This is a genomic window from Bacillus pfraonensis, assembly GCF_050768835.1.
Classification (GTDB): domain Bacteria; phylum Bacillota; class Bacilli; order Bacillales; family Bacillaceae_G; genus Bacillus_A; species Bacillus_A pfraonensis.
In genome coordinates this window covers 1-51,119 of the sequence record NZ_JAHCDO010000030.1, presented here as the reverse complement: position 1 = coordinate 51,119, position 51,119 = coordinate 1, and the positions used below count along the sequence as shown (strand labels likewise).

The 51,119-nt window shown below is 36.1% G+C and carries 45 protein-coding genes, 1 pseudogene and 1 riboswitch; of the genes and pseudogenes, 6 read left to right on the top strand and 40 right to left on the bottom strand.

What is annotated here, in order from left to right:
• Positions 1–338: 338 nt before the first annotated feature.
• Positions 339–1,685, top strand: a complete 1,347-nt coding sequence (locus tag KFD70_RS23175) for an NAD(FAD)-utilizing dehydrogenase (protein ID WP_336453158.1) — start codon at positions 339–341, stop codon at positions 1,683–1,685.
• A 138-nt stretch (positions 1,686–1,823) separates the two neighbouring features.
• On the opposite strand, the gene KFD70_RS23170 is transcribed toward KFD70_RS23175, so the two are convergent.
• The 4 genes and pseudogenes from KFD70_RS23170 to KFD70_RS23155 all read right to left on the bottom strand — a co-directional run bounded on the left by KFD70_RS23170 (position 1,824) and on the right by KFD70_RS23155 (position 5,022).
• Entirely contained in the window at positions 1,824–1,982 is a 159-nt protein-coding gene (locus KFD70_RS23170; protein ID WP_336453159.1) for a hypothetical protein, read from the bottom strand.
• Positions 1,975–2,421 (bottom strand): annotated as a pseudogene (locus tag KFD70_RS23165) (N-acetylmuramoyl-L-alanine amidase family protein); the annotation flags it as partial. The pseudogene KFD70_RS23165 and the gene KFD70_RS23170, both read right to left, overlap by 8 nt.
• Positions 2,422–2,548: 127 nt before the next feature.
• Positions 2,549–4,339 (bottom strand): sensor histidine kinase, encoded by a 1,791-nt coding sequence (locus tag KFD70_RS23160; RefSeq protein ID WP_336453160.1) that lies wholly within the window; start codon positions 4,337–4,339, stop codon positions 2,549–2,551.
• A complete protein-coding gene (locus KFD70_RS23155; protein WP_431613429.1) occupies positions 4,336–5,022 on the bottom strand; it encodes a response regulator transcription factor in 687 nt (228 codons plus the stop codon). The genes KFD70_RS23160 and KFD70_RS23155 overlap by 4 nt, the downstream gene beginning before the upstream one ends.
• A 248-nt stretch (positions 5,023–5,270) precedes the next feature.
• On the opposite strand from KFD70_RS23155, the gene KFD70_RS23150 reads away from it, so the two are divergent.
• A complete protein-coding gene (locus KFD70_RS23150) occupies positions 5,271–5,660 on the top strand; it encodes a LysR substrate-binding domain-containing protein (protein ID WP_336453162.1) in 390 nt (129 codons plus the stop codon).
• 215 nt (positions 5,661–5,875) lie between these two features.
• Here KFD70_RS23150 and KFD70_RS23145 read toward each other — a convergent pair whose 3' ends face one another.
• The 36 genes from KFD70_RS23145 to dpaA all read right to left on the bottom strand — a co-directional run bounded on the left by KFD70_RS23145 (position 5,876) and on the right by dpaA (position 50,129).
• Entirely contained in the window at positions 5,876–6,478 is a 603-nt protein-coding gene (locus KFD70_RS23145; RefSeq protein WP_431613428.1) for a hypothetical protein, read from the bottom strand.
• Positions 6,479–7,205: 727 nt separating this feature from the next.
• Positions 7,206–8,504 (bottom strand): cation:proton antiporter, encoded by a 1,299-nt coding sequence (locus tag KFD70_RS23140; RefSeq protein WP_336453164.1) that lies wholly within the window; start codon positions 8,502–8,504, stop codon positions 7,206–7,208.
• Positions 8,505–9,266: 762 nt separating this feature from the next.
• A complete protein-coding gene (gene mutL, locus KFD70_RS23135) occupies positions 9,267–11,213 on the bottom strand; it encodes a DNA mismatch repair endonuclease MutL (protein WP_336453165.1) in 1,947 nt (648 codons plus the stop codon).
• A gap of 8 nt (positions 11,214–11,221) precedes the next feature.
• Positions 11,222–13,894: a DNA mismatch repair protein MutS gene (mutS, locus tag KFD70_RS23130; protein ID WP_336453166.1), complete on the bottom strand. Its 2,673-nt coding sequence runs from the start codon at positions 13,892–13,894 to the stop codon at positions 11,222–11,224.
• Positions 13,895–14,064: 170 nt separating this feature from the next.
• Complete coding sequence (gene cotE / locus KFD70_RS23125) at positions 14,065–14,607, bottom strand: outer spore coat protein CotE (protein ID WP_174102196.1); 543 nt, start codon at positions 14,605–14,607, stop codon at positions 14,065–14,067.
• A 129-nt stretch (positions 14,608–14,736) separates the two neighbouring features.
• Positions 14,737–15,168 carry a YlbF/YmcA family competence regulator gene (locus KFD70_RS23120; protein WP_174102197.1) on the bottom strand — a complete coding sequence of 144 codons (432 nt, stop codon included), beginning with the start codon at positions 15,166–15,168 and terminating at the stop codon, positions 14,737–14,739.
• Positions 15,169–15,171: 3 nt separating this feature from the next.
• Complete coding sequence (gene miaB, locus KFD70_RS23115) at positions 15,172–16,701, bottom strand: tRNA (N6-isopentenyl adenosine(37)-C2)-methylthiotransferase MiaB (protein ID WP_336453167.1); 1,530 nt, start codon at positions 16,699–16,701, stop codon at positions 15,172–15,174.
• Positions 16,702–17,102: 401 nt separating this feature from the next.
• Positions 17,103–17,969: a 2-oxoacid:ferredoxin oxidoreductase subunit beta gene (locus tag KFD70_RS23110; RefSeq protein WP_018764680.1), complete on the bottom strand. Its 867-nt coding sequence runs from the start codon at positions 17,967–17,969 to the stop codon at positions 17,103–17,105.
• The gene (locus KFD70_RS23105) at positions 17,956–19,713 is read right to left on the bottom strand and encodes a 2-oxoacid:acceptor oxidoreductase subunit alpha (protein ID WP_336453168.1); all 1,758 of its coding nucleotides are present in this window, start codon (positions 19,711–19,713) and stop codon (positions 17,956–17,958) included. Before KFD70_RS23105 ends, KFD70_RS23110 begins: the two co-directional genes overlap by 14 nt.
• 259 nt (positions 19,714–19,972) lie before the next feature.
• Positions 19,973–20,935 (bottom strand): dipeptidase, encoded by a 963-nt coding sequence (locus KFD70_RS23100; RefSeq protein WP_336453196.1) that lies wholly within the window; start codon positions 20,933–20,935, stop codon positions 19,973–19,975.
• A 23-nt stretch (positions 20,936–20,958) separates the two neighbouring features.
• Positions 20,959–21,219, bottom strand: coding sequence for a stage V sporulation protein SpoVS (gene spoVS / locus KFD70_RS23095; protein WP_000404341.1), 261 nt, complete (start codon positions 21,217–21,219; stop codon positions 20,959–20,961).
• 148 nt (positions 21,220–21,367) lie between these two features.
• Complete coding sequence (locus KFD70_RS23090) at positions 21,368–22,162, bottom strand: TIGR00282 family metallophosphoesterase (RefSeq protein WP_003199419.1); 795 nt, start codon at positions 22,160–22,162, stop codon at positions 21,368–21,370.
• A gap of 392 nt (positions 22,163–22,554) precedes the next feature.
• On the bottom strand, positions 22,555–24,117 hold the full coding sequence (rny, locus tag KFD70_RS23085; RefSeq protein ID WP_336453169.1) for a ribonuclease Y: 1,563 nt from the start codon (positions 24,115–24,117) through the stop codon (positions 22,555–22,557).
• Positions 24,118–24,549: 432 nt separating this feature from the next.
• The gene (gene recA / locus KFD70_RS23080) at positions 24,550–25,581 is read right to left on the bottom strand and encodes a recombinase RecA (RefSeq protein WP_336453170.1); all 1,032 of its coding nucleotides are present in this window, start codon (positions 25,579–25,581) and stop codon (positions 24,550–24,552) included.
• 143 nt (positions 25,582–25,724) lie between these two features.
• On the bottom strand, positions 25,725–26,963 hold the full coding sequence (locus KFD70_RS23075; protein WP_336453171.1) for a competence/damage-inducible protein A: 1,239 nt from the start codon (positions 26,961–26,963) through the stop codon (positions 25,725–25,727).
• Positions 26,964–26,983: 20 nt separating this feature from the next.
• Positions 26,984–27,562 carry a CDP-diacylglycerol--glycerol-3-phosphate 3-phosphatidyltransferase gene (pgsA, locus tag KFD70_RS23070; RefSeq protein WP_336453172.1) on the bottom strand — a complete coding sequence of 193 codons (579 nt, stop codon included), beginning with the start codon at positions 27,560–27,562 and terminating at the stop codon, positions 26,984–26,986.
• Positions 27,563–27,626: 64 nt separating this feature from the next.
• Entirely contained in the window at positions 27,627–28,544 is a 918-nt protein-coding gene (locus KFD70_RS23065; protein WP_336453173.1) for a helix-turn-helix domain-containing protein, read from the bottom strand.
• Positions 28,545–28,565: 21 nt separating this feature from the next.
• Positions 28,566–29,351 (bottom strand): DUF3388 domain-containing protein, encoded by a 786-nt coding sequence (locus tag KFD70_RS23060; RefSeq protein WP_336453174.1) that lies wholly within the window; start codon positions 29,349–29,351, stop codon positions 28,566–28,568.
• A gap of 137 nt (positions 29,352–29,488) precedes the next feature.
• Positions 29,489–29,737, bottom strand: a complete 249-nt coding sequence (locus tag KFD70_RS23055) for a DUF3243 domain-containing protein (RefSeq protein ID WP_000114454.1) — start codon at positions 29,735–29,737, stop codon at positions 29,489–29,491.
• Positions 29,738–29,818: 81 nt separating this feature from the next.
• Entirely contained in the window at positions 29,819–30,532 is a 714-nt protein-coding gene (gene ymfI / locus KFD70_RS23050) for an elongation factor P 5-aminopentanone reductase (protein WP_336453175.1), read from the bottom strand.
• Between the two features lie 186 nt (positions 30,533–30,718).
• Entirely contained in the window at positions 30,719–32,005 is a 1,287-nt protein-coding gene (gene yfmH / locus KFD70_RS23045) for an EF-P 5-aminopentanol modification-associated protein YfmH (protein WP_336453176.1), read from the bottom strand.
• Positions 32,006–33,280: an EF-P 5-aminopentanol modification-associated protein YfmF gene (gene yfmF, locus KFD70_RS23040; protein ID WP_336453177.1), complete on the bottom strand. Its 1,275-nt coding sequence runs from the start codon at positions 33,278–33,280 to the stop codon at positions 32,006–32,008.
• A gap of 201 nt (positions 33,281–33,481) precedes the next feature.
• Positions 33,482–34,441, bottom strand: coding sequence for an ABC transporter permease (locus tag KFD70_RS23035; RefSeq protein ID WP_336453178.1), 960 nt, complete (start codon positions 34,439–34,441; stop codon positions 33,482–33,484).
• Complete coding sequence (locus tag KFD70_RS23030) at positions 34,442–35,500, bottom strand: ABC transporter permease (RefSeq protein WP_336453179.1); 1,059 nt, start codon at positions 35,498–35,500, stop codon at positions 34,442–34,444.
• Positions 35,493–37,025 (bottom strand): ABC transporter ATP-binding protein, encoded by a 1,533-nt coding sequence (locus tag KFD70_RS23025; RefSeq protein WP_336453180.1) that lies wholly within the window; start codon positions 37,023–37,025, stop codon positions 35,493–35,495. Before KFD70_RS23025 ends, KFD70_RS23030 begins: the two co-directional genes overlap by 8 nt.
• A gap of 108 nt (positions 37,026–37,133) precedes the next feature.
• Complete coding sequence (locus KFD70_RS23020; RefSeq protein ID WP_336453181.1) at positions 37,134–38,210, bottom strand: BMP family lipoprotein; 1,077 nt, start codon at positions 38,208–38,210, stop codon at positions 37,134–37,136.
• Positions 38,211–38,298: 88 nt separating this feature from the next.
• On the bottom strand, positions 38,299–39,024 hold the full coding sequence (locus KFD70_RS23015) for a GntR family transcriptional regulator (RefSeq protein ID WP_336453182.1): 726 nt from the start codon (positions 39,022–39,024) through the stop codon (positions 38,299–38,301).
• 222 nt (positions 39,025–39,246) lie between these two features.
• Positions 39,247–39,348, bottom strand: a riboswitch (purine riboswitch).
• A 203-nt stretch (positions 39,349–39,551) separates the two neighbouring features.
• Positions 39,552–41,945 (bottom strand): DNA translocase FtsK, encoded by a 2,394-nt coding sequence (locus tag KFD70_RS23010; RefSeq protein ID WP_336453183.1) that lies wholly within the window; start codon positions 41,943–41,945, stop codon positions 39,552–39,554.
• Positions 41,946–42,157: 212 nt separating this feature from the next.
• On the bottom strand, positions 42,158–42,361 hold the full coding sequence (locus KFD70_RS23005; RefSeq protein ID WP_336453184.1) for a YlzJ-like family protein: 204 nt from the start codon (positions 42,359–42,361) through the stop codon (positions 42,158–42,160).
• Positions 42,358–43,107 carry a ClpP family protease gene (locus KFD70_RS23000; protein WP_336453185.1) on the bottom strand — a complete coding sequence of 250 codons (750 nt, stop codon included), beginning with the start codon at positions 43,105–43,107 and terminating at the stop codon, positions 42,358–42,360. Before KFD70_RS23000 ends, KFD70_RS23005 begins: the two co-directional genes overlap by 4 nt.
• 100 nt (positions 43,108–43,207) lie before the next feature.
• The gene (locus KFD70_RS22995) at positions 43,208–44,878 is read right to left on the bottom strand and encodes a ribonuclease J (protein ID WP_336453186.1); all 1,671 of its coding nucleotides are present in this window, start codon (positions 44,876–44,878) and stop codon (positions 43,208–43,210) included.
• 410 nt (positions 44,879–45,288) lie between these two features.
• A complete protein-coding gene (gene dapA / locus KFD70_RS22990; RefSeq protein ID WP_336453187.1) occupies positions 45,289–46,167 on the bottom strand; it encodes a 4-hydroxy-tetrahydrodipicolinate synthase in 879 nt (292 codons plus the stop codon).
• 11 nt (positions 46,168–46,178) lie between these two features.
• A complete protein-coding gene (gene dapG / locus KFD70_RS22985) occupies positions 46,179–47,411 on the bottom strand; it encodes an aspartate kinase (protein WP_336453188.1) in 1,233 nt (410 codons plus the stop codon).
• A gap of 23 nt (positions 47,412–47,434) precedes the next feature.
• Positions 47,435–48,481 (bottom strand): aspartate-semialdehyde dehydrogenase, encoded by a 1,047-nt coding sequence (gene asd, locus KFD70_RS22980; RefSeq protein WP_336453189.1) that lies wholly within the window; start codon positions 48,479–48,481, stop codon positions 47,435–47,437.
• 149 nt (positions 48,482–48,630) lie between these two features.
• Complete coding sequence (gene dpaB, locus KFD70_RS22975; RefSeq protein ID WP_336453190.1) at positions 48,631–49,230, bottom strand: dipicolinate synthase subunit B; 600 nt, start codon at positions 49,228–49,230, stop codon at positions 48,631–48,633.
• Positions 49,227–50,129, bottom strand: a complete 903-nt coding sequence (gene dpaA, locus KFD70_RS22970) for a dipicolinic acid synthetase subunit A (RefSeq protein WP_336453191.1) — start codon at positions 50,127–50,129, stop codon at positions 49,227–49,229. The genes dpaB and dpaA overlap by 4 nt, the downstream gene beginning before the upstream one ends.
• Before the next feature lie 370 nt (positions 50,130–50,499).
• On the opposite strand from dpaA, the gene KFD70_RS22965 reads away from it, so the two are divergent.
• The 4 genes from KFD70_RS22965 to KFD70_RS22950 are packed head-to-tail and all read left to right on the top strand — an operon-like array spanning position 50,500 to position 51,063.
• Positions 50,500–50,610 (top strand): YjcZ family sporulation protein, encoded by a 111-nt coding sequence (locus tag KFD70_RS22965; RefSeq protein ID WP_431613427.1) that lies wholly within the window; start codon positions 50,500–50,502, stop codon positions 50,608–50,610.
• Positions 50,611–50,650: 40 nt separating this feature from the next.
• On the top strand, positions 50,651–50,761 hold the full coding sequence (locus KFD70_RS22960) for a YjcZ family sporulation protein (protein WP_431613211.1): 111 nt from the start codon (positions 50,651–50,653) through the stop codon (positions 50,759–50,761).
• Between the two features lie 25 nt (positions 50,762–50,786).
• On the top strand, positions 50,787–50,912 hold the full coding sequence (locus KFD70_RS22955; RefSeq protein ID WP_431613426.1) for a YjcZ family sporulation protein: 126 nt from the start codon (positions 50,787–50,789) through the stop codon (positions 50,910–50,912).
• Between the two features lie 40 nt (positions 50,913–50,952).
• On the top strand, positions 50,953–51,063 hold the full coding sequence (locus KFD70_RS22950; protein ID WP_431613425.1) for a YjcZ family sporulation protein: 111 nt from the start codon (positions 50,953–50,955) through the stop codon (positions 51,061–51,063).
• Positions 51,064–51,119 lie beyond the last annotated feature (56 nt).

The following is a 51,119-nucleotide window of genomic DNA, read 5'->3' as shown; positions in this document are numbered from 1 at the left end:
AATTATTCTACTTGTTTTATCCTTACTCCGTGATTTTTTCATTACTTATCTATCCTTTCTCTATTGATTTTTATATGAATTATTTATAAAGCTGAACTTTTATTAGGTGATTCATTATTTTAAACCAGTTCTTACAATAAATAGATTAATAGAGAAAGATAAAGATAAAATGCAGATAATGTCGAAATCAATTAAAGATTAATCTATTGACCCTTAAATAACGTATAAAATAAAAAAACAGTTGCCTCTCTAATCAATGTAAGCTATTTCCTAACTTTTAAAATTTGTTATACACTAGAAAAATAGCAAACAAACTATTCAATAGCAGGTGAAAGAATATGTATGATGTTACAATCATCGGTGCTGGAGTAAGTGCTGTTTTTATGGCTTATGTACTAGCTAAAAGCAATCAAAAAATATTAATTCTTGATAAAGGCAAACCATTAGAACATAGAAACTGTCCTTTAGATACGGGCAATTTATGTACTTGTAATACATGTGATAAATATTTTGGCTTTGGTGGTTTAGGGAAATCTGAAGGGAAATTTAATTACACAAATGGGTTCGGAGGAGAACTAGAGCAAAAAATAGGTAAAAAAACTTTTCTAAAACTAATGGATGAGGTAGACGAGGTTCTATGTCGTTTTGGTGGGGACATAACTCCAAAATATTCAACAGAGAATCTAAGCCTTACCCAAAAAGCTGAGGCATGCGATTTACAGATGTTAACAACACAAGTAAGACATCTAGGTACTACACTTTCAACAAAAATTTTTCAGCAACTCTATGAATTTTTATGTAACAAGATAGATATCCAATTTCACATAGATGTACAACATATCGTTAAACAGGAACAACATTTTAAAATAACTACAAATCAAGAGGTTATTCACTCTAGACAAGTGGTATTTGCAACTGGGCGTTCTGGGACAGACTGGTTAAAAGAAAAATGCTCTTCTCTTGGGATTATACAGGAGCAAGCTCGTGTAGATTTAGGTATTCGAGTAGAGATGAAAGAACATCAATTACGCTCGATATTAAAAGACACATTTGAAACAAAACTTTCTTATCAATATAACAATTTCACAGCAACTACTTACTGTATGAATCCAAAAGGACGTATAATTCGTAAGTACGAAGAAGGATTAGTTATGCCTGATGGACAAAATTTTCGAGAACAAGGGACTGGCACTTCCAACTTAAATTTCACTTTATTTATCCCGTGCTATTTCCCTACTCTTAAAGAAGCCGATTTATACGCAAAGAAAATTATTAAAGGAATTAATCAGGGACAGGATCGAATTGTTGTGCAGCGCTTAGAGGATTTATTAAAAAGACAACCTACAGTAGAAAAGATGATGCAATATAATCGTATACAACCTACACTACAAGGGGACTATGGAGACCTTCATAAAGAGATCCCTCCGTTATATATTGAAGGACTCAAAGAATTTTTGTTACGTTTAGAAAAATTTATTGAAGAACCTATTGATAAAGATACCTTACTATATGGAATTGATGGGAAGTTTTATGCTCCTACGATTAAAATCAATGAAAGGTTTGAGACAACTATTAAGGGCTTGTATTTGATTGGAGATTGTTCAGGCATTACTCATTCATTATCTCAAGCAGCAGCAAGTGGTCTGTATGTTGGAAAGTATTTATCTACTAGTTCAACACCTTAATTATAGGCACTACTTAATCCTATACTTACGATAAATGACAACATTATTATATAAAATTGCACTTTAAATCACAAAATGAAAAAACCAGGATAAATTCTTAAAATCACCCTGGTTTTTTCTGCATTACATATGTTTTTATTATTTTTTAATGATGGAAACTGAATCTAATACATGTATCCGATTCTCTATATCTTTAGTAAATTTTTTCCATTCAATCTCTTTTTGCATAGCTTCTGCATCATCCGCATTAAATGGCTTGTTTTCCCCATATGATTTATTAAACTGTAAAATCCCCATTTTTATTAGCTCCATAATGAGTTGTGATTCCTTTTACATTTATATCCTCAAAAGCATCATGATGAATGCTGATATAAAGATCCGCAGAATGGTCTTTAGCTACTTTGACACGCGCTTGTAATTCTTCTTTTTGCTTTGTTTCTGAAAGTAAACTAGTATCATTTTCACGTGTCAATATAACTTTTGCATCCGTTCTTTCCTCTAGCTCTCTTTTTATATTTTGAGCCACTTTTAAATTAAGATCCTTTTCAATTGTGCCTAGCTTCTTTCCTTTCGTCCCTCTATCTCTTCCACCATGACCAGGATCAATTACAATTGTTCTTCCTTTCAAGCGTAAATCATTACTTGTTACATTTTTTTGTGCTTTAGCATTCAATAACCAAAAGCCTGTACTTATTAGTAAGATTATAAATAAGAGCAATATTGCTACTTTTTTCATTTCAACACTCTCCTTATCAGACTTCAATTCATTTTCTAATGAAAATATTAATGAGTACTGATAAAGATAAAATGCAGATAATGTCGATTTTGTTTAAAAATAATAAAAAACGTGTAGAACGAAAACTCTACACGTTTTTATTTAAATAAAAGAAAAATAATACTCCATCTTCTGTATTTAATGCGCCATACTCCACACCATGCAACTCTAAAATATTCTTGGAAATAGCAAGACCTAATCCAGTTCCACCTTGGGAACGTTGACGTGAAACATCTCCACGATAAAAGCGATCCCATATTTTCTCCAAATGTTCCGATGCAATATGAACTCCTTTATTTTCGACACATACTTTTACACGTTCATTTTCTTCTATAGTAGAAATAATAATCTTTTCATTTTCTGGCGTGTAACGAATCGCATTGGTAATAAAGTTAGTAATCACCTGTTCAATTCGATGTTGATTTGCCACTACCTCAACTTTAGAAAGTTGTTTATAAACATGTAATTGCTTAGCAGTTATATCCAAGGCTAATTGTTCGCATATATATTCAATAATCTCATCAATATAGAAAACATCCATTTCCATTTTATACGTACCGGATTCAAATTTTGCTAATTCCAGCATATCAATAATAAGCATATCCATCTTATCTACTTCTTTTGACATTGCTTTAAAGTAGTAATCTTTTTTATTACTAGCAACACCATCTTCTAAAATGGAAATACAACTCTTCATTATACTTAAAGGTGTCTTTAACTCGTGTGAAACACCAGAAATAAATTCTTTACGTGTATTTTCTAATTGTTTTTCTTTCTCTATATCTTGTTGCAATTGGTTAATATACGAATGCAAAGTTTTAGAAAGTGTATTGATATTCTGTGATAAATTACCTATTTCATCTTTCGTCGTAATAGGTATCGTCTCTGAAAAATCCAAATTCGCAATTTTTTTTGTAGTATCGTTTATTTGTAATAATGGCTCAGCAATTTTTTTTGAGTAATAGAATGATGCCAAAACAATAAGAAGCAATACAAATATAATTAAATATATATAATAATCTTTTATCATTTGCACAGCTTCATCAACTGGCTGTAATGATGTCATAGCAAAAATATAATTTGTTTTACCATTTGCATCTTTTGTCGGTTTAATTAATATTTTATATTTAATATCATTTTGTTCATAATCCCTAATTTCCGTAGAGCTCAACTTATTATGATTTTCATTTAATACTAAATTTACTTGAAAGTTTTTTATCCTATCTATAAACACATGATTTGTATAAATAAAGTTCGTCCTTACATTACCCTCAGGTAATTTTACTTTTTCAATATTTCCTACTAAATATATTGAACTTTCTTTCGGTGTAGATTCTGTTACATTTGGTTTCCCATATAACTTATCTGCTAATTGTTTATTTTCCAGCTCAACGTTCTTATTTTCCACTCTTAAAATTGCAGGGACTATTGTATCACCTTTTTGTACCCCATCAATAATAATACGATCCCCCTGCTCTAAACTAAATTTTATCCTCTTCGTATCATCTAATTCGGTTAAATTATACAATGGGATTTTAATTAAATGATTAGAAAAAAACTTGTTTCGAGAAGGTTCTAGTTGAATTTCAACAGAAAAATCATTGACATACTTAATATTCCCTAAACTATCTAGCGTTGTAATCCATGTCGCATGCTCCTGATAGAAAGTTTGTTCCAATTCTTGAATTTTTTCCGCATCCTCCCCAGCCTTTACATATGCTTTTTCAAAAGATTGAATACTTGTTTTAATATTATTAACTTTTCGATTCGCATAGTATTGCTTAAAAAATAGAGTTTGTCCAATAAAAATAGTTGCTAAAATAAGTGTGCATAACGCTGTTGTTAGCAAAAATAATTTTAATACAATTCCTTTTTTCATGCCTGCCCCTCAAATTTATAACCAGCTCGGACAACAGTTACAATACAAGTTGCTTTATGTCCTAATTTATGACGCAAATTACGGATATGACTATTGACTGTACGATCATCACCAGCAAATTCATAACCCAAAATTTTAGTGATTAGTTGTTCTCTCGTAATAATAATCCCTTGATTTTGCATTAAATACGTTAATATTTCAAATTCCGTATGTGTTAAACTTATACCTTCCCCATCTACAATTACTGTACGTGAGGGAAAATGTACATGGATGCCACTACTGGTTAATGTGTCTTCGCTAGATACATTAACTGTAGAAGTATACCTACTTTCAATTAATCGTTTTGCTCTCGCTAATAAAATTGGTGGACTATACGGCTTTGTAACATAATCATCTGCGCCTAATTCAAAGCCAAGTAATGTATCATCCTCATCCACACGAGCTGTTAACATGATGATAGGCACGTTGGATGATTTACGAATCCTTCTACAAACCGACCATCCGTCTAACTCTGGCAACATAATGTCTAAAATAATTAAATGTACTTCATGTTCTTCAAATATAGTTAAAGCTGCTTTTCCATCTGCTGCTTCTAACACTTCATATCCTTCATTCAATAAATAATCCTTAGCTATTTCACGTAAAATATCTTCATATTCTACAATCAGAATTGTTTTTTGCATAGTTCTCTCCTATCTTTCCCTAATGATTACATTTACTTTTTATTTTTATACTGTTCAATCCTACAATTTTTTACTATACCTTTCCTTTACACTCATTGTACCAAAATGAGATAAAGATAAAATGCACGTAAAATATAAAATCTATATTTTAAAATTCCCATCAACTATAACAATCCTTCACATATACATTTATGTTATGGAAAGAATAAACCAGCCATAGTGAATACGTTTCAAAATCTCACCCACATTTGAATGTTTTAGATAAAAGCTACGACAGTCAAAAAATAAGCGAGTGTTTGATTACCACCGAGAAAGAATGTAGTTACAGAAAAATATTTGAAGAATATCTTCGAGGATGGGAAAGCGTACCTGCCTACACCATGGAACTTTGGAGTATCAAGGCGATTAAACGTTGTGTAATGAGAGGGCTTGATATTTCTTATTTACCTTTAATGACTGTAAAGGACGAAATCCTAGAAGAAAGGTTAAAGGTTATCCCCTGCGATGGTGATTTTAAACAGATTTTCTCTCAAGTTATTTATCATACAAACAAGTGGGTTTCTCCATCTTTATCAATGTTTATCGATATTACTTTAAAACATGCAAGAGGCTGGTCATATGTAAAAGCTACTTGTTGAGTATACATGATACTTTTCTTAAATAAAGTATACCGCCAACATTTCGTTAATGCCGGCGGTATACTAAGCGAATTTCAACCTAAAAAAGTCGATTTCCAGTATAAGAAAAATACATGCCTTACATTAGAAAAATGTCAAAACCAAAAAGGATTATTCCATATCCTTCTTTATTGTAATAAACCGGTTTATTACAATAATCTAAAAATCACGATTTTTTAAGAACAAAAAGTAGTAGTAATATTTAGTGTCCATCCTATAATAGAACCTTCAAATACAACAAAGTCATCAAATACAAAGAGATTCCATACACCATTTGGATCTATTCCATTGAAAACACTTAAAGTCGATCCATATGGAGGTGGTGGTGCTGGAGAAGGAAAAGTATCTATAAGTATAGGATCAATACCAAGATAATTGGTTGGTTGAAATGTACCAGAGACGATTTGACTTTCGTCAGGAAGTAAAGTTTGTGCAGAATCGTTAAAATTTAATATAACACTATTAACCTCGAACCCACCTCCCGCATCCGCCATAAGAATAACGTTTTGCCCTTGTGGTCCTACAAGCAAGATATCAACATCATCAGGGAATATATGAGTCAGGCCAATTAATGTCACTGTAATTTGAGTAACCTCACCCGATAAACCTGTAACATGAATACTAGATGGATATGGTATTGCTGGGCCTTCGGATGGTAGAACAATTGGGGACAAATTACTAAATGTAGCTGTGGAAACAGTGCAAGGAGTAGATATAGGATCAGGAGTAGGACCAAAAACAGAAAGAAGTTTACAAATTTTCCTAATAAATGGATACAAAAAATTCACCTCACTTATCTATACTATTATATTTAATTCAAAAAAAGTGATTTCGTTTCTTATACTTGTCCCATTTATAAAATACTTTAAGTAATTTATTTAGTTTTGATAATTGCAATTATGTAAACTAAATTTGTATACAGTATACATGTGAACTTTGGGATCTAACTTGTTTTTTAATAAATTAATTATTTTTCATATTTCTTTACTTTCGTACATTTCTTATAACAAGGGTGTCATACAGTAAAAAGAAAGCTTATCTTGATTTTAATTTTATTTATTATATTCGTTTATATCAAGGCGAAGATAAAAATTGGCTAATTACAATTAATGTTCATTTAGTAGGATTTAATGGAAGCTATAATACTAAAATTCAATATAAAGAAAAAGATCCCATATATGTTGTTGACTATAATATTTATCGGTATTATCGGGGTAGGACAACGATTCGCAGATTGAGGGCACTATGGAAAATACAGGAATAAGCAATATAGCTCTACATCATTGTTGTATATCTTACAATCGGTGTAACTAAAATAATGTGATTATTATCAAGAAAAGTAGAATAAGTCCAGAAGTTACCTTCCCCCTCAGGTTATCTACTTTTCTGAATCATCAATCCGATTTATTATAGAACCACTCGTTGTTATAATGCCCCTGTATTAGTTGATAAACTTCGGAAATCATGTTCTTTTCGCAATTTTAGCAATTATTCTAAAAAATATTATTAATCATCTTTATTTCGATCTGGAACTAAATTCTCATCTCCTGGCATTAGTCTCCATTTCTTTTTTAGAACGATACGGAACCAAACACCAGGCAAGAATGAGGTCATTAATGCTAACATAACGAGTACGGCAAAAAACTCCTTGTTGACAATCCCCGTTGAATATGCAATAGAAGCGAGGACAATTCCAGGACCTCCACGGTCATTGATGGCTATTGCAAGATTGAGACTAGTTAAAGGATCCTGCTTGATCATCCTTGATGTTAGATAAACGGATAACGTTTGAACGAAACAAGCAAATAAAAGAAAACCAAGGAAATAAAATGGATTAAAGTTTTTAATAAGATCTAATTGTAGCCCAACAATCGCAAAATATAGTGGAATAAACCAAGAAAAGCCAACTTTTGAAACAATATATTCAACTTTATCCACTTCATCTGTTGGAATGGACAGTTTGATCATAATTCCAGCGAGAAGAGCTCCAAAAATAGCCTCTACATGAAGGTACCCTGCAAGTGATGCTAACATAAACATGGTGAATAGGAAATATCCAAGATGTGATGCTTTAAAAAGAAAATTATTTTTAAGAAATGTGAAGCGATTAAATAAAAAGTGTGCAATTAAAAATATTCCGCCAATAAAGCTAAGGTTTATTAATATCGTTTTGAGTCCTAAACTAAATGTAATAATACCTTCTTGGCTTGCTATTGCTGTTGCATATCCTAAAGCCACCCATAGAATAATATCGTGTATACCAGCACATGCAAGCACTATTTTGGCAAATCTAGTGCGCATAATCCCTAAGTCATTAAATATTTTTGATATAACGGGTATTGATGTAACCGCAATAGATACAGCAATAACAATCTTGATCGCAAGCGGACTGTTTGCGCTTCCCATGTAGGAAGTAACATTTAATAGATCAGCAGCAAACCAACCTACAATAAATGCTGGAATGGTTGCCCCTACAACTAATGCAGAAGTGATTTTAAAATCTTCTTTATTAAATTTTGTCTGGAATTTTAACCCTGAACTAAACATGAGCATAAGTAAGCCAATTTGATAAAGAATTCCAAATAACTTACCTTCTCCATCGAAACCTAAAAACATCCATTGGAAAGTGTCAGGGAAAAAATAGCCTAACAATGTTGGTCCAAGAACAAGACCTGCAGATATTTCACCGATAACTCGAGGAATCATCATACGTTCTGCTAAAAAACCCAATAGATGAGCTAAAGCCAAGAGACAGCCCATGGCAAATAAAAAATGAGCGACATCTACACTCTGTATACTAAACAAAAATATCCTCCTTTCTATAAATATTTATATATATTATGTAAATAGATGGAATTATGTAAAGGTATGAGTACAATTTAATAAAATAGTGCAAAGCCCATCAGTGATACCTAGCCTCATATAAAGTTCGTGTTCCTCAGACCGAAAGTTTGCCGCTCGCTTCCTTCAGATTCCGCGTCACCGCGGACACCCTTGTGTTAACTGTTACTTCTGCCTTCACAGTTCGGGACTCACACCCTAGAGAGGTTGAACCCATTCCGGGCACACGCTGAAAAAGAAATACTCTACAAAATAGATTCTTTATAAAACTTTTTTTCAAATTATCAATCTTTATTTCAAATCTACAAATCCAACCAATACTTAGGTACTCCATGCCTATTCATCTCATAAACAGGTACTTGAGTTTGAAAATGAAGACCATTTAATTTAAGATGCTCTTTTCATTTTAACTCGTAAGGTGAGTCTCCCATATTTCTACATTCTTTAAACGCCCTTCTTTCAAACCTTTCATTGAAATGACAAATAATACTCTACACGTTACCCCAAAGCATAGAACCTATAAATTATGAATAATTAACAAAAAGCATGACATAAAATTGTCATGCTTTTTTGCCTATTAAAATATTCTTTTCGCACATTATTTTTTCAGTATATTAACGTAAAAACTCATTCATTCAGTGGTATTTTTCATTCTTTATACTAACTTTAAACAGTACAAACAATTTTCTTTACCCAGTAGCAGACTTTTCCCTTTGGACAACTCTCCTACATAACCCTCTTAAACATCTTCTCCAATTCATAAGTAGAATGATGCACAAGAATCGGTCTACCATGCGGACATGTGTATGGATTTGTTGTTGTACGCAGCTCTTCGAGTAAAGCAAAGATTTGATCGTTCGTTAAATATTGATTTGCTTTAATCGATGCTTTACAGCTCATCATAATCGCTGCTTCTTCACGAAGTTTTTTAATATCAACTTTTTTTAGTTTGACGACTTGCTGCATCATTTCATCAATAATCTCTGTTTCTTTCCCTTTTGGGAACCATGTTGGATGGGAACGAACGATAAACGATTGATGGCCAAATTGTTCTAGAAATAATCCTACCTTTTTTAATTCCTCTAATTGTTCTTCGACACGCAGGAATTCAGTAAGGGATAAATCAATGCGATATGGTACGAGTAATTCTTGTACTTCTTGCGTTACTTGACCTACTTTGTCTCGGAAATATTCATAATTGATTCGCTCTTGCGCTGCATGCTGATCAATCATATATAATCCTTTATCATTTTGAGCGAAGATATAAGTTCCGTGCATTTGCCCAATTGGATAAAGCGGTGGTAAATCATTACCGTTCATTTCAATCTCTTTGATTTCTTGAATTTCTTCTTCTAGTTCCTCTAATTCAAAGTCCTCTTCACTACTATCCCATTCTTTTGCTTCTTGAACACTTGCTTCTATTATCGGTGTAGAAGATGGCTGCCAGCTTGCTTCTTCTCTTACGAATGACTGCGGTGGCTGCCATTCTTGCTTCGGCTGTTGCCAAAGCTGTGGCACTGGTTTTACTGGATTTACTTCTTCTTCTTTCTTTTCATCCATTCCAGTTGGTAAGACAATGTTAGGCATAGGTGGTTCTTTAGGCTTTGTATGCTCAAAATGGAATTGTTCTTGCACACTTTGGTCTTTTTCTTTTTTCTTCGTTGTCACGCCAGCATCTGGAATTAGCTGGATCTTTTTAAAGGCGTCTTGCAACGCCTTTTCGATTAATTGCAGTAATTCCTGTTCTTTACTGAAGCGTACTTCTAATTTAGCTGGATGAACGTTAACATCGACTAACATTGGATCCATCTCAATTGATAAGAACCCAATTGGATAACGTCCAACTGGAAGCAATGTGTGGTACCCTTGCTGCACAGCTTTCATTAGTACATAGTTTCGAACGTAACGACCATTTACAATCGTTGACATGTAATTACGAGACGCTCTCGTTACTTCTGGAAGCGTTACATATCCACGAATCGTAAAGTCTAATGATTCCACCTCAATTGGAATCAGTTTTTTTGCAACTTGAATGCTATAAATGGCTGCAAGTACTTGTCTCACATCACCATTTCCTGAAGTGTGTAACAGTTTTTTCTCATTATGAAACAGTTTCAAAGACACTTCTGGATGGGACATTGCAATGCGATACACAATATCTGTAATATTCCCAAGCTCTGTATGAATTGTTTTCATATATTTAAGGCGCGCTGGTGTGTTAAAAAACAGGTTTTGAACCGTAATATCCGTTCCTTTACGGCTCGCTGTTTTTTCCTGTTTTATAACGTCTCCGCCTTTAATAACAAGGTGTGTACCTGGTGCATCTCCTGTGCTTGTAATTAATTCCAATTCACTAACAGATGCGATACTTGGCAATGCCTCACCGCGGAAACCAAGCGTTCGAATGCGAAATAGATCATTTTCATCTTTAATTTTACTTGTTGCATGGCGTTCAAAGGCAACAATACAATCTTCTTCAGCAATCCCATCTCCATTATCGATGATGCGAATTTTCGATAATCCAGCTTCTTCTAAGTGGATTTCAATAGATGTACTATTCGCATCGATGGAATTTTCGACAAGTTCTTTTACAACTGAAGCAGGGCGTTCAACTACTTCCCCTGCTGCAATTAAATTAGAGAGTTGGTCATCGAGTTTGCGAATTTTCCCCATCTACTTACTCATCCTTTCTTTAACTTTTTCTGCAAACGATACAATTCATTTAATGCTTCTAGAGGCGTCATATCAAGTAAATCAATTTTTTTAATTTGTGTTAAGACCGCTGTTTCTTTTTGATCCAGTGCAGACTTTTCTTGTTTTTTAGGAGATTGTTCTGCCGCAAAGAAAGAAAGCTGTGATTCTTCTGCTTCTTCGTTCTTCTCTGGTATTGTCTCTTCCTCTTCTTTTACTATAGCTGGTTCTTGAACAATTTCTTCTTGGACGTTAACTTCTGCACGTTCCGGAATAATGATTTCCTCTTGTCCTTCTAACTGCGCTAATACTTCTTTTGCGCGAGCAATTAAGCTATCTGGAAGTTCAGCAAGCTGAGCAACGTGAATACCATAACTTTTATCTGCTGCACCGTCTTGAATTTTATGCAAGAAAACAACTTTTCCGTTTTCTTCAATAGCTGAAACGTGTACGTTTTTCAGCTGCCCTAAGCTCTCTTCTAGTACAGTCAATTCGTGGTAATGTGTTGAAAATAGTGTCTTCGCTCCAATTTGGTCATGGATATGCTCGATGATTGCTTGTGCGAGTGCCATACCGTCATACGTAGATGTTCCGCGGCCGATTTCATCAAATAAAATTAAACTTCTTTCTGATGCATTAGCGATTGCATTTTTTGCTTCTAGCATTTCGACCATAAACGTACTTTGACCTGAAATTAAATCATCTGCTGCACCAATTCTCGTAAAGATTTGATCAAAGACTGGTAATATAGCTTCTGTTGCAGGTACAAAGCAACCAATTTGCGACATAACAGTAACAAGTGCTAATTGACGCATATACGTACTTTTACCCGACATGTTTGGACCTGTAATTAAAAAGACATCCATGTTTTCAGGCATCACACAATCGTTTGGCACATACAATTTTCCGTTTAATACTTTTTCTACAACAGGATGGCGACCATCTTTTATAAAGATTTCACGCTTATCTGTTAAAACTGGTTTTACAAATTGTTCTTCTTCACTCACTGTAGCAAAACTTTGCAGTACATCTAGTTCACTAATTACTTTCGCTAAGTGCTGTAATTTAGGAATAAACACTTTTACTTCTTCACGAAGTGCAGTAAATAAATCATATTCTAGCTGCACAATTTTTTCTTCTGCCTCTAAAATCAATGTTTCTTTTTCTTTTAATTCATCTGTAATGAAGCGCTCCGCATTTGCAAGCGTCTGTTTACGCTCATAGCGCCCTTCTGGAAGCGAAGCAAGGTTTGCCTTTGTCACTTCAATATAGTAGCCAAAAATACGGTTGTAACCAATCTTTAACGATTTAATTCCCGTAATGTCACGTTCACGTTTTTCAAGCTCTGCAATCCATGTTTTTCCGTTCTTACTAACATAACGATATTCATCTAGCCTGTCATTATAACCATCTTTTATAATATCTCCATCTTTTACAGACAGTGGAGGGTTTTCTTGGATACTTCTCTCTAGTAACTCTGTTAAACTTTCACATGGATCAGCGCCTTGAATTAATCTTGCCGCATAAGAACTGTCTAACAGACTAATTGCCTCTAAAATGGTCGGAACTTGCAATAGAGAACGTTTTAATTGTAGTAAATCGCGCGCATTGACACTACCATATGCGACTTTTCCCGCCAAACGCTCTAGGTCATACACTTCTTTTAGTTTTTCTTTTAAATCTTCACGTAAGAAATAGTCATTCACAAATGTTTCAACCATTTCTAGACGCTCTTCAATTTTGTCTTTTTGTATAAGCGGGCGTTCCATCCACTGTTTTAGCATGCGGCCGCCCATCGCTGTTTTTGTTTTATCTAATAGCCATAGGAGCGAACCTGTTTTTTCTTTTGTTCGGAGTGTTTCTGTTAATTCTAAGTTACGCTTTGAATGCACATCAATTTTCATAAATTGATTTGTATAATAAATATCTACTGGTTGCAAATGATCTAATGAGCGTTTTTGTGTTCTTAGTACATAATTCAATAAGCGTCCTACTGCTGTAACTAATTTCGTTTGGGTTACATTTTTCACAAGATGCTCTAATCCTTCAGGCACTTTCGTTTCATCTTCATAAGAGATTGTCATCTTTAATGTTTCTGTCAACTTGTTTAGCTCATCTTTAGAAAATGTAGAATCGACAACAATTTCTTTTGAACCTGTTGCATAAACTTCTAACAGTACATCTTCTACAGAACCTGTTAACAATGTAACTGTATTTTGCCCTGTTGTTAAATCATTACAGGCTAATGCGTAAGAGCCATCTTCAAAATGAGTTAACGCAGCTAAGAAGTTATTTTCTTTTTCATCAATTGTACGCCCTTCCATCATCGTTCCTGGCGTAATTAATTGCACCACTTCACGACGTACAACACCTTTTGCTGTTTTCGGATCTTCTACTTGTTCACAGATTGCAACTTTATATCCTTTTTCAACGAGCTGTTCAATGTAATTTTTCGCAGCATGGTACGGAACACCACACATCGGTATTCGATCACTGCTTCCCCCATCTCGGCTTGTTAGCGTAATTTCAAGTTCATGAGCTGCCTTAACTGCATCTTCAAAAAACATTTCATAAAAATCACCTAAACGAAAAAATAAAAAGGCATCTTGATAGTCTGCCTTGACCTTTAAATATTGTTGTATCATAGGGGTATACTGAGCCATTTGTTTCCTCCATACTTCATAAAAATGTGCTATATATTTAAATGCCGCACTTTACGGACACTCTTATCTCCTCTTTTAGGAGTCTCCCTTCATTATAGCACATTTTTATCAGGAAACATGTTCATTCACCTTATGTAAAAAGCTAGGAAGAATTTCTCCCTAGCTTTCTATTACTCTTCCTCTGCTTCTACAATAAAGTTTGGATCTAACTCTTCAAATTCATCATCATCTACTTCAAAATCTTCCTCATTTTCTGGGCATCCATCTGGATTTACATTTACACAAATTTTTGTTTCACCAACAACTTCTGTTACAAATTCACGCTCTACAGTTACAACAATTTTATTACCATTTGGTGAAACAATTGCTTCTAAACAGTTTGGATGTTGAATAACGCGGGCAATAATTTCTAAATCTTCACCTGAAAAATTTTTGTCACGATATCCAACATTCACTTCATCTGTGTAACTAACACGTTCTGTTACAACTTCTGTTTTTGTGTTTTCATCAAATGAGTACCACGTATTCACATCGTAGTATCCTTCAATTTCTACAGACTTCCCATTCTTTCTTGCTTCATATGTGTGATTAATTACCCAACATCCGAGAATACTTGTCGGCTCATGATTTGATTCACATGTATGCGTTGATTTTGTATACTTACGTCCTTTGCCCACTACTGCTTTTGTAATAATCTCTCTAAATTCGGACATTCGGAACCCTCCTCAATCAATATTCACTTAATCATATGCGTGACAATAGCGGAATGTGTCATTCTTTTTTTGACAAAAGACTATAAAGCAGAATATAAATAAAAAAGAGGTGTCTATAAGACACCTCTCTTAACAACCACAATTTCCTTTTTTACTCTCTATTTCAGCACCTGTTTCACCTTTTAACACATTGCCACCAGTTGAAATTAAAATTTCATCCGTTACGTTATTAGAAATAGTACTTGCTACTAGCTGCAGTAAATCATTTACATATGTTTGTGAAGATTTAAATTCCTGTACAACCGGAATGCTGTCCAGTTTATCTTGCAAAGCATCTATTTCCGCTTCTACTTTTTTCAACGCTTCCCATTTTCCATAATGCTGTAAGTTTACAGCTTGTTTTTGCAGTGCTTTAATTTCATCAATTGCACGTTTCACATTTTCATTTTTATGAATTTGTGCTTCCGCACGTTTAAAGAAATCCACTTCTTCTGTTTCAGAAATCATTTTCGCTAACTCTTTCGCTTGCTCAACAATTTCATCTTTTGTATAAATCTTCATCTATTATTTCACCTCGATCGGCTCCTCAACCAATTCCCCGTTTAGAGACCAAGTTTTTGCTTCCGTTACTTTTACTTTTACAAGCTGACCGATTGCAGATTTTGGAGCTACGAAGTTTACAAGCTTATTAGTACGTGTATAGCCTGCAAGCACATCAGGATTATTCTTACTCTCTCCATCAACTAGTACTTCAACAATTTGACCTTCATATCGTTTATTCTTTTCTATCGAATATTCATTCACTAATGCATTTAAGCGTTGCAAACGCTCTTTTTTTACTTCCATCGGTACATTATCCTTCATTTTTGCAGCAGGTGTACCTTCACGCGGAGAATAAATAAATGTAAATGCACTATCAAACCCTACTTCACGATATAACGACATCGTTTCTTCAAATTGCTCGTCTGTTTCATTAGGGAAACCAACGATAATATCAGTTGTTAATACTGCATTCGGAATCGTTTCTTTAATTTTACGTACAAGTTCTAAATAATGTTCTCTTGAATATTTACGTGCCATAATTTTTAGCATATCTGTACTTCCCGATTGTACCGGTAAGTGGATGTGTTCAACTAAATTTCCGCCTTTTCCAAGCACTTCAATTAAGTGATCATCGAAATCACGTGGGTGACTTGTTGTAAAGCGAACACGTGCTATATCAATCTTACGAAGTTCATCCATTAAATCGCCAAGGCCATATTCTAAATCTTCAAAGTCTTTACCATATGCGTTTACGTTTTGACCCAGCAGCGTAATTTCTTTATATCCATTTGCCGCTAAATGACGAATTTCATTAATAATATCTTCTGGGCGACGACTACGTTCTTTCCCACGTGTATATGGTACGATGCAATATGTACAAAATTTGTCGCATCCATACATAATATTTACCCATGCTTTGATATCGCCACGACGTACTTTCGGAAGGTTTTCAATTACATCTCCTTCTTTAGACCATACTTCAACAACCGTCGCTTTTGAAAACATCGCATCTTTTAAAATGTACGGCAAACGATGAATATTATGTGTACCAAATACCATATCTACATGCTGGTTTTTTTGCATAATTTTGTTTACAACAGATTCTTCCTGAGACATACAACCACACACACCGATTAAAAGATCAGGGTTTCTTTGTTTTAATGGTTTTAAATGACCAAGTTCCCCAAATACTTTATTCTCAGCGTTTTCACGAATGGCACAAGTATTTAATAGAATCACGTCTGCATCTTCTGTCGAAAATGTTGGTTCATATCCAAGCGCTGTAAAAATACCAGCCATTACTTCTGTATCATGCTCATTCATTTGACATCCGTAAGTACGGATATAAAACTTCCTTCCGGCACCAAAGTTACGAAACTCTTCTGGTAAACCAAAATCACGCTCGATTTTCACTTCTTCTTTCCCGCGTTTTTTCGCATCCTTCAAGGAAGGTGGCTGATATACACTTTCAAAGTATTTACTGTAATCTTTTTCTCCTTTTTTTATAGAAGAATTCGCTTGTTGACTTGCTAATCGTTGTTGCTCGTTCATGGGTAATCTCCTTTCAACCTTAACTATACACACTTTGTAGTCCATTTTAATGACAATGAGACCCATCTTAAAGATTAGAATAGTTTGAGAGATAGCTTGCCCCTTGAAAATTCAAGCAATCGATCTAACCATCCATAAGAATAGAGTCTTCCCGACACGAATAGACATTCCCTTTTTATTGTTTTAACCTTGTCCTTTTAAAAAGCATATTGCTTTATTCCTATACACACTACCATAGTATAAAGTGTTTAGCCAAATTTAACAACAAAGAGACCGTATCATACCCACGTACTACAGCGCACAAACCAATTTTTCTAACAAGACGATACGTCTATTATTTTAACATTCTGAATTTTATAGGTAAATAAAAAAGCTGCTGTTAAGCAGCTTTTTTATTATGATTACATAAATTCAGCAACGAGTTCATCAAACATTTTTTGATCCATTTGTAAATCAGCTTGCACTAAAGGTTTTTCGCTATATCCCTTTACAAGCTCTTGGTAAGAAGGCTGCTCTGTGTTTTGATAAATTAAGCCCGTTACTAAACCTTTGTTTTCCATTAACGTTTGCATAGCAATCATACGATTAGATGGATCGTATCCTTCTACTGTGCTTAGTTTTGTTAAATTTTCTTTAAACCAATCATACGTATTCACTTTATTATAAGTGACACATGGGCTAAATACGTTAATTAAAGAGAACCCTTTATGCTGAATACCAGCTTCGATAAGCTGTGTTAATTCTTTTAGATCACTAGAGAAGCTTTGTGCCACAAAAGTCGCACCAGCTGTTAATGCCATTTCCATTACAGATAATGCTGGTTCAATTGAACCTTGCGGTGTACTTTTCGTTTTAAATCCAGCTTCACTACGTGGTGAAGTTTGACCTTTTGTTAAACCGTAAATTTGGTTATCCATAACGATGTACGTAATGTCAATGTTACGACGAATGGAATGAATGGTATGTCCCATACCGATTGCAAAACCATCTCCGTCACCACCAGATGCAATAACTGTTAAATCACGGTTTGCCATTTTTACACCTTGTGCAATTGGAAGTGCACGTCCATGAATACTATGAACGCCATATGAATTAATATAACCTGAAATACGACCTGAGCACCCGATACCTGAAATAACAGCTAACTCATCTGGATTTAAACCAACGTTCGCAGCTGCACGTTGAATTGCTGCTTGCACTGAGAAGTCACCGCAACCTGGACACCAGTTTGGTTTTACGCTGTTACGAAAGTCCTTAAATGTTGCCATTTAATACAACCCCTTTTTTGCATTCGTTGTAAATTTCTTTTGGTAAAAATGGATTTCCGTCGTATTTTAACAGACTAGAAATTTTCTCTCCATTACCAAGATTCATCTTCATAATGTTAGCAAGCTGACCAGTTGCATTATTTTCCACAACAACAACGCGCTTTGCACCCTTCACAAGGGGAAGGATTTCATGTGTTGGGAACGGATGAATTAACCGAACGTGAGCATGATTTACTTTCAATCCTTCTTGCTCTAAACGCTCCATCGCTTCTTCAATTGCACCGCGAGTAGAGTTAAAACCTACTAATAATACATCAGCGTCATCATGCTTGGCATTTTTGTATACAGGGGTATTAAACTTCAAATTCTCCATTTTACGGAAACGTTTGTCCATTTGCGATTTACGATTCAATGCTGATTCAGATGGTTTACCAGTTTCATCATGTTCTACGCCTGTAACATGGTGAACACCATTCTTCATACCAGGTAACACGCGTGGTGAAATACCATCTTCTGTCACTTCATAACGTTTAAAATACGCTTTATTTTCACGCTCTGGTAACTCTGCTTGTAAATCAAGCTTACCGCGGCGAATCTCTACTCTGTCTAACTGCAACGGTTCTACTGTTTGCTTTCCTAAAGAAAGCTGTAAGTCTGTTAAGAAAATAACAGGAACTTGATATTCTTCCGCTAAGTTAAATGCTTCGACAATGTCATAAAACGCTTCTTCAACAGTACTTGGTGCCATTACGATTTTTGGAATTTCACCATGTGTACCGTAAATCATTGCCATTAAATCTGATTGCTCTTGCTTTGTTGGTAAACCAGTACTTGGACCACCACGTTGTGTATCTACGATAACAAGAGGTGTTTCTGTAATCCCAGCTAAGCCGATTGCTTCCATCATTAAAGATAGACCCGGTCCTGCTGACGCAGTAAGCGTACGTACACCAGCATAGTTCGCACCAATCGCCATTGTACAAGCAGCGATTTCATCCTCTGTTTGGATAACTGTTCCGCCTACTTTGGGAAGTTTTTTAATTAAATATTCCATAATTTCAGATGCAGGTGTAATTGGGTATGCTGACATAAAGCGTGCACCACCAGCTACTGCTCCAAATGCAATTGCATCGTTACCAATCATAAACATACGTTTTTGGCCATCAGCTTTTTCAAGCTGCATCATGTTTACTTTCTCACCAAGCAATTCTTTCATATATTGAGAGCCACGTTTAATTGCTTCCATATTCTTCGCAACAACTTGCTCTCCTTTGCGGCCGAAAATTTCATCAACAACTTCTAAGTATACAGTTTCATCTAATCCTAATACTGCACTAGATGCTCCGACAGCAACCATATTTTTCATTAATGATGTACCTAGCTCAGAAGCAATATCTGTAAACGGTATTGCATATAGATTTACATCTGCGCTTTCCGGTATAGTTGGATTAAATTTTGCATCTGCAACGACAATTCCACCTGGTCGTAGCTCATGGAAGTTAAAATCAATTGTTTCTTGATCAAAAGCAATTAAAATATCTAAATCATCTGATATCGCGCGTACTTCAGTTGTACTTACGCGAATTTTATTATTGGTATGACCACCCTTAATTCGTGATGAAAAGTGGCGGTAACCGTATAGATAATATCCTAAGCGGTTTAATGCAATACAGAAGATTTCACCTGTACTTTCAATTCCTTCACCTTGTTGTCCTCCAACTTTCCATGAAAGTTGACTAATCATCTCCTACACCCCTTTTGGCTGCATTCATTGTAGTGTATTTTTTTACAGTAATAGTGTAGCATTTTTTATGCAAAGAAACTACAATGGACGCAAATTATACCTCTTCAGATTTCCCTGAATGTTTTGCGTAATCTTAATTCGTCTACAATTCTAGCCTTACCATGAAGAAAATGCAATAATTTGGCTTGATTTTTTATTCAAATTTTTTAACTTTTCAAAATTTTGTTTTTAAATTAAAAATACATTATAAAATAGGTACCTAGAAAGAAATATGATTAATGAAATTATCATATAAAAAGCTTTGAACATGCGTTTCACTGTATCGCTTACTCAGTTCATTGATTACATATTCATATCGCCGATATGCTTCCACACCGACAACCGTTTCTGTGATACCATCAAAATCCGAACCAAATCCTATATTATGCTCTCCTCCAAGTGCACAAATGCGTTCCACATGCCGTAATATGTCATCCATATAAGCAGGCCTATGATTAGTTAAAAACTCTGGAACAAATGTTACACCAATTACACCATCTTTTTGAATAAGTGCTTGTACTTGTTCATCTTTCAGATTACGCGGGTGTTGACAAAGCCCATAGCAATTTGAATGTGATGCAATTGGATATTGAGCAATTTCCATCACATCCCAAAAACCTTTTTCATTTAAGTGAGAGACATCTGTCCATAAACGAAACGCATTCAATTCTTCTACAACTTTCTTACCAAACGTAGTAAGTCCCGCTCCTCTTGTTTCCAGCGCTCCATCAGCTAATAAATTCGCATGATTCCACGTAAGTCCCATAGATCGAACTCCTAAACGATAGAGCGTGCGTAATTTAATCATTTCTTTTCCAATCGCTTCGCCACCTTCTAATGTTAAAATAGCACCAATTTCACTTGCTCCTAACTGCTCTATATCTTTTTTTGTCTGAATCAATCTCATGCTCGGCAACGATAAAATCTGGTTATAAAATATATCTATCATAGATAACGCAGCTTCAAAACGCCGCTCATATGAAACGCTTTCAGGTACGTATATCGCAAAGCATTGTATGCTTCCTTTTCTTTTTTCCAATTGTTCAAACGTAATATGTAGAGACGGATCGTTTTGAAAATTCTTCTTTCCTTTTGCATTCCACAATTGCCATAGTACATCACAGTGTGCATCAAACACTTTCACTTTTATTCCCCCTTCCCCATAAAAACAACCTGTTTGCATGGAAGCAAACAGGTTGTTCAAACTTAACGAGGTTCTACAATTAATTTTATTGCTGTACGTTCTTCACCATCAATCATAATGTCTGTAAAAGCTGGGATACAAATCAAATCCAAACCACTAGGCGCTACAAACCCTCTTGCAATTGCTACTGCCTTCACGGCTTGATTTAATGCACCTGCGCCAATAGCTTGGATTTCTGCTGTTCCGCGTTCGCGAATAACTCCAGCAAGTGCACCGGCTACAGAGTTAGGGACCGAAGTTGCTTTAACTTTTAATATTTCCATTCCTCGTTTCCTCCTCGTTTCTTTAAAAAGTATTAGCGATTATTTCACTTTAACTTATATTCACGAGGAAAGACATGTATTCCTGCTAAATTTCTGTAATTTTTCTAAAAAATTAAAATATAATGTTTTTTCTAACTTTTAAAAGGTATTATTCGAAAAATGGCTGATCATCATTAATTAAAATACGTTCAATCTTCTTCGCTTTTCCTGTATTTGGATCCACATCAATTAATACTGCACTTAACTGTGTTCTTCCGTTTGTTACTTCAAAACGTACAGGTAAATTCGTTAAAAACTTCTTCAGTACAGCTTCACGATCCATACCTAAAATCCCATCGTATGGACCAGTCATTCCAACATCTGTAATGTAAGCTGTTCCACTTGGTAAAATACGATTATCTGCTGTTGGAACATGTGTATGTGTCCCTACTACTGCTGTAGCACGTCCGTCTACGTACCAACCAAGTGCTTGTTTTTCACTTGTTGTCTCAGCATGAAAATCAATAAAGATAATATTCGTGCGCTTTTTTGCAATATTAATTAATTCATCCACTTTTCGGAATGGACAATCAATTGGGGGAAGGAACGTACGCCCTTGTAAGTTAATTACCGCTACTTCTGTACCGTTACAATTTACAAAAATAAGTCCTTTTCCTGGTGTCCCCTCTGGGAAGTTAGCTGGTCTTGCAAGATATTTTGCATCATCAATAAATTCAAATACTTCACGATTATCCCAAGCATGATTCCCAAGCGTAACTGCTTGTGCACCACACTCTAAAAAGTTTCGGTAAATTTTCTCTGTAATACCGCGACCACCCGCAGCATTTTCTCCATTAATAATTGTTACTGTAGGTGTATATTTTTTCTTTAACGCTGGTACGTATTGTTGAATCATACCTCTTCCAGGGGATCCTACTACATCTCCAACAAATAATATTCTCATATTTATTACCCTTTCTATGTACTATATAAATACAAATGAAAAAACAACATAAAATCCTTCTTTTTAGATGGGAGAGCGCATCCAACTATGCATAGAAGCGGTCAGATCCTTTTCTTGCCTCATGCCAAGTGAAAACAAAAAGAAAAAACGAGTACAGATTACCTTTTGTTATCCATAGCCGTGGCTTATACGTCGAAAAATCAAAATGGATTTATATACTTATTTTATTACTACCTTACAAGTTGTTTACTTATAAGAAAAACAAACTGCTCATTTAAACTTTTCTTCTATTCTAGCCAATTAGAATTGAAATCGAATAAAGGTGATTTACAAACACTTTATTTTATATTACCCAATCCCAGCACAAAAAAATAAAGTGGTATTTCACCACTTTATTTTGCGTATTCCACTGCACGTGTTTCACGAATAACTGTTACTTTAATATGTCCTGGATAATCCAGTTCATTTTCAATACGTTTTCGAATATCACGCGCTAAACGATGAGCTTCTAAATCATCGATTGTATCTGGTTTTACCAAGATGCGAACTTCGCGTCCCGCTTGAATTGCAAAGGATTTCTCCACTCCTTCATAGGATTCTGAAATCTCTTCTAACTTTTCAAGACGGCGAATATAGTTTTCCAATGTCTCACTACGAGCTCCTGGTCTTGCAGCTGATAGCGCATCCGCTGCTGCAACTAAAACTGCAATAATGGAAGTTGGCTCTGTATCACCATGGTGAGATGCGATACTGTTAATAACAACTGGATGCTCTTTATATTTCGTTGCGAGTTCAACACCAATTTCAACGTGACTGCCTTCTACTTCATGGTCAATTGCTTTTCCGATATCATGCAATAGACCTGCACGTCTCGCTAACTTTTCGTCCTCGCCAAGCTCCGCTGCCATAAGTCCTGCTAAATACGCTACTTCCATAGAGTGTTTTAACACGTTTTGACCATAACTTGTACGGAATTTCAAACGACCTAAAATCTTGATTAAATCCGGATGTAATCCGTGTACACCCACTTCAAATGTCGTTTGTTCTCCCACTTCACGAATATACTCATCCACTTCACGTCTTGATTTCTCAACCATTTCCTCAATACGCGCTGGGTGAATACGTCCATCCTGAACGAGCTTATCAAGAGCGATACGAGCTGTTTCACGACGAATCGGATCAAACCCTGATAGGATTACCGCTTCTGGCGTATCATCAATAATAAGGTCAATACCCGTTAACGTTTCTAACGTACGAATATTACGCCCTTCTCGTCCGATGATACGTCCCTTCATTTCGTCATTTGGAAGATTTACAACCGAAACGGTTGTTTCAGCAACATGATCAGCTGCACATCTTTGCATTGCAAGAGATAAAATCTCTTTTGCTTTCTTATCCGCCTCTTCTTTCGCACGAACTTCACTTTCTTTTACCATAACGGCAATTTCATGAGAAATTTCACTTTCCACTTTCCCTAAAATGATTGCTTTCGCTTGTTCGCGTGTCAGATTGGAAATGCGCTCTAATTCCGTTTGTTGCTTTTGAACTAACTCTCCCACTTTGCTTTCCAACTCTTCAATCTGTTGTTGTCTCGCTACAAGAGATTCCTCTTTCTTTTCTAACATTTGCTCGCGCTTATCGAGCGTTTCGTCTTTACGATCAAGGTTCTCTTCTTTTTGCATTAAACGATTTTCTTGTTTTTGTAATTCGCTTCTACGATCACGAATTTCTAATTCAGCTTCTGTACGAAGTGTATGAATTTCATCCTTTGCTTCTAAAAGCGCTTCTTTCTTAAGTGCCTCTGCTTCGCGATTTGCATCTTCTAAAATGCGTTTCGCTTCGTTTGCTGCACCATTAATCTTCGCTTCTGCAATAGACTTTCGAACAAAAAAGCCAACAACTGCACCGACTGTTGCAAGCAAAATGGAGATGAGTACCCAAACTGTACTACTCATGATTTCACCTCCCCTTGCTATGAATGAAAAAAGACTGTCGGCATGTACATTGATTTGCAACGTACAGCAAAGACCGTCGCCCCGCTTTTTTAAGGGACTTTCTTCATTTCACAATTAAAATGTCATATTATTATTTCGAAAAGGTATAGGACCTACTCCGAATGTTACTTCTCTTCTAGAGAAGAGTGTATCGTATATAAGAAAAAATATACATTCTCATTGTATCTATCGCATTTTTCATTGTCAAGCGTTGTCTACTTTTACTTTCTTTACCTTTGTCATGAAAATCTTCTTTTAACGAAGAAAGTTTATATTCACTAATGATACCAGCTCCTACCAAATCAATTTTCACAAACGAGAGTGCCTTAACGAACAACCACATTACATATTATTTTGGGATAAAAAATAAAAGACACGAAATCGTGTCTTTTATTAGTCAAGAAGAGTTCCTTCTTCTGTGCTCTCAGGTGCAGAATCTTCACCAATCCCATGATGTTCACGAATAAAGAAGGCAATTTCCTCCCTTATATCTTGATTTTCTTTTAAGAACTGTTTCGCATTTTCGCGTCCTTGTCCTAAACGTTCTTCATTATAAGAATACCAAGCACCGCTTTTTTGAACGATATCAAGTTCAGAAGCCATATCTAAAATCTCACCTTCTCGTGAAATACCTTCTCCGTACATAATATCCACTTCAGCAACACGGAAAGGAGGTGCTACTTTATTTTTCACTACTTTTACTTTCGTTTTGTTACCAACAATGTCATTACCTTGTTTTAATTGCTCAGCGCGACGCACTTCTAGACGAACTGTTGAATAGAATTTCAACGCACGACCACCTGGAGTTGTTTCTGGGTTCCCGAACATAACCCCAACTTTTTCACGAATTTGGTTAATAAAGATTGCAATTGTTTTTGACTTGTTGATTGCACCAGAAAGCTTACGAAGTGCTTGTGACATTAAACGTGCTTGTAAACCGACGTGAGAGTCACCCATTTCTCCTTCGATTTCTGCTTTTGGTACAAGAGCTGCTACAGAGTCAATTACGATGATATCAATTGCACCGCTTCGTACTAATGCTTCTGCGATTTCTAAACCTTGTTCTCCTGTATCAGGCTGTGATAATAATAACTCATCAATATTAACACCTAACTTTTGTGCATATACCGGATCCATCGCATGTTCTGCATCAATAAATGCCGCTTGTCCACCTTGACGTTGCACTTCTGCAATCGCATGTAAGGAAACCGTTGTTTTACCTGAGCTTTCAGGTCCGTAGATTTCAATAATACGGCCTCGCGGATAACCACCAACACCTAAAGCTACATCAAGTGCTAACGAACCACTTGGTACTGTAGAAACTCTACGTTCTGCCTGTTCTCCTAACTTCATAATGGAACCTTTACCGAATTGCTTCTCTATTTGTTTTAACGCCATATCTAATGCCGCTTGACGATCACTCATTCAAAATTCCTCCTTAACTGAATTGCTAATCTTATTATACCTATTTTCATATTAATTTGCCAACAAAAATCGAACATTTATTCGATTTTTTTATTTTCTATAGAAGAATGTATGATTTTTCATTACAAAAAAGCTAGAAGAGATTAAATCTCTTCTAGCTTTTTATACAAATGATAAAATCCATATTTTACAGAGCGTTCTCGGACTTGCTGACGACTTCCACTTAATTTAAGAGGGAATACCACTGTCGGCTCATCCTTTATTGCTAACCCAATAAATACAGTTCCTGGTTCTTTATTTTCTGAAAAATCCGGTCCTGCTACTCCCGTGAAGCTAATCCCAACATCTGCCTTCAGCAATGCCTTTACATTTTCAGCAAGATAATGAGCGCATTGTTCACTAACAGCACCAAGTGTTTGTAATGTTTCTTCAGGTACATGTAATATATGTTGCTTTACATCGTTATGATAACAAATTACGCCGCCCTTAAATACAGAAGATACACCAGCATTTTCTGTTACTTGATTTCCAAACAGACCACCTGTTAAACTTTCCGCACACGCTAAAGTTAAACCTTTTTTCTTCAATAAATCAATTGCTTTAGTATGAAGAAAATCTTGGTTATATCCGTAGAAAAATTCCCCTACTCGTTCTAAAATCAAATCTTCTACATGTTGAATAAGTACTTCTGCTTGCTTTACATCATGATGTTTAGCGGTCAAGCGAAGCGTTACTTCTCCATCTGAAGCTAGCGGAGCAATTGTTGGATTTGTTTGCCCGTCAATTAAGTCTTGAACTTTCACTTCCAGTTGGGATTCTCCAATGCCGAAAAAACGAAGAACACGGGAATATATATGCTCTTCAGTTGTAAAGTTACGTAAAAATGGCTCTACATAACTTGTATACATCGGTTGCATTTCTTTTGGTGGACCAGGTAACAAAACATACACTTTTTCGTTCTTAGCTAAGCCCATACCTGGTGCCATACCATGATCATTTGCAAATACAGTCGAGCCTTTTAAAACAAGTGCTTGTTTCTTATTATTTTCTGTGAATTCACGTCCTGTGCGTTTAAAATACTCGCCAATTGACGTTAATGCCACTTCATCATAAACAAGTTCTTCTTGTAAGGTTGAAGCAATGGTTTCTTTCGTTAAATCATCTTTTGTCGGTCCTAATCCACCAGTAAAAATGAGGATATCTGCACGCTTTTCAGCAATTTGAATCGCCTCTTGTAAACGATGATTATTATCACCCACAACAGTATGATAATACACATTAATTCCGATGGAAGCTAACTTTTCAGATAAAAACTTCGCATTTGTATTTGTAATTTGTCCGAGCAACAATTCTGTTCCAACCGCAATAATTTCGGCATTCATTCCGATTCCCCCATAAGCTGTTATTTTGAATTTACAAAAGCAGCTCTATTTTTCCAGAAATAGTCCCAGCCAGAAATAACTGTAAAGAAAAGTGCGATCCATATGAAAATATCCGCAACCGGAATATGGATTAAATTTAACGGTACATCATGCAATAAATACGCTGAAATCGCAATAATTTGCGTCCATGTTTTAATTTTCCCTAACATATTTGCCGCAACAACCTCACCAGTTCCAGCCAGAACAAGACGTAATCCCGTTATAGCAAACTCACGACTAATGATTACAATAACAATCCAAGCTGGTACATATTGCATTTCTACTAATGCAATAAGCGCAGCTGAAACAAGTAACTTATCAGCTAACGGATCAAGAAACTTCCCTAGATTTGTTACGAGATCATACTTTCTTGCATAATGTCCATCAATCCAGTCTGTAGCTGAAGCAACAATAAAAATGATTGCCCCTACTAAATGTTGAATTGGTAAATCTACATTTCCAACTGTATATGTTCCCCAGTTAAAAGGAGCTAACATAATTACTAAAAAAATTGGAATTAGGCAGATTCGAGATATTGTAATTTTATTTGGTAAATTCACAGCTATTCCTCCATCATGTCAAAAACATTTGTTCATTGAAAAAAAGTCATCGAGGCGATGACTGTTATTGTGCAGGTTGCCCTACCCCTAGATTTTTAAACACTAATCTTTGGTGATATTCCTTTTCTGGATCTAATGGGAAAGCAACAACTTGGCCATTCAGTTTAACATCAACATTTGGTGCACTTCCAATGTTAAGATGTACTTCTTTCGCTGTTGTTAAATCATGTTTTTCTGTTTGTCCCTCTTGAAGTGTACCATTAAAAATGGCATTTCCATCCTCATTTTTAATATCTACATAACTTGCACCCTTCGCTGTAATCTCTAACTCAAGTGCTTTATTATTATGAACTTCCAAAGTAGATACCTTTCCACTTGTTCCAACAACCTTCACTTCTTCTTGTCCAGCAGGCGGTTGCTGTGCTGGTGGTTCTTCTTTCTTCGGTTCTTCTTTTTTAGGCTCTTCTTTTTTAGGCTCTTCTGCTTTTACTTCATCTTTCTTTTCATCAAGCGGAGAATTTTTCGCCTTTTGTACTTCTATCTGTTCACTTTTCGTTTGCTTTGCTTGCCCTTCGTCTTTTCCATTTAACCATTGGAAAACAAACCACACAGCTACGCCTAATGTAATTACCAATAATGCAATCAATATTTTAGGCATATGATCTGCTATTGGAAGCGATGCTGCTTTTTGCATCGTTTCTTGCGTCTTTTGACTTTTTGATACTTGCGGTACATCATGAGATTCGGATTGTGGTATTACACTTTGATACTCTACAAGTAACTCTTCTCCGTTTAGACCAACCGCATCCGCATATTGTTTAATAAATGCACGTGCATAAAATGCACCAGGCAATATACTATAATCGCCCTCTTCAATTGTTATTAAATAACGTTTTTGAATTTTCGTAACCTCATGTAGCTGATCAATAGACAAGCCTTTCGCTTCTCTTGCTTCCTTCAGCTTTTGTCCTAATTCCGTCACTACTAACACCTCAATATTTCTTTAAAAGTCAAACATAGAGAAATTACTTTGCGCTCCTTGCTCAATTTCATCTACTAAATTATATTGAATTTCTTCATCATAATCGTTACGCAATTCAATAATATAATCAAAATCATCAAGTGTATATTCTGATTGACTCACAAATACATCTGGATGTTCGACAACTTTAGTTGCGGGTAATCTCATAATTTCACGAACGAGCTGCCAATGCCTTTCATTCGCACGCTTTGTTGAAACAATGCCGTCTAATATAAAAATATTATCGTCACTATACTCATCTTCAATTAATTGACTACGTACAGTTTGTTTAATAAGCGTAGACGAAACAAAAAGCCAACGCTTATTTGCACAAACGCTTGCAGCAACGATAGATTCTGTTTTTCCAACACGAGGCATTCCTCTTATCCCGATAAGTTTATGTCCTTCTTTTTTCATGAGTTCTGCCATAAAATCAACGAGTAACCCGAGTTCATCACGCACAAAACGAAATGTTTTCTTATCATCTGCATCTCGCTGTATGTACCTACCGTGCCTAACTGCCAACCTATCTCTGAGCTTTGGCGGACGATATTTCGTTACCGTTATATTATCCATCGTATTCAAAATTGATTCAAGCCTAGAGATTTGCTCTTGATTATCACACATAAGCAACAATCCACGCCGAGCATTATCTACACCATTAATTGTGACAATATTAATGCCAAGCATACCGATTAACGAAGAAACGTCACCAAGCAAGCCAGGTCGGTTTTTATGTATTTCATACTCAAAATACCATTCAATCATCAGACGTCACTCCCCTTGCTTACTTTACACCTATGTACTATATTATATGATTTTACGTTAATAGGGAAGATAAATGTATAATTGAAGCGTGGTATTTTCAATACCTAAAAAAAAGAGAGGATTTTCTCCTCTCTTTTTTACTTATGCTGTACAAACTTTACCATTAGATTAGCAATTGTATGTTGTTCTTGTTCATCAGCGACTTTCCAAAGCTCCGCCAATAATTTTTCTTGATCATTTCGTGCCTCTACTTCATTTGCCAAATAATCCCCTACACGGAAGGCCATATCTGAAACTGCACCACCATCAAGTCCTTTTCCTTGGGCCTGTTCTAAGCGCTCTCCTAAAAAGCTTTTCCACTGGTCAAAATTATCTAGTACTGACATGATTAAGCACCTCACTATTATAAGTAATCGAATCATGCTTAATTTGTGCAATTCCTCATTTTTTATGTACAATTTTTTATTTTAACAATGCCAGCCGCCATTCACTCCAATAATTTGTCCTGTTATATACGAAGACCCTGGTGATACAAGGAAGGAAACAGTTTTTGCTACTTCTTCTGAAAATCCAATCCTTCCAATTGGAATCTCTTCTGCAATTCCTTTCTTGTCCTCTTCTGAAAACACACTTAACATTTCCGTCTCTATTGCTCCTGGTGCCACTGCATTTACACGTATACCACTTAGCGCAACCTCTTTTGCAAGTGCTTTTACATATGAATTTTGTGCACCTTTTACCATAGAATATAGCACCTCACAAGAAGCTCCTACTTGTCCCCATATAGAGGAAATAACAACGATATTTCCTCTTCGCAGGCGAATCATCGATGGCAGCGCAAGTGAAAAAAGATTATAGACACTCTTCACTTGCAATTCCACCATCTCATTCAATTGCTCATTCGTCACATCTGTTACTAAACCAAATATACTTTTTCCAGCTGCATACACAATAACATCAAGAGGATGATGAATTTGTGCCCAGAGCTTTTGCACACCATCTGGCGTAGCTAAATTAGCTTGAACTGGAATAATGACACCTAGCTCACGCTTTAATCCATTTATTTTTTCTTCACTCTTGTTGTAATGAACATACACCGTATAACCATCTTTAACTAATTGTTTTGAAATTGCAGAGCCGATTCCTCCGCTTCCTCCAGTCACTAATGCAAACTTCGTCATATATACCCTCTCTTATCTTTCCTCTACAGAAAAACTCTTTCAAATCACTAATCTTGTCGTGTATTCACAAACAAATAATACCCCTCACCTTACAATTCAGCAATAGCCAAAAAGTTAGATGAGGGGATACACTGTCCATAAAGTTCTAAATCGTAAGGCTGAAGCCCCACTTATTCACGTTTCATTTTATTTCTTCGGCAAAACTTGACAAATACTCATTCTTTCTTCAGATAAAAATACTTTTGCTGCTTCTTGTAAATCTTGAACAGTTAAGCCCTCTAAAACGGAAAGAGCATCAAATAAACTAGATTCATTAAACGCATACCTTGTGAATTGATTTGCAATGTATTCAGGTGAGTTAAGCGAGCGTAAGAAGCCACCAATTTTCTTTTTCTTCACACGCTCTAGCGTTTTCTCATCTAACTCATTATAATCAGTCTGTAATAAAATACCTTTCAAGCGATCGGCTAGCTCATCTGGCTGTTTCGTATCGCCACCAACCATTGCAAAACCAAAGTTGCTTTCTTCTGTATAATCATAAGAGAATGAATCATCAATGAGCCCTTCATTATATAATGACTCATAATGCGCTGATCCCTTCCCAAATAAATAATCTAAAAGTAATGTAAGCGCAATCTCTTGTTTTAAAAGTTCTTGCCCTTTTTCTTTAAGGCCAGTCGCTTTAATACCGACTAAACATTTCGGCGTCTGAACAGGCATAGAAATAATTTTTTTCTTTTCATTTACTGCTTCTGGTTCATCTTCAAATGAACGTACGATTTCTGGTTGATTTTTATAATCTTTTTTCGCCTGGTTTTCACGTACCAAATTCATTGTTTTTTCTGGGTCAATTGCACCTACAACAAATAACAACATGTTACTCGGATGATAAAATGTTTCATAACATTCATACAATAAGTCTTTTGTAATTTTACTAATGGATTCAATCGTTCCTGCAATATCAATTTTAATTGGATGTTTAATAAATAAACTATCGATTAAACCAAAATACAAACGCCAATCTGGATTATCCTGATACATTTGAATTTCTTGGCCAATAATACCTTTTTCTTTTTCAACTGTTTTTTCAGAAAAATATGGCTCTTGAACGAAATTTAATAATGTATTTAAATTTTGTTCTACATTTGATGTACAAGAAAACAAGTACGCTGTTCTCGTAAATGACGTAAAAGCATTCGCAGAAGCACCTTGCTTACTAAACAGTTGAAATGCATCATGATCTTCTTTTTCAAACAATTTATGTTCAAGAAAATGAGCAATCCCATCTGGTACCCGAACCATTTCTTCTTTTCCCAGTGGAACAAATATATTATCAACGGAGCCATATTTTGTTGTAAATGTCGCAAAAGTTTTGTTAAACCCTTGCTTTGGCAATATATATACATCTAACCCATTTGGAAGCTTTTCATAATAAAGCGTTTCTTTTAATTGTTCATAAGAAATTTTCTCCATCTATTCTCCCTCCGTTCCGTGTAAAAAGTAAATCGTATCTAACTCAATGTTATTGGCAACTTTTACAATCTCCTCTTTCGTAACACGTTCAATCCCACTTAACCATTCCTCTACCGGACGCGTGTGCCCTGCAATGACGCCATGATAAAGCATTTCTACGAACCCACGCGGTGTATCAATCGCCTCTAAAATTTGATTTTGAATGACACTCTTTGTTTGATGCATCTCTTCTTCTGAAAAATCACCGCTTTGCATCGCTTTCATCTGCTCTTTAATAATCTCGACCGCTTTTTCATAATTTTTCGCCTCAATTCCTGACATAACAAAAAGAAGACCTTTATGGCTTTCAAAACGCGATGCTGCATAATACGCTAAACTATTTTTTTCGCGCACATTCACAAATAATTTTGAGTGTGAGAATCCACCAAATAATCCATTAAACAGCTGCAATGCAAAATAATCTTCATCACGGTACGTAATAAATGTACGATATCCAATATTTAATTTACTTTGCTTTAACTCTTGTTTTTCGACAATTTCTTGTTCTTCATTATTTCGCTTATGCAGAACGACATTCTTCTCCTTTGCTGCACGAGGTGCGATTGAAAAGTATTTACCTACTAGGTCAATCGCATCATCAGCTATGTCACCTATGATATATAGATCCATTTCATCTTCTGCCAACATCTTTTGATAATAGCGGTATAAAGTTTCATTCGTAATGGAAGCAACACGCTCTTTTTGACCATTTGCACTTAAACGATATGCTTCTACTTTACACATTTCTTCAATTAATCGTTCATTTGCATAGCGCATTTTATCATCATATGTAGCCTCAATTCTTTGCACGAGCGCTCTTTTTTCACTTTCTACAATTGATTGTAAAAAACCGTTTCCTTCTGTTGCTGGATGCAATACAATATCAGACAGCATAGACAGCGCTTTTTCAAAGAGCGGCGGTGCATCCTGTAAATATGTTTCATTGGCAATATCGACATAAATAGAGACAATATGATCTTCCCCTTTTTTACTTACATCTACGGCTAGGGAAGAACCGTACAATTCCTCTAAATATTGACGAAGACGAATTACGGATGGGAATTTTTCTGTTGCACTTTGTAATACATATGGTAATAAAGCACGCTCTGTCACCGTTTCTTCATTCAATGGTGCTTTAAAACGAAATACAAATGTATTTGTTTTATATTTATCTGTCGGAATGATATGTACACGCAAACCACCTAATTCATGCATTTGCTGTTCCATCAGTTTCATTAATAGCCCTCCTTTACGTATGTAGGAATATTCCTTTTCAATATACAGTTTTTAGAAACAAAAAATCAAATTTTCTCCCTTATATATCTTTTCCTCAAACAGTTTACCAATTAAAGAGAGAAAGAAAATTTCTGTATTAAGCATATTCTATGTAAAAAAGCCCGCACTAATGTGCGAGCTTTATCAATACTTTATCCGTACTTATCGTTTTCCTTTTTCATATGGTGTTCCAAGCGCTTTAGGAGCTTCTGAACGCCCTACAAAACCAACCAGCGCTAAAATCGTGAACACATATGGTAATATCGTTAATAAAACACTTGGAATTTGATCTAATACCGGAATTGTACCGCCTGTTACACTAAGTGATTGCGCAAAACCGAAAAACAATGCAGCACCAAGCGCACCAAGTGGATTCCATTTCCCGAAAATCATTGCAGCTAACGCCAAGAAACCTTGCCCTGTAATCGTGGCACCTGAGAAGTTATTAGAGATTGACATTGCAAAAATTGCACCACCAACCCCTGCAAACATCCCTGAAATACAAACAGCAACATAACGCATTTTATACACATTAATCCCCATTGTATCTGCTGCCATTGGGTGTTCACCGACAGCGCGAAGACGAAGACCAAATGGCGTTTTATAAATAATGTACCAAACAACAAATGCTAAAATAATGGCAACATATGATGTTAATGGTACATTTGAGAAAAAGATTTTTCCGATAACCGGAATATCCGAAAGTCCTGGAACATCAATCTTTTCAATACGGTATTGAATAAAGTCAGTTTGTCCTTTGCCAAAGATCTTCTTAATTGCAAACACCGTTAAACCAAGTGCTAAAAAGTTGATAGCAACTCCACTGACAACTTGATCAGCCCGGAACGTAATTGATGCAAGCGCATGAAGAAGTGCAAATAATCCGCCACCAATTGCAGCAAAGATAAGCGCAATCCAAGGAGTCATTGCTCCCCAAGTATCACCCATTAATAGCGTTGTAACAACACCAATAAACGCACCGAATAACATTAATCCTTCTAACGCAATATTTACAACACCTGAACGCTCACTAAACACTCCACCTAACGCTGTAAAAATAAGCGGTGCCGCCGTATATAATGTCCCTGTTACAAGAATCGCTAAAATATCTAGGAAACTCATTTATTTCCCCTCCTTGCTCATGCGAGTAAGTGCCCATCTTAAAACATAACTACATGCAACAAAGAAGATTATACATGCAATAATTACGTTAATCAGCTCTGATGGAACATCTGCTTCAAAGTTCATTTGCGGCGCTGCACTTTTTAACCCACCAAATAGTAAAGCTGCAAGTAAAATACCGAATGGATTATTCCCCCCAAGAAGAGCTACTGCGATTCCATCAAATCCAATTCCCGTGAATGTAGACATTGCTGTCATGCTTTGGAATGTACCAAGCCCTTCCATTGCACCGCCAATCCCTGCAAACGCACCAGCAATTGTCATAGAAAGGATAACATTACGTGAAACTTTCATCCCTGCATATTGTGACGCATGTTGGTTAAATCCAACTGATTTTAATTCATAACCTAAAGTTGTTCTATCTAGTAAAAACCACATAAAAATTGCAATAAGAATCGCAACAATAATCCCCCAATGAAGACGTGATCCATCTGTCAAAGAAGATAACCAATCCGAAGCTAAAGACGCACTTGATTTAACATCATATGTTTTATCGTTTCCTTCATGTAAAAAACGTTTAATGATGTCATATGTAACATATAACGCAATATAGTTCATCATAATTGTGACAATAACTTCGTTAACTTTAAATTTCCCTTTTAAATATCCCGGAATAAATCCCCATAATCCACCTACAACCGCCGCTACCAAAATAGATAACGGAATATGAATAAATGCAGGGAGTGATACGGCATAACCAAACCAAACTGCCGCAAGCCACCCAACCAGTAACTGGCCTTCTACACCGATATTAAATAACCCTGTACGAAACGCAAATGCTACTGACAATCCAGCAAGAACAAGCGGTATCATTGTACGTAGTGTTTCTCCGATTGCACTTGAACTACCAAACATACCAGTCCAAAGTGCACCGTATCCAACAATTGGATCATATCCACTTACTAGCATTACAATAGCGCCTACAAGTAATCCAAAGATAACTGATAATACAGGAACTAAAATATTAATCGTTCGTTCGGTTAATATTTTTTTAGCCATTTGTACCCACCTGCTCTTTCTCCGTTCCCCCAGCCATTAAAAGACCAAGCTGTTGTTCAGTTGTTTCTTTCGCATCAACTATTGCTACGATTTTCCCTTCATAAATAACCGCGACACGGTCACTCACATTTAAAATTTCATCAAGTTCTAAAGATAAAAGAAGCACCGCTTTTCCTTTATCTCTCTGCTCAATTAATTTTTTATGGATAAATTCAATTGCCCCAACATCTAAACCACGTGTTGGTTGCGCTGCAATTAATAAATCAGGATCGCGATCCACTTCCCGTGCAATAATCGCTTTTTGCTGATTTCCACCGGAAAGCGCGCGAGCTAATGTTTGCTCCCCTGGTGTACGCACATCAAATTGTTGAATAAGCGCTTTGGCTTTTTTAGTAATTTCGCTAAAATTCAAAATTCCTTTATTTGAAAACGGGTTCTTATAATACGTTTGTAATACAATATTATCTCTAACAGAAAAATCAAGAACGAGTCCGTGTTTATGACGATCTTCTGGAATATGACCAATTCCTTCTTCAGTGATACGTCTAACTGGCCAGTTTGTTATTTCTTTCCCTTTAATTGCAATAGAACCTGACTCAACTTTTCGTAAACCAGTAATTGCTTCTATCAATTCACTTTGTCCATTTCCATCAATCCCTGCAATACCGACAATTTCTCCTGCACGAACAGTTAAGTCAAGGCCTTTTACAGCAGGTAATTGGCGCGCATCATGAACCACAAGATTTGCAATGGAAAGTACAGCTTCCTTAGGTTGGGCGTCTAATTTTTCTGTTTTAAAATTCACTTGACGTCCGACCATTAATTCTGCAAGTTTATGTTCATTTGTATTTGCAACGTCAACAGTTCCAATCCCTTTTCCTTTTCGAATGATTGTACAGCGATCACATACTTCCATAATTTCTTTTAACTTATGTGTAATGAGAATAATAGATTTACCTTCTTGTACAAGCTTTTTCATAATTTGAATGAGTTCATAAATTTCTTGAGGAGTTAACACTGCCGTCGGTTCATCGAATATTAAAATTTCTGCGCCTCTATAGAGAGTTTTTAATATCTCAACACGTTGCTGCATACCTACAGAAATATCTTCTATCTTTGCATACGGATCTACCGCTAAACCATATTGTTCAGATAACTGCTTTATTTCTTTTGCAGCATCTTCAATAGCAATCTTTCCTTTTTTCTTCGGTTCATTTCCAAGAATAATATTCTCTGTAACTGTAAAATTATGAACGAGCATAAAATGTTGATGAACCATCCCAATACCAAGATCATTTGCAATGTTAGGATTGGTAATTTTTACAGGGTTACCTTTAATTTTAATTTCCCCTTGCTCTGGTTGATACAAACCAAATAATACATTCATGAGCGTTGATTTCCCTGCACCATTTTCTCCAAGTAGAGCATGTATCTCTCCTTGTTTTACTTGTAGCGTAATATCATCATTCGCTACAATGCCTGGGAATACTTTTGTAATATTATTCATCTCAATTACGTATTCCATATTGTTCCTCCTTTTAACAGGGAACAGTCCCCTATTACACTCTATTAACAGTACTTTTATATATACAAAGGTTAGTTCTAAGAACTAACCTTTGCTATTTCTCTATCGTTATTTCTTAAGAGAAGCCTCATATTGCTTGTACTCATCATCAGTCGCAGGTACTTTAATTTCACCAGCAGTAATTTTCTTCTCGAATTCTTCTACTTTTGTTAGAATTTCTGGGTTTACTTTTTTCACGTTGTCAGTTGTTTTTGCAATACCGATACCATCATCTTTTAAACCAAACTCTTCTACTTTTCCACCTTTTAGTTTACCGTCTTTTGCTTCTTCTGCTACTTTTTGAACTGCAACGTCAACACGTTTTACCATAGAAGTTAATGTTACATTTTCAGGCATACCTTCTTGATGTTGGTCACGGTCAACACCGATTACCCAAACATTTTCACCTTTTTTCTTACGGTTTTTCGCTTCAGTAAATACACCGTTACCCGTACCGCCAGCAGCGTGATAAATCACATCTACTCCCTGTCCGTACATCGCTGATGCAAGAACTGTACCTTTTTCAGGTTTATCAAACGCTTCTGCATATTCAGATACAATCTCGATGTTTGGATTAACAGCTTTAGCACCAGCTTTAAATCCGTTCTCAAACTTACTAATTAAATCACTCTTCATTCCGCCAACAAAACCAACCTTATTCGTTTTTGTTGACATCGCTGCTACTGCACCTACAAGAAATGACCCTTCATGATCCTTAAATGTAATGCTAGTTACGTTCGGTTCTTTTACGACAGTATCTACAATTGCAAACTGTTGTTTTGGAAATTCTTTTGCAACTTCCCCGATTGCTTTTTCTAATTTATATCCAATACCAAAAGATAAATCATATTTGTCTTTGGCAAATTTCTTTAAGTTTGGAATATAGTCCGCTTCTTTTTCAGACTGAAGGTAACGATAGTTTGTTTTCTCTTTTAACCCATTATCTTTACCAAATTTTTTCAAACCTTCCCAAGAAGACTGGTTAAACGATTTATCATCAACGCCCCCAACGTCTGTAACCATACCTACTTTAATGCTCTTTCCATCTTTCTTGTCCCCACTTGCCTTATCCGAATTACCACATGCACCTAACACCGCGCTCGCTGCCAACGTTAAGGATAATAAAACACCTGTTTTTTTCTTCATACTAGAAACCCCTCCTAAATGATATATGTATCTATTCATATGCTAGTGTCCCTTTCTTCTTGCTGTCACCTCCCTAAAAAGGAACGGATTACATACGTTTTCGTAATACATGGAAGCTAAATTTATCTGCTCGAAAATAATTAATAGAATATAAGATTGGCTCATCATTTTGATCATAATGCATTTGCTTTAAAATTAGTAACGCCGTCTCTGGCTCGCATTGCAGGATTGGTGATATTTTCGGATGATAACCAATTGGTTCAATATGAGCAACCGCATACGTAATACGTTTATGCGTGTTATTATGAATTACAGTAAGTAGTGATTCTTCGTTATAATCAGATAAATCCGGCAATATTTCTTTCGCTAACTTGTCAATACAGTAGACAACAGGTTCCCCATCTGCTGTACGTACACGCTCAATCATTACAGCCTCAAAACCTTCATCACTATTAAACTTCTCTTTTTCTTCCTCTGTTAAACTTGTAGTAGATGATGATAGAAAGATTGTTCCCGGTGTTTTCCCCACACTAGAAATCATATCTGTAATACTAGAAAGCTGTTCAATTCCAGAAGAAAACAGCGGTTTTGAATTCACAAAAGTACCAACACCATGTCTGCGAATCACAACGTTCTCCTCTTCTAAAATACGTAACGCTTCTCGTAAAGTTGCTCTACTTACGCCAAGTTCTTTCGCTAAATCAAACTCTGAAGGCAGCTTTTGTTTTTCTTTATATGCCCCACTTTTGATTTTTTCTTTAATGTGATCGATCACTCGTAAATATAAGTGTCGACTATCGGATTTAACTGACATAAGACTCCCCCGCATTCCAATTATTCGACCTCTGATGTAAGACTTCTGTTCTCTTTTTTCAACCAACAACATAGTAACGCTACAATAAAATGAGATTTGTCGAATAAATGTTAATAATTTTTCAAAATGAAATTTTCTATCTTTATTTCATAAAAAAAACTTTGCACCACAACATTCCTCATATAGAGAAAAAGTTAGATACAAAGATTCCTTACATCCTTTGTTACACACTTTCCCCCTCATAGTCTAGCAATTCATGGTTGCCAGGTAGAAACTTATGGACCTTATCTCCAAGATTATATGAGGCAGTGATTCTTTTCGAAGTAATCGTAACACTTGCTCCCATACGTGTCAACACAATTCAACACTTTTTTACAGATAATGTCGAACGTTTTTCAAAAATAACATTAAAAGCATTCGCATTTTAAATTATATTCAAAAATGAAAGCCCTTTCTTTTTGTTGACTATAGTATATAACAAAAACACTATATAAAAAAGCCCAATTGCAAACAATTGGGCTTTTTTATTAAGAACTCTTTTCTTGAATATCTTTAATTAACACTTCTCTCGGCTTACTACCTTCATAAGGTCCAACTACACCATTCATTTCCATTGCATCAATAAGACGTGCTGCACGTGTATATCCTACTCGGAATCTACGTTGCAACATAGAAACAGAAGCTGTTTGCATTTCTACAACGAGCTGAACCGCTTCATCATATAATTCATCTTCTACTTCTTGCTTTGTTTCCGGTACATCTTGCGGTATCATATCTTCTTGATATTGGGCTTTTTGTTGTCCAATCACATATTCTACAACTCTTTCCACTTCATCATCTGATAGAAACGCCCCTTGTACACGAACTGGTTTTGATGCACCAATTGGTATGAATAGCATATCCCCTCGTCCTAGTAATTTCTCAGCGCCTCCGCTATCAAGAATTGTCCGAGAGTCAGTTTGTGAAGACACAGCAAACGCAATTCGAGATGGGATATTCGCTTTAATAACACCTGTAATAACATCAACCGATGGACGTTGCGTCGCAATAATCAAATGAATACCAGCAGCACGTGCCATCTGCGCTAAACGCATAATTGCATCTTCTACATCTGAGGAGGCAACCATCATTAAATCGGCCAACTCGTCCACAATTACAACAATGTATGGAAGCTCAGGCTGCTTTGCTTCTGATTGGTCATTATGTTGTCTAATGTATTCATTATAGCCTTCAATATTACGCGTTCCACTATGAGCAAACAATTCATAACGGCGCTCCATCTCACTCACAACTTTTTTCAAAGCTTGTGATGCTTTTTTCGGATCTGTTACAACAGGTGTTAATAAATGCGGGACACCATTGTATACATTCAACTCTACCATTTTTGGATCAATCATCATTAATTTTACTTCATGTGGTTTAGCACGCATCAAAATACTAACAATAATACCGTTAATACACACACTCTTTCCGCTACCAGTTGCTCCAGCTACTAATAGATGGGGCATCTTATTTAAACGTGCTAATACTGCTTCACCAGTAATATCACGCCCAAGACCGATTAATAATTTTTCTTCCGGATGATTGTTCGCTTTCGAATCAAGTACTTCTCTAAGCGTTACCATCGAAACCTCTGAATTTGGAACTTCGATTCCTACTGCGGATTTCCCCGGAATAGGAGCTTCAATACGAATATCTTTCGCAGCTAATGCGAGTGCTAAATCATCACTCAAACTCACAATTTTACTTACTTTCACTCCCATATCAGGATACACTTCATATTTCGTAACTGCAGGTCCTTTATGTACTTTCGTTACTTTTGCTTTTACACCAAAACTTTGGAACGTCCGCTCCAATTTACGAGCATTTTCATAAATTTTCTCATTTTCGTTTGTCACCTGTTTGTTTTTTGGGAACTTCAATATATCGATAGCAGGAAGCTTATAATCTTTGTTTTCCACATTTGAAAATTGCATTGGAGGAGCTTTCGCTTCCCCTTCTAGAGATTCAACAATTTTTTCTCCTCGTTTCTTTTGTGGCTGCTCTTTTGAAGTAGATGGAATTTCATCTTCCATTACAGGCGATGCAATCAAACCATCACCAACTCCATCTTCACTATTTTTATCCCTTTCTTCACTTACTGGGTAATTCTCTGTGAAATTTGAAATGATTGGTGGCCCAATTTCTATTTCTTCTACTGGTTCAACCACCTCTTCTTGTGTATCATGACGTTCACTACGCGTGCGTCTTGTCGTTTTTTTCTTTTCTGTTTGTTCAGCAGTGCGTTTTGCTCTCCAGTCCTTATAATCACCTTGCATTACTTGAAATTGACTTCTAAGTATGCGTCCAACTGGGGCTAGTACTTCCCCGATATGTTTGTTTGTAATGCAAAGTATGCCAAGAATAACTAAAATAATCCCAATAATGTAAGCACCTACTTCATCAAACAAAAAGTAAAATGTTGCAAACATAAGCGCTCCAAACATACCTCCACCTAAATGAACCGTTTCTGCACCTTTCTTCATCTCAAGAAAGAACATATCTTTTGTACTCACAATTACAGATGTGTTTTCTACCGCTCCGTCCTTTGTAAGAAGGTTAAATAATGTAATATGACTGAACATTAATATTGCTAACACAATTAAATAGACACCGATTAATCGTTTATTTAAAAGATTGGGCCAACCACGTCTTATAACAAACACAATAGATAAAGCTATTACACCTAATACACCAATTATGTACCATTCGCCAAAGAAAAAGCGAAAAAATAACACAAACGATTTTCCTACAATACCTAGCTGTAAGATTGTAATGATTGAAAGTGCAAAAAGAGTCAACCCGACGATTTCGTAATACAAAGTTGGCTTTATCGTACGTCTTGCTTTTGATTTCGTCCCTCTTTGCTTTTGTTTTACCATTTCTTCACCCCAAGTCCAAAAATTAAGTGGAACTTTCATTTATTGAAAGCATTTTTTGCATATCATTCGTCACATTTTTAGATCTGTTTACGTGAAATTTTACACATCTTGTAAAATTTCACGTAAACAGAAGAAAGCAGCCTAATCATGGCTGCTCAACCGTCTTGTTTTTTATATTATACCATAGCTTCTAAACAAAATCCTGTTTTTTGCTAAAAGGTTATTTTCTGGCCTGGCTCATACTGCAAGTAGTGGGATGGATTTGTACTTAGTACACGAACAACAGAGTAGTATTGACTATTCTCTTCAGATACAACCATTTCCACTCCGTTTACATTCACTATTTTTTGTTGTTCGTACTGTGAATAATCAGCTTGATAAACAAGTTGTTCTGGCATAATCGTATATAAAATCATTGTAGTAACTTCCCGTATTGATCCCCATCTACTTTCATATCTATTAATTCATTTAACTTTCGAATCGCATCCCCAATACCACCAACATCATCAATAAGCCCATACTTCACTGCATCTATTCCAATTACATTCGTTCCAATATCTCGCGTTAAATTCCCCTTAGCAAACATAAGCTCTTTAAAACGATCTTCCGTCACTTTTGAATGCTTTGTTACAAATCGAATCACGCGTTCTTGCATTTTATCCAAATACTCAAATGTTTGCGGTACACCAATAACAAGACCAGTCAGACGAACTGGATGAATTGTCATCGTTGCCGTTTCAGCGATAAATGAATAATCTGTTGACACAGCAATCGGCACACCTATTGAGTGCCCTCCACCTAGAACCAAAGATACAGTTGGTTTCGATAATGAAGCTACCATTTCAGAGATTGCCAATCCAGCCTCAACATCACCACCAACGGTATTTAACAATAAAAGTAACCCTTCAATTTTCGGATTCTGCTCAATTGCCACAATTTGTGGAATCACATGCTCGTATTTCGTTGTTTTATTTTGTGGTGGAAGCTGCATATGCCCTTCTACTTGCCCAACAATCGTTAAACAATGAATACGCGATTCATTCATTTGCGGAACGTTCGTTTGACCAAGCTGTTGAATTTTTTCTATTACTGACGCCTCTTTTGCATCCTCTTTCGGTTCGACTTCTTTTTCCTCATTTGTTAAACCATCACGTTCTGTCATATCGCATCCCCTTTCACTCTTATACAACTATTATTTCTTAAGTTGTAAATTTCATGCGATAGGGATGAAAAAGAAAAAACCACCCGTAAAGGTGGCTTTCTTATACTTCCATGATAATTGGTAAAATCATTGGTTTTCTCTTCGTTTCCTCATACAAGAACTGTCCTAACAATTCACGAATATTTTGTTTTAACATGGACCATTCAATAGAATACTCTTTGATGGATTGTTCAACAATTGTACGCACAATATCTGTAGATCTTTCGATTAACGCTTCAGATTCACGAACATACACAAAACCACGTGAAATAATTTCTGGGCCAGAGATAATTTTCTTCTCCTCTTTCCCAAGTGTTACAACAACAACTAAAATTCCGTCTTGTGATAACATCTTACGATCACGCAAGACAATATTCCCGACATCACCTACACCTAGTCCATCAATAAGAACATTTCCCGCTTGTACTTTACCAGCTGGTTTTGCCTCTTCTCCTTCAAAAGCAATTACATCGCCCTTTTCCACAATAAATATATTGTCTTTCAAGACACCAACATCTTCCGCCAAATACGCATGTGCCTTTTGCATACGAAATTCACCATGTACGGGTATAAAATATTTCGGTTTCATTAAATTCAACATCAATTTCAATTCTTCTTGACTACCATGACCAGAAACATGAACCTTTCTTTCTCCATAATAGACAACTTCTGCACCGGCTCTAAATAGCAAATCAATGATTTTCGATACTGATATTTCATTACCAGGAATTGGAGATGCCGCAATAATAACTGTATCACCTTTACGAATCGAAATTTGTTTATGCGCTTGCTTCGCCATTCTTGAAAGAGCTGCCATCGGTTCCCCTTGGCTGCCAGTTGTTAAAATTGCTACCTTTTTCTCTGGGAAGTTATCTACTTCTTGCAATGAAATAACCATACCATCTGGAACATCTAAATAGCCAAGACGTCTTGCAATATCCACTACTTTCACCATACTACGACCTACAACAGCCACTTTACGTCCTGTTTCAGCAGCTGCATCAAATACTTGCTGAATACGGTGTACATTAGATGCGAAAGAAGCAACAATGATACGTCCTTCTGCCCCATAAAATACTTTTGAAATTTCTATCCCAACTTCTTTTTCAGAACCCGTGTAACCAGGGCGCTCAGCATTCGTACTATCCGATAACAAACAAAGAACACCTTCATTTCCAATTTGCGCCATCTTCCCAAGATCTGCTCCACTGTTACCAATTGGTGTTTGATCGAATTTAAAATCTCCTGTATATACGATAGCACCTTTTGATGTATGGAAACATACACCTACAGAATCTGGAATACTATGTGTGGTTCCAAAGAATGAAACCGTTGTCGTATTGAATTCCACTTCTGAATTAGAATCAATTGTTTTTAAATCTACACGACCAAGCATTCCTGCTTCACCAAGTTTTTCTTGGATTAAACCTACTGTTAACTTTGTTGCATATACCGGGATTGAAAGTTTACGCAGCACATAAACAATTCCACCAATGTGATCCTCATGACCATGTGTAATAAATAAACCTTTTACTCGCTCTTGATTTTCTACTAAATATGTAATGTCAGGGATAACAATATCAATTCCAAACATTTCGTCTCCTGGGAACATCAATCCTGCATCCACAATAAAAATCTCAGAATCAATTTCCACACAATACATATTTTTCCCGATTTCACCTACTCCACCAAGAGCAAATACTTTTACAGAATCAATCTCTTTTCTCTTCATGTTGTTGCCTGGTTTAAAAATCTTGCAAACACTGATTTCACTAAAATCGCAGAGACACCAGGGAAACTCTACAACCACCATATATTCACCGTCCAAGACGAATGTCCTTACCGTTATGCGATATCATGTTCTCGTTCGTTTTTTAAACCAGGTTTCACCTCTCTTTCATTATATAAATCAAATATCTTATGCGATATGATATGATAATTCCGTTAAACCATAATTTTTTCCAATTTTGCTAAGCATACCCGTACTAAGCTACTTAGCCATATTATAACTGATACAAGAAATAGAACACAAGTTAAATCGTGAGAAAGAAGGGCGAAGTATATAAATTTCAAGAGGAATTACCTGTAAAAAGGTTTCTTTCAAAATAAAAATGACCTAGTTTTTACACTAGGTCATTTTTATTAACGAGGGATCGATTGCATTACACCCTGCAATGTTAATCTCTCTTCTTCTGTTAATGGAAGAAGTGGTAAACGCACAGATCCTACATCTAATCCAACCATTTGTAACGCTGTTTTCACTGGCGTTGGGCTCGGTGCCATAAATAACGCATTCGTTACTTTAACAAGTAATTGATGTAATTTCTGTGCTTTTTTGAAATCTCCTGCTTGGAATGCCGCAATCATTTCTTGCATTTCATTTCCAATTACATGAGAGGCAACAGAAATAATACCTTTAGCTCCAACTGCCATAGCTGGTAACGTTAAACCATCATCACCGCTGTATACAGCAAAGTCGTCCGCTGTTTTTCCAATAATTTCTGTCATTGTTAATACATCGCCGCCAGCATCTTTAATTGCAACAATGTTTGGTATTTCTGATAAACGAACAACTGTATCAACGGAGATTTGTACAATAGATCGTCCTGGAACATTGTATAGCATAACCGGAAGTTCTGTACTTTCAGCAATTGTTTTAAAATGCTGATACATTCCTTCTTGACTTGGTTTATTATAATACGGTGCCACTAACATAATTGCATCGACACCAACTTCTGTTGCTTTTTTCGTTAACTCGATAGAAGCATGTGTATTATTGCTACCTGTTCCAGCGATTACGGGCACCCTTTTATCGACAACAGATACGACATGGCGATATAACGCTACTTTTTCTTCAGATGACAATGTAGGAGACTCTCCAGTTGTTCCTCCTACCACGATTGCTGTTGTACCGTTATCAATTAAATAATTTACCAATTTAGTTGTCTTTGCAAAATCGATGTTTCCATTTTTATCAAACGGCGTTACCATCGCTGTTGCAATTGTCCCAAAATCTACCATGGTCTCACTCCTTATTGTTCCAGTTGCTTTTCTTTTGAAAGTTCAAATGCACTATGCAATGCATTTACAGCTTCCACTAAATCTACTTCTTTTACAAGCACCCAAATTGTTGTATGACTATCAGCTGATTGTAAAATTTGAACACCTTTTTCTGCTAAAGCTGTAACGATTTTCGCAGTAACCCCTGGAATACCCGCCATTCCAGCTCCAACGATAGATACTTTCGCACAATGCTCCGTCACAATTGGATCATATCCAAGTTTTCCAAGTACATCAACAGCATGACTTGATACATGATCACCTACTGTATAAGCCACACCTGTAGGCGAAATGTTAATTAAGTCAACACTAATCCCTTCATTTGCCATTTCTTTGAAAACATGTTGTTGTAAATCGTACGATCCGTCTTTCGCAAGCACTTTAATTTGCGTCACGTTCGATACATGAGCAATACCTGTAACTGGCCGTTCCTCTACATCACGGCCTTTTGTAGCACCATCATATGCCGCAATCAGTGTACCTTCGCTATCCGAATACGTAGAACGTACACGAAGAGGTACTTTTGCATGCATTGCAATTTCAACTGCACGCGGATGGACAACCTTCGCCCCTTGATAAGCCATGTTACAAATCTCATTATATGTTACATTTTGAAGATGACGTGCATCCTTTACAATACGTGGATCAGCAGTCATCACGCCTTCTACATCAGTAAAAATATCGATATATTCAGCATGAAGCGCGACGCCTAGTGCTGAAGCTGAAGTATCACTACCCCCACGTCCAAGTGTTGTTGTATCGCCAGCTTTCGTTTGTCCTTGGAATCCTGTAACAACAACAACATCTACATTTTGTAACTCCTCATGTATACGATCACAATTCATTTCAATAATCTTCGCATTCGTAAAATCATCATTTGTTACAAAACCAGCTTGTGCACCATTTAACGCTGCTGCTTTTACTCCATTTTCATTTAACATATTCGAGAAAACAATTGCCGAGATTAACTCTCCGCATGATAATAACAAATCTTGTTCACGTTTGGAAATACTAGCTTCCTTTTGATTCACAAGACTTAATAATGTGTCCGTTGCGTATGGCTCACCTTTACGTCCCATAGCGGATACAACCGTAACTACTTTATAACCAGCATCTAATGATTTTTTAATGTGGTGAAGTGCATGCTTACGCCCGTTTTCATCACGTACTGATGTACCACCAAATTTTTGAACAATAATTTTCATGTTTTGCACCTTCTCTTAGCCGTTTACACTAATTGTAATTTTACTAATCGTTCTGCAATTTGAACAGAGTTCCATGCAGCACCTTTTAATAAGTTATCAGATACGACCCAAAGATGGAATCCTTTTTCATTATTTAAATCTTTACGAATACGACCAACGAACACTTCGTTTTTGCCTACTGCAGTAGATGGCATTGGATATAATTGCTCTGCTGGATCATCTTGCAGTACAATTCCTTCTGCATCCGCAAGTAAGTTTTTCAGTTCTGCCACAGTTACGCCTTCTTTTTCCACTTCAATGTAAACAGACTCAGAATGACCCGATACAACTGGCAAACGTACACATGTCGCTGCTACTTCTAATTCAGGCATATGCATAATTTTTTTCGTTTCATTAATCATTTTCATTTCTTCAAATGTAAATCCATTATCTTGAAACTTATCAATTTGTGGAATCGCATTAAAAGCAATTTGGAAATGTTTTTTATCACCTGATACAGGTAAAACATTCGCTTTTACTTCTTCCCCATTTAAGATTGCTTGTGATTGTTCATGAAGTTCCTCAATTGCAGCAGCACCTGCACCTGATACAGCTTGATATGTGGAAACGATTACTCGTTTTAAACCAAACTGCTGACGAATTGGCTCAAGAGCAACTACCATTTGAATTGTAGAACAGTTCGGATTTGCAATAATACCACTATGTTCTTTTAAGTCATTTTCATTCACTTCAGGTACAACAAGTGGTACATTTTCTGTCATACGGAATGCACTTGTATTGTCAACAACAATTGCACCGCGTTTTGCTGCTTCTGGTGCTAATTGTTTCGATACAGATCCACCTGCACTAAACAGGGCAATATCGACTCCTTCAAAGCTATCAGGAGTTGCTTCTTGCACTGTGAATTCTTCTCCTTTAAATACAAGCTTCTTGCCTGCAGAACGTTTAGATGAAAGTAACGTTAACTTCCCAATTGGAAATTCTCGTTTCTCTAAAGTATTTAACATTTGTTCACCAACTGCGCCGGTTGCTCCAACTACAGCGACATGAAAAGTTTTTTGCTTTTCCATCACTATGCCCCTTTCTAGATACCAATCCTTCTATACTTAGAATTAGAAGGAGTATAAAGTACCCCTTCTAACCTTAATAACGTTAATTTTATCATATTCTGCGATAAGAATGATGGTTTCATAAAAAATTGTCTGTTTTTTTTCGTTTTTTAATTCATATATCTGAATTTTTCTACAACAACAGGTTGTAATTGTTTCCCTTCTATCGCTTCTACAATTGTATCTTCAAGAAGTTCCATACGAGCTACCATTGAATTTGGTTTTTTCTCTGGTGCATCTTGCCCAAATGGCACAAAATAAATATGTTTGGTGGCCATTAAACGCATGAGGTTTACGCCATTAAGGCCAAGGGCATCATTTGTCGAAACAGCTAATACAACTGGTTTTCCGTTTCGGAGCGTCGCTTTCGCTGCCATTAATACAGGAGAATCTGTCATTGCATTTGCAAATTTACTCATTGAATTTCCTGTTAAAGGGGCGATAACCATACAGTCTAGCGGAATCTTTGGACCAAGAGGTTCTGCCCCAACGATCGAATTGATTACTTTATGTCCTGTTACTTCTTCAATCTTTTTAATCCACTCTGCACCTTCACCAAATCTAGTATTTGTCGATTGTACAGTATAGGAAACAACTGGTCTCACTTCCGCCCCTTCTGCAACTAACTTTTCTAAATGTGGCATAACTTCTTCATACGTACAATGAGAACCTGTAAACCCAAACCCAATTCGCTTCCCTTTTAAACTCATTTTTCATTCTCCTCCTTTGCAATCATATCTGCTGTTAATAACTGAGAAAGAACATTTGCTAAAATTTGTCCTGCTGTTTTTGGAGCAACGATTCCCGGAAGACCAGGTGCTAACAAAGCTTTAATCCCTCGCTTCTCTGCATAACGAAAATCCGTACCACCAGGCTTAGAAGCCAAGTCAATGATTAATGTATGAGCTGGCATCCGCGAAATAACACTTGCCGTTACAACAAGGTGTGGAATTGTATTAATGACAATATCAACATCACTTGCTTCTTTCTCAATATCCTGCATATAAAAAGGAGAGAACATCATTTCCGAAATACGAGCGATATGTTCTGAACGCCGTGCTCCTACTTTGACATGAGCTCCTAGTGATTGAAAAGCTCTCGCTACACTCATTCCTGTTCTACCAAATCCTAAAACCATTACATTTGAACCATGAATTGTATAATCTGTATGTTGAATAACCATCATTAATGTTCCTTCTACCGTTGGGATAGAATTGTAGATCGCCACATCATCACGATCGAATAGTTTCACAAGTTTTCGATTTGTGGTAGATATAATACTCTCTAAATACGGTGTACCAATTCCTGAATATATAGTAAAGTTTACTGGTGTTTTTTCAATCTGTTCTTTCGTAAGCGTAACTTTTTCATTTGAAAAAATAGTATCTACTTCTCCTTTTGCATTTGTTCCTGCTACCGGCAAAATAATCGCATCTAAAGAAGTGAAATCTAGATTTTGCATACTCTCTTTTGCTGCCCCTGTAAAACCATGATCCAGTTGATCAAATCCTACTAATGAAAGTTTCGCATCAAGTTCAACCAACTTACGAATCACTTCTAGCTGCCTTGCATCTCCTCCTATGACAGCAATGTGCATCTCAGTCAACATTCCCTACTTCACCTTCTTTTTTCTTTCATTTATAAGAAAAGTGCCTACTTTTTCTTTTTCCTCCACATCATATGTACTGTATAAGCTTTGGGTGATTGAATTCACACAGAAAGCTACAATATTAAAAATTATAATATTTAGATATTAAAATTGATTGATGACACTTGTCCAAAAATGGAAAAATTAATATAAAAGCACATTACTATCCACTAGATTCGACATATAGTATCAATGTATTGACAAGCAAGTACGAGCTGATTGTACTGAAGAAATTAGTTCTCATGTTAGCTTGCTTTCATTACTAGCTGTATTGTTAGAACTTTTGGTAGTATTATGAATTTTATTTTTGTGTCGAATGGAGGGAGATTTCTTGACTGAACAAAAAGGATATGGATATGGCTGCGGTGGTCATGGAGGATTTGCTTTACTAGTCGTGTTGTTTATTCTGCTTATTATTATCGGAGCAACTTGTTTTTATTAATTTGTGAATTTTATTTTTGTATAGAATGGAGGGAGATTTCTTGACTGAACAAAAAGGATATGGATATGGCTGCGGTGGTCATGGAGGATTTGCTTTACTAGTCGTGTTGTTTATTCTGCTTATTATTATTGGAGCAAGCTGTTTTTATTAATCTGTGAATTTTATTTTTATATAGAATGGAGGGAGATTTCTTGACTGGACAAAAAGGATATGGATATGGCTGTGGTGGTCATGGAGGATTTGCTTTACTAGTCGTGTTGTTTATTCTGCTTATTATTATTGGAGCAAGCTGTTTTTATTAATCTGTGAATTTTATTTTTATATAGAATGGAGGGAGATTTCTTGACTGGACAAAAAGGATATGGATATGGCTGTGGTGGTCATGGAGGATTTGCTTTACTAGTCGTGTTGTTTATTCTGCTTATTATTATTGGAGCAAGCTGTTTTTATTAATTTGTGAATTTTATTTTTGTATAGAATGGAGGGAGATTTCTTGACTGAACAAAAAG

What these genes read in the sequence shown, in the direction of transcription:
- dpaA (WP_336453191.1), bottom strand. Translation starts at nt 50,129, where the DNA reads ATGTTGACTGAGATGCACATTGCTGTCATAGGAGGAGATGCAAGGCAG.
- yfmH (WP_336453176.1), bottom strand. Translation starts at nt 32,005, where the DNA reads ATGGAGAAAATTTCTTATGAACAATTAAAAGAAACGCTTTATTATGAA.
- spoVS (WP_000404341.1), bottom strand. Translation starts at nt 21,219, where the DNA reads ATGGAAATATTAAAAGTTAAAGCAACTTCGGTCCCTAACTCTGTAGCC.
- miaB (WP_336453167.1), bottom strand. Translation starts at nt 16,701, where the DNA reads ATGAACGAGCAACAACGATTAGCAAGTCAACAAGCGAATTCTTCTATA.
- KFD70_RS22955 (WP_431613426.1), top strand. Translation starts at nt 50,787, where the DNA reads ATGGAGGGAGATTTCTTGACTGGACAAAAAGGATATGGATATGGCTGT.
- KFD70_RS23105 (WP_336453168.1), bottom strand. Translation starts at nt 19,713, where the DNA reads ATGATTAGTCAACTTTCATGGAAAGTTGGAGGACAACAAGGTGAAGGA.
- asd (WP_336453189.1), bottom strand. Translation starts at nt 48,481, where the DNA reads ATGGAAAAGCAAAAAACTTTTCATGTCGCTGTAGTTGGAGCAACCGGC.
- yfmF (WP_336453177.1), bottom strand. Translation starts at nt 33,280, where the DNA reads ATGAAACTGATGGAACAGCAAATGCATGAATTAGGTGGTTTGCGTGTA.
- dapG (WP_336453188.1), bottom strand. Translation starts at nt 47,411, where the DNA reads ATGAAAATTATTGTTCAAAAATTTGGTGGTACATCAGTACGTGATGAA.
- recA (WP_336453170.1), bottom strand. Translation starts at nt 25,581, where the DNA reads ATGAGTGATCGTCAAGCGGCATTAGATATGGCGTTAAAACAAATAGAG.
- KFD70_RS23000 (WP_336453185.1), bottom strand. Translation starts at nt 43,107, where the DNA reads ATGACAGAACGTGATGGTTTAACAAATGAGGAAAAAGAAGTCGAACCG.
- KFD70_RS23090 (WP_003199419.1), bottom strand. Translation starts at nt 22,162, where the DNA reads ATGAGAATATTATTTGTTGGAGATGTAGTAGGATCCCCTGGAAGAGGT.
- KFD70_RS22995 (WP_336453186.1), bottom strand. Translation starts at nt 44,878, where the DNA reads ATGAAGAGAAAAGAGATTGATTCTGTAAAAGTATTTGCTCTTGGTGGA.
- mutL (WP_336453165.1), bottom strand. Translation starts at nt 11,213, where the DNA reads ATGGGGAAAATTCGCAAACTCGATGACCAACTCTCTAATTTAATTGCA.
- cotE (WP_174102196.1), bottom strand. Translation starts at nt 14,607, where the DNA reads ATGTCCGAATTTAGAGAGATTATTACAAAAGCAGTAGTGGGCAAAGGA.
- KFD70_RS23110 (WP_018764680.1), bottom strand. Translation starts at nt 17,969, where the DNA reads ATGGCAACATTTAAGGACTTTCGTAACAGCGTAAAACCAAACTGGTGT.
- mutS (WP_336453166.1), bottom strand. Translation starts at nt 13,894, where the DNA reads ATGGCTCAGTATACCCCTATGATACAACAATATTTAAAGGTCAAGGCA.
- rny (WP_336453169.1), bottom strand. Translation starts at nt 24,117, where the DNA reads ATGAGTAGTACAGTTTGGGTACTCATCTCCATTTTGCTTGCAACAGTC.
- KFD70_RS23010 (WP_336453183.1), bottom strand. Translation starts at nt 41,945, where the DNA reads ATGGTAAAACAAAAGCAAAGAGGGACGAAATCAAAAGCAAGACGTACG.
- KFD70_RS23060 (WP_336453174.1), bottom strand. Translation starts at nt 29,351, where the DNA reads ATGATTGAATGGTATTTTGAGTATGAAATACATAAAAACCGACCTGGC.
- KFD70_RS23075 (WP_336453171.1), bottom strand. Translation starts at nt 26,963, where the DNA reads ATGAATGCCGAAATTATTGCGGTTGGAACAGAATTGTTGCTCGGACAA.
- KFD70_RS23120 (WP_174102197.1), bottom strand. Translation starts at nt 15,168, where the DNA reads ATGAAGATTTATACAAAAGATGAAATTGTTGAGCAAGCGAAAGAGTTA.
- KFD70_RS23155 (WP_431613429.1), bottom strand. Translation starts at nt 5,022, where the DNA reads ATGCAAAAAACAATTCTGATTGTAGAATATGAAGATATTTTACGTGAA.
- KFD70_RS23015 (WP_336453182.1), bottom strand. Translation starts at nt 39,024, where the DNA reads ATGTCAGTTAAATCCGATAGTCGACACTTATATTTACGAGTGATCGAT.
- KFD70_RS23035 (WP_336453178.1), bottom strand. Translation starts at nt 34,441, where the DNA reads ATGAGTTTCCTAGATATTTTAGCGATTCTTGTAACAGGGACATTATAT.
- KFD70_RS23025 (WP_336453180.1), bottom strand. Translation starts at nt 37,025, where the DNA reads ATGGAATACGTAATTGAGATGAATAATATTACAAAAGTATTCCCAGGC.
- dapA (WP_336453187.1), bottom strand. Translation starts at nt 46,167, where the DNA reads ATGGTAGATTTTGGGACAATTGCAACAGCGATGGTAACGCCGTTTGAT.
- KFD70_RS23030 (WP_336453179.1), bottom strand. Translation starts at nt 35,500, where the DNA reads ATGGCTAAAAAAATATTAACCGAACGAACGATTAATATTTTAGTTCCT.
- KFD70_RS23175 (WP_336453158.1), top strand. Translation starts at nt 339, where the DNA reads ATGTATGATGTTACAATCATCGGTGCTGGAGTAAGTGCTGTTTTTATG.
- KFD70_RS23055 (WP_000114454.1), bottom strand. Translation starts at nt 29,737, where the DNA reads ATGTCAGTACTAGATAATTTTGACCAGTGGAAAAGCTTTTTAGGAGAG.
- KFD70_RS23005 (WP_336453184.1), bottom strand. Translation starts at nt 42,361, where the DNA reads ATGATTTTATATACGATTATGCCAGAACAACTTGTTTATCAAGCTGAT.
- KFD70_RS23020 (WP_336453181.1), bottom strand. Translation starts at nt 38,210, where the DNA reads ATGAAGAAAAAAACAGGTGTTTTATTATCCTTAACGTTGGCAGCGAGC.
- KFD70_RS23170 (WP_336453159.1), bottom strand. Translation starts at nt 1,982, where the DNA reads ATGGGGATTTTACAGTTTAATAAATCATATGGGGAAAACAAGCCATTT.
- KFD70_RS23160 (WP_336453160.1), bottom strand. Translation starts at nt 4,339, where the DNA reads ATGAAAAAAGGAATTGTATTAAAATTATTTTTGCTAACAACAGCGTTA.
- ymfI (WP_336453175.1), bottom strand. Translation starts at nt 30,532, where the DNA reads ATGACGAAGTTTGCATTAGTGACTGGAGGAAGCGGAGGAATCGGCTCT.
- KFD70_RS23100 (WP_336453196.1), bottom strand. Translation starts at nt 20,935, where the DNA reads ATGCAAACAGGTTGTTTTTATGGGGAAGGGGGAATAAAAGTGAAAGTG.
- dpaB (WP_336453190.1), bottom strand. Translation starts at nt 49,230, where the DNA reads ATGAGTTTAAAAGGGAAGCGAATTGGGTTTGGGTTTACAGGTTCTCAT.